Here is a 54,319-nt window from a genome sequence, read left to right on the forward strand (position 1 = left end):
CCCGCACAGCGGCATCGGCGGTATCGCGCCTATGTCCAGACTCAACTCGTCAAGAAACAACCTCTTGACGCTTCACAACTAGGCAAAAAGGCCCGTATCAGGCACCCGGGCGGCCGCGCTGGAGCATCGAGCGCATCTCGCGCAGCGACACCGCGCTTTCGGCCGACAGCGACACGCGCGGCACCGGCTTGAACGCGTGGCCGTAGATGACCTCGAAGGTCAGCGCGATGTGCCCGCCGCCCTCTTCGGCCGGGGCGAGTTCGGGCAACGCCTTCTTCAGCGACTGATGCCAGGCCTTGCCGCGCAGCGCCGGGAAGCGCGCCGGGTGCAGGTTGCGGCCCAGCGTGCGCAGCTCGGCCAGCGCCGCCTCGGGCGTGGCCCAGGTCAGCACGATGCGCTCCATGTCCATCACCGGTTCGGCGAACCCGGCGTGCACCAGCATGTCGCCCCAGTCATGCATATCGGTGAACTCGTGGCCCGCGGCCGGCCAGCCGAGCCGGGCATGCAGCGCGCGCAGCTCGCGCACGGTATCGGGCCCGAGGCAAGAGAACATCAGGAAGCCGTCGGTCGCCACCAGCTTGTGCCAGTGCGCAATCAGCGCCTCCGGGTCGGCCGCCATGTGCAGCGACATGTTGGCCCATAGCAGGTCGACGCCGTCTTCGGGCGGCGCGTCGAAGCGCGCCTTGCCGGCCTGCCAGCGGCGCGCGCTCCACCATGGGGCGGCCAGCGCCTGGCCGGTGGCGGCCGCGAGCGCGGGCTCCGGCTCGATCACGAAGGAAGCCGCGTCCTTGTAGCGGCGGGCGACGAGTTCATGCGCCTCGAGGCCGCTGCGCAACGGTGCCCAGTCGGCCCATGTGCGGGGTTGGGCCTTGATCCATTGCAGCCGGTCTTCCATCCGGCGGCCGATTTCCTCGTGCAGCCAGGGGGAGCCGTCGGCAGGCGCGAGTTGGCGCCAGCGGGCGGCCGCCGTGGCATCGATGGTCGGCGGTCGTCGTGAGGGGTCGGTGGCCATGGGGCCGTGAGTATATTGAGGCCATGTCCAGCCATCGGGCCTTGTGGCCTTTCATGCCTTTCACCTCGCTGCTCGCACGGCTGCCCAGCCAGTGCGCGGTCTGCCGCGCCTGGCCGTCTCGCCCGGTGTGCGATGCCTGCGTGGCCCGCTTCGCACCGCCGACGGCGCGCTGCTGCAGTTGCGCCCTGCCCGTGCCCGAGGGCGTGAGCCGCTGCGGCCACTGCGTGACGCACCCGCCGCCGCTGGACGCCTGCCTCGCGGCCTGCACCTACGCATGGCCGTGGCCGGACGCCATTACGGCATTCAAGTTCCGGGGCGAGGCCGGCTGGGCCGGCCCGTTCGCCACGCTGCTGCGCAGCACGCCCTGGGTGGAGCCGGCGCTGGAGGCTTGCGACAGCGTGCTGCCGATGCCGCTGGCGCCGGGCCGGTTGCGCGAACGCGGCTTCAATCAGGCGCACGAGTTGGCGCGGCGGCTGTCGCCTGCCAAGACCGACGCCACCCTGCTTCTGCGCACCCGCGAGACGCCCGCACAGAGCGGCCTTTCGCGCGCCGACCGGCTGCACAACCTGCGCGGCGCCTTCGCCGTGGAACCGCTGCGCGCCGAGAAGCTGCGCGGCCAGCGCCTCGTGCTGGTGGACGACGTGATGACCAGCGGCGCCTCGCTGTTCGCGGCCGCCGAAGTGCTGCGGCTGGCGGGCGCGGCCCATGTCACGGCCGTCGTGCTGGCCCGGACCGATCCGCCGCGCTGAACCTCCGAGGCGGCCCGCCGACAATCGGCGCATGTTCCATATCGTCCTGGTCCACCCCGAAATCCCGCCGAACACCGGCAACGTGATCCGGCTCGCCGCCAACACCGGCTGCACGCTGCACCTGGTCGAGCCGCTCGGCTTTTCGATGGACGACCGCCTGCTGCGCCGCGCAGGGCTCGACTACCACGAGTACGCCGAAGTGAAGCGCCACGCCGACTGGCAGGCGCTGCTCGCCACGGAGCAACCGGCCGCCGACCGCATGTTCGCCCTCACCACGCGCGGCACGCGGCCCGTGCACGACGTGCGCTTCCAGCCCGGGGACTGGCTGGTGTTCGGCTCGGAGACCAGCGGCCTGCCGCCCGTCGTGCGCGACGGCTTCGCCGAGCCGCAGCGCCTGCGGCTGCCGATGCGCGAGGGCCAGCGCAGCCTGAATCTCTCGAATGCAGTGGCGGTGACGGTGTTCGAGGCCTGGCGGCAGAACGGCTTCGGCTGAAACGAAAAAAGCCCGACGCCTCAGCGGTAGCGGCGCACCACCGACTCGGCCACGCACGCCGGCTTGGCGGCGCCTTCGAGCTCGATGGTGACTTCCCAGGTCATCTGGAAGCCGTCGTCGGCGATCGGCTCCGAACTCAGCAGCTTCATGCGGGCGCGCAGCCTCTTGCCCACCGGCACCGGCGACATGAAGCGAACCCGGTTCATGCCGTAGTTCACGCCCATGCGCGACTCGACCACGTCGATCGCCGTCTCGAAAAAGCGCGGCAGCAGCGACAGCGTGAGGAAACCATGGGCGATCGGTCCGCCGAAGGGGCCGGCCTTGGCCCGCTCGACATCGATATGGATCCACTGGTGGTCGCCCGTCGCCTCGGCGAACTGGTTGACCTGCTCCTGCGTGATGGTGATCCAGTCGCTCACGGCGACCTCCTGGCCAACGCAGGCGGCGAGATCCTGAAGGGTCTGGAATGTCTTTTTGGTCATGCGGGCATTCTGGCGTGCGGGGTGTACGCCCGGCTGTCGGGCTCGCGACAACCGGGCTCAGGGAAAACCGGGAGCCTGGACTAGGTGTCGAGCCATTCGCGGATCGGCTGCCACTGCTCCAGGTCGCGCTGCACGCGGCCGGGCGCGATGTCGAACAGCGTGAGTCCGCGCGCCGCGAGCTGCACGTAGTTCTGCGTGTCGCGCAGTTCGCCGATCACCGGCACGCCGAGCCCGGCGATGAACTCGTGGAGCCGGTCGGCCGCCAGCGTGCGGGCGTTCACGCGCATGCCGACGAGGCCGATCTTCGTCTTTTCGGCGCGGCGGTCTTCCAGCAGCCGGTCGAGGAAGTCGCGCGTCGCGTAGATGTCGAAGATGCTCGGCTGCAGCGGCACGATCACCCGGTCGGCCAGCGCCAGCACTTCCTTGAAGCGCCAGCCGTGCAGGCCGGCCGGCGTGTCGAGCACCGCGTGCGTGGTGCCGCGCGGCGGCCGCACCACCGTGCTGTCGCCGATGGCCTCCCAGGTGGCGATGGGCCGGGCCATCGGCGGACGCAAGTCCAGCCAGAGCCGCGAGGATTGCTGGCGATCCACGTCGCCCAGCATCACGGCATGGCCGTGGCTTGCGAAGTAGCCCGCGACGTTGGTCGCGATCGTCGACTTGCCTACGCCACCCTTGGGATTGGCGACCAGAACCACCGGCATAAAAGCTCTCCTCCGGAACAGGGACAGCGGGAATGGTAGTCGCCGGCGCCCTTTCGCCCGGCGAACCGGCCTTGACTGCGCTATGTTCGCGGGATGACGACAACAACATCCACGGGAAATTCCGGCGGCATCTACGTGCTCGCGGCCCACCCGCACTGGCGCGACTCGCGCGTCAACCGCCGCATGCTCGCCGCCGCGCGGGCCGTGCCGGGCATCGACGTCAACGACCTCTACGGCAGCTACCCCGACTTCGCCATCGACGTCGAAGCCGAGCAGGCCCGGCTCGCCAAGGCCGACCTGGTGGTGCTGGTGCACCCGATCCAGTGGTACTCGATGCCAGCGCTGCAAAAACTCTGGGTCGACGACGTGCTCGGCTACGGCTGGGCCTACGGCCCCGGCGGCACGGCGCTGCAGGGCAAGGACCTCTGGCTGGTCGCCACCACCGGCAGCCCCGAAGCCGCGTACCACCCCCAGAACTACCACCGCTATTTCTTCGACGCCTTCCTGCCGCCCTACGAGCAGACCGCCGCGCTGTGCGGCATGCGCTTCCTGCCGCCGCTGGTCTTCTACGGTGCGCGCAGCGCCAGCGAGGCGGACGTGGCGTCGCACGTCGCAACCTTTGCCCAGCGCCTCGGCAGCTACCCCGACTGGCCCGAGATCGAGGAGATCGACGCCTGCGTGGCCTGCCCCGTGCCCGAGAGCGACCGGCCAGCCGACACCAACGACATCGGCCAGGTGGTCTCCAGCGCCCTCCAGGCTGCCATGGCCCACGGCCTCGCGGCCACGGCCGCAGACAACGGCAAGGCGGCCTGAATGGAACACGCACCCGCCTGGCTGACCAACAGCCTGATCTACCTGGGCGCCGCCGTGCTGGTGGTGCCGCTGTCGAAGGCCCTGGGCCTCGGCTCGATCATCGGCTACCTCGTGGCCGGCATCGCCATCGGCCCCTGGGGACTGGGCCTCGTGTCCAGCGTCGAGGACGTGCTGCACTTCGCCGAGTTCGGCGTGGTGCTGATGCTGTTCCTCGTGGGCCTCGAACTCGAACCCAGGCGCCTGTGGAACCTGCGCCGCCCCATCTTCGGCTGGGGCGCCGCGCAGGTGCTGAGCTGCGCGACGGTGCTGTTCGCCGCGGGCTGGGCCGTGGGCGCCGAATGGCGCGTGGCGCTGGTGGCAGCGCTGGGCCTCGCCTTGTCGTCCACCGCCATTGCGCTGCAGGTGTTCGGCGAGCGCAACCTGCTGAAGACGCCCAGCGGCCAGGCCGGCTTCTCGATCCTGCTGTTCCAGGACGTGGCCGCGATTCCGATCCTCGCACTGCTGCCGCTGCTCGCGGGCGCCACCACGGCCGAGCAGTCCATCACCGGCCTCGAACGCGCGCTGGAAGCCGCGAAGATCATCGGCGTGATCGGCGGCATCATCCTCGGTGGCCGGCTGCTGCTGCGTCCCATCCTGCGCTGGATCGCGCGCAGCGACACGCCCGAGATCTTCACCGCCGCCGCGCTGCTGCTGGTGGTGGCCATCGCCGCGCTGATGCAGGCAGTCGGCCTGTCGATGGCGCTCGGCGCGTTCCTCGCCGGCGTGCTGCTGGCCGAGAGCGAATACCGGCGCGAGCTCGAGACCGACATCGAGCCCTTCAAGGGCCTGCTGCTGGGCCTGTTCTTCATCGCCGTGGGCATGTCGATCAACTTCGGCGTGCTGATCGCGAGCCCCTGGGTCATGGCGATGCTGGTGGTCGGTTTCATGGCCGTCAAGCTGGTGGTGATCTACGCGCTCGCCAAGGCCATGGGCATTGCCTACCAGGAGCGCCCGGTGTTCACGCTGCTGCTGGCGCAGGGCGGCGAGTTCGCGTTCGTGGTGTTCCAGGCCGCGGGGCCCGACGTGCTGCCGCCCGAGATCACCTCGCTGCTGATCGGCGCGGTCGCGCTGTCGATGCTGCTGTCGCCGCTGCTGCTGGTGCTGCTCGACAAGTTCGTGCTGCCGCGCTACAGCCGCAACGGCGGCACCCAGCTGGAAGAGATTTCGGAGCAGCAGGACGCCAAGGTGCTGATCTGCGGCTTCGGCCGATACGGCCAGATCGTCGGCCGCATGCTGATGTCGCAAGGCCTGCGCGTGACAGTGCTCGACCACGACGCCGACACCGTCGAAGGCTTGCGCCAGTTCGGCTTTCGCGTGTTCTACGGCAATGCCACGCGGCTCGACCTGCTGCGCACCGCAGGCGCCGGCTCGGCCAAGGCCATCGTGGTGGCGGTGGACGACATCGAGCAGTCGCTCGAAATCGTCGACCTGGTGAAGGAGAACTTCCCGCAGGCGCGCATCATCGCGCGGGCTCGCAACGTGACGCACCTGTTCCAGCTGCGCGACCGTGGCGTGATGGACGTGGAGCGCGAGGTGTTCGAGTCATCGCTGCGCAGCGCCCGCACCACGCTCGAAGCACTGGGCTGGCCGGCGCATGAAGCGCGCGAGTCGGCCATGCGCTTTCGCCGCCGGAATATCAAGCTCAGCGACGAGATCTATCCGCACTACAAGGACCGCGCCAAGCTGATCGCGGCCAACAAGGCGGGCCGCCAGCAGTTCGAGGAACAGATGGCGCGCGAGCGCGAGGAGCGACAGCGGCGCTCGGGGCGCGACTGGGATCGGATCGACGAAAACGAGGCAACGAAGGAAGAGGCGGACGCGTAGCGCCCCTCCGCTCGCGCCTTCAGGGGGCCCCGGCATCACGTCGGGCGTGGACCTGCCGCCCCAGCCAAGAAGAGCGGGACGCCATATCGATTTCCATCAGGGTTTCCCCTCAGCAAGCTCCAATCCATCATTCAGTACACTGATTGTCATATTCAGTGTGCTGAATGTCATGTCGCACTCAAAAAAACCTTCGTGCGACTGCGCTTGTATTTCCCTTCAGGAGACAACGATGAAACACGCCTTGCGCCGTGACCTGGACGAAGGTCCCATGAGCAGATTCCAATGGAGCGCGATCGCCATCTGCGTCACGCTCATCATGCTCGACGGCTTCGACGTGCTGGTGATGGCATTCACCGCCGCCAGCGTCTCGGCCGAATGGAAGCTCAGCGGCGCCCAGCTCGGCGTGTTGTTCAGTGCCGGTCTGTTTGGCATGGCCGCCGGTTCGCTGTTTCTCGCGCCCCTTGCCGACCGATTCGGGCGCCAGGCCATCATCCTCCTGTGCCTCGTCGTGATCGCGCTCGGCATGGGGCTTTCGGCGCTGGCGCAGAGCAGCACCCAACTGGCGGCCCTGCGCGCACTCACAGGGCTCGGCATCGGCGGAATGCTGGCCAGCGTCGGCGTCATCACTGCTGAATTCGCCTCGAACAAGTGGCGCAGCACGGCTGTCGCCTTGCAGGCGACGGGCTATCCCATCGGCGCGACGATCGGTGGCAGCATCGCCGCGGTGCTGCTCGAGGCCTACGGGTGGCGCTCGGTCTTCGTCTTCGGCGGCCTCGCCACGGTCGCCATGATTCCGCTGGTGCTCTGGCGGCTGCCGGAATCCGTCGACTTCCTCACTTCGAGGCGCCCGGCTGGCGCGCTGCAAAAGCTCAACGCCCTGCTGCGAAAAATGCAGCGCACCGAACTGGCCGAACTCCCGCCGCTCCCGGCCGTTGGCGAACGCCCTTCCAACACGATCCCGGGCCTGTTCAACGGCGGACTGGCCCGCTCGACGCTGCTGCTCTGGGCCGCATTCTTCCTGCTCATGTTCAGCTTCTACTTCGCGCTCAGCTGGACGCCGAAGCTGCTGGTTTCGGCGGGGCTCTCGGCCCGCCAGGGGATCACGGGCGGCGTGCTGCTGAACATCGGGGGCATCGTTGGCGGCAGCCTGTTCGGGCTGCTGGCCGCCCGGCTGGACCTCGGCCGGCTGACGGCTGCCAGCCTGACGATGACAGCCGTCGCCATGGCCGCCTTCGGCGCCTCGACTGGTCACCTCGGTGCGTCGTTCGCGATTGCCTTCCTGATCGGCGCATTCATCTTCGGCTCGATGGCCGGCCTCTATGCGTTCGCGCCGGTCATCTATCCGGCGGCAGTGCGCACGACCGGCATGGGCTGGGCCATCGGCATCGGCCGCATCGGTGCCATCCTCGCTCCGCTGATTGCCGGCATGCTGCTCGACGGCGGCTGGCAGGCACCGAAGCTGTACTACGCCTATGCGCTGCCGCTGATCGCGGCGATGGCGGCAGTGCTGGCGCTGCGCCAAAGCGCCGCGCGGCAATCCACAGGCGCCGTGATCAGTGCGCACTGAGCCGGTTTCTTTTTCTTTCCCGGAAATCTCAAGGAGACACACATGTTCCCGAAAAATGCCTGGTACGTGGCCTGCACCGCCAACGAAATCGACGACAAGCCGCTGGGCCGGATGATCTGCGGCGAGAAGCTCGTGCTGTACCGTGCGGCTGAGGGCAAGGCTGCGGCGCTGGAGGATTTCTGCCCGCATCGGGGTGCACCGCTCTCGCTCGGCTCGGTCGTCGAAGGCAAGCTCGTGTGCGGCTATCACGGCCTGGAGATGGGCTGCGACGGCAAGACGGTCGCCATGCCCGGCCAGCGCGTGCGTGGATTCCCCGCGATCCGGTCCTTCCCGGTGATCGAGCGCTATGGTTTTGTCTGGGTGTGGCCCGGCGACCCGGCCCTGGCCGACCCGGCCAAGCTGCATCACCTCGAGTGGGCCGAAAGCCCGGATTGGGCCTACGGCGGCGGCCTCTTCCATATCCAGTGCGACTACCGGCTCATGATCGACAACCTGATGGATCTGACGCACGAGACCTACGTGCACGCGACCAGCATCGGCCAGAAGGAAATCGACGAGACGCCGACCAAGACCGTCACCGAAGGCGACACCGTCACCACCGCCCGCCACATGGAAAACATCATGGCGCCCCCTTTCTGGCGCATGGCGCTGCGCGGCAACCACCTGGCCGACGACGTGCCGGTCGACCGCTGGCAAATCTGCCGTTTCACGCCGCCGAGCCACGTGCTGATCGAAGTCGGCGTCGCGCACGCCGGCAAGGGCGGCTATCACGCCGACCCGGCGCACAAGGTGTCGAGCATCGTGGTCGACTTCATCACCCCCGAAACGGAAACCTCGATCTGGTACTTCTGGGGCATGGCACGCAATTTTCAGCCGCACGACAAGGCGCTCACCGCATCGATCCGCGAGGGCCAGGGCAAGATCTTCAGCGAAGACCTCGAGATGCTCGAATCGCAGCAGCGCAACCTGCTCGCGCACCCGCAACGGCAGTTGCTCAAGCTCAACATCGATTCCGGCGGCGTGCAGTCGCGCCGTGTCATCGAACGCCTGATCGCACAGGAAGACGAAGCTTCCAGCAAGCAGGAGGTCGCAGAATGAACGCCTCCGAACTCAACGTGCGCGTTGCACGCAAGCACGTCGAAGCGCTGGACATCTGCACATTCGAACTGGTGCGGGAAGATGGAGGCGCCCTGCCGGCGTTCTCGGCCGGTTCGCACATCGACGTGCACATGCCGAACGGTGTCACGCGCCAGTACTCGCTGTGCAATGACCCGAGCGAGAGCCATCGTTATCTGATCGGCGTGCTGCGCGACCCGAACTCCCGCGGCGGATCGCAAACGATGCACGACCTCGTCAAGGAGGGCGACGCGCTTCGCATCAGCGCACCGAAGAACCACTTCCCGCTGGCGCACGGCGCCGCGCACAGCGTGCTGATTGCCGGCGGAATCGGTGTGACGCCCATTCTGTGCATGGCGGAGCGGCTGGCGGTCGCCAACGCGGCCTTTGAAATGCACTACTGCACGCGTTCGCAGGAACGCACCGCGTTTGTCGAGCGCATCGCGCGAGCGCCATTCGCTTCCCGGGTGCAATTTCACTTCGATGACGGGGATGAAACGCAGAAGTTGTCGCTTCCGGCCGTTGTCCAGGCTCCGAAGACGGGCGTTCATCTGTACGTGTGCGGGCCCAAGGGCTTCATGGACTGGGTGCTCGACGCTGCACGCGCCGCCGGCTGGCCGGTCGACCAGCTCCACTACGAATTCTTCTCGGCCGAGGTGGTCAAGTCGGACGCCGACGCAGCCTTCGAGGTCAAGCTCGCGAGCTCCGGCCGCATCGTTGCGGTGCCCAAGGACAAGACGGTGGTGCAGGCCCTTGCGGCGGCGGGTATCGAGGTCGCCACTTCGTGCGAGCAGGGCGTGTGCGGCACGTGCCTCACGCGCGTGCTCGAAGGCGAACCCGACCACAAGGACATGTATCTGACGCCCGAGGAACAGGCAGCCAACGATCAGTTCACGCCCTGCTGTTCGCGATCGCGTTCGCCGATCCTCGTGCTCGACCTGTAGGGCGCTTGGAGCGGGAGGGGCTCGGTAAGATCGCGGGCTTCTGCGCCGCCGAAGCCGATCTGTTTCTCCATCATGTCCCTCAGCAAGTCCAATACCGCCGCGATCGACATCAACGACCAGCCGGGTCACCTCATCCGGCGCGCCCATCAGATCGCAGTGTCGGTATTCCACGAGACGCTGGGGCGCGACGTCACGCCGGTGCAATATGCCGCGATGCGCGTCTTGCAGGACAAGCCGGGCATCGACCAGATCACCCTGGCCCAGCAGGTGGCCCTCGATACCTCCAGCGCTGCCGACATCGCCGCGCGCCTGGAAACGAAGGGATTGATCACCCGCAAGATGCTGGCGCGCGGACAGCGCGAGTTGCGCCTCACGACCGCCGGCGAGGATTTGCTTGCAGAGATGGTGCCCGCGATGGCACAGATGCAAGACACCCTCCTGGGCTCGCTGAGCGAGAAGGAGCGCGCAGATTTCATGGCGTTGCTCAGAAGGTTCGTCACCGTCAACAACGAGAAGAGCCGCGCGCCGATGCGCGCTTAATGCGGGCGGCGGGTCCCCTCTTCGGGATGGCGGGGTTGTCCACGAGCGCCGTGGTGGCTTCGCAAGCCGACTGTTGTAATCGGACATGGAACGCCGTGCGAACGCGTCGCCTCGGCACAATCACCCCATGCCCAGCGTCCAACCCATCAAGAAAAAGACAGCCCCTGCGGTCGCAGCCACCCCGGCGCCCATGACCGGGTCCGTGGACACCGCCTTCCTTCGCACGCTGGTGGGCTACAACGCGCGCCGCGCCTCGCTGGCCGTGATCGAGGTGTTCATGGAGCGCATGGCGGTGTACGGCCTGAAGGTGGTGGATTTCTCGGTGCTGTCGCTGATGGCGCACAACCCCGGCATCACCTCGCGCCAGCTGTGCGCCACGCTCGATGTGCTGCCGCCCAACCTGGTAGGACTGATCGCCGCGCTGGAGCGGCGCGGGTTGATCGAACGCCGCCCGCACCCGAGCGACGGCCGCGCCCTCGGCCTGCACCTCACGCCGGCAGGGATGGATCTGACCGCGCAGGCCGAGCAGACCGCCGCCGACCTGGAGGTGGACGCCACCGGGCGCCTGACGGCCGCCGAGCGCAAGACGCTGATCCGGCTGCTGCAGAAGGTGTACTCGCGGGGGGAATGAAGTTCCCTGTGGTTCTGCGTCCGCGCGCGGGGCCGAAGACGACGCGGGCGCTATCGGAGGTACTTCACTCGACGCGCGACCTTTCGGCCATGGCCTTGGCCAGGCCACCCCACTGGGCGCGGAACAGCCCTGGGTCCATGGTCTTCACGTCGCGCATCAGGGGCCTGAACCCCATGTGCGCCAGCACATCGCGCTCCAGGTCGATGCCCGGCGCGATCTCGATCAGTTCCAGCCCTTCGGTGGTCAGGTGGAACACCGCGCGTTCGGTGACGAACAGCACGTTCTGCTGGCGCCGCGCGGCATCCAGCCCATTGAAGGTGATCTGCTCCACCTTCTCGATGAACTTGCGGGACTTGCCTTCCTTGACGATGGTGAGCTGCCCGTCGGCCACCTTCACCTGCAGGCCCCCGGCGGTGAAGGTGCCGCAGAACACCAGATTCTTCGTGGAGCACGTGATGTTCACGAAGCCGCCGCAGCCCACGGGGCGGCCGTTGAATTTGCTCACGTTCACGTTGCCGTGGTTGTCCACCTGGGCCAGGCCCAGGAAGCTGGCGTCCAGGCCGCCGCCGTCGTAGAAGTCGAACTGCAGCGACTGCTCGATGATGGCGTCGGCGTTGTAGGCCACGCCGAAGTCGCCGCCCTGCGCGGGAATGCCGCCGGTGATGCCGCTCTCGACACTCAGGGTCAGCTGGTCGGCCACGCCCTCCTCCGCTGCCACCGAGGGCACGCCGGCCGGGATGCCGATGCCCAGGTTGGTGATCGCGCCGGGCGCAAGCTCCAGCGCCGAGCGGCGGGCAATCACCTTGCGCTCGTCCAGCGGCATGGGCTCCAGCGAGTTCACGGGCACGCGCACGTCGCCGCACAGCGCGGGGCTGAACTGCGTGGTGATGGTCTGCATGTGGTTCTCGGGCTGGCTGACCACCACGTAGTCCACCGACACGCCCGGCACCTTCACCGACTTGGGGTGCAGGCTGCCGGCCTGGACGATGCGCTCCACCTGCGCGATGACGATGCCGCCGCAGGCCTTGGCCGCATGGGCAATGTTGATCTGCTCCAGCAGCATGCCTTCCTTGTCCAGCGTGATGTTGCCGTTCTCGTCGGCCAGGGTGCCGCGGATGATGGCCACGTCGATCTTGGGCGAGGGGTAGAACAACCATTCCTCGCCGTTGAATTCGACCAGCCTGACCAGGTCTTCGGTGGACTTGCCGTTGAGCTTGCCGCCCTCGATGCGCGGATCGACGAACGTGCCCAGGCCCACCTTGGTCAGCAGGCCCGGGCTGCGGCTGGCGATGTGCCGTGTGAGGTGCGACAGGCTGCCCTGCGGGAAGTTGTAGGCCTCGACCTCGCCTTCGAACACCATCTTCATCATCTCGGCGCCGGTCTGGCCGAAGTGGCCGGCCACGGTGCGCTTGATCATGCCGGGGTGGGCGAAGTGCACCATGCCCGCGTCCTTGCTGTTGCCGATGGCGCCGCAGGCCCAAGTGGTCACGTTGCGCGGGTGGCCTGTGTCCAGAAAGGTTTGCTCCACGCCCTTGAGCACTTCCTCGGGCAGGCTGGTGACGGCCAGGCCGCCCAGGAAGATGGTGGCGTCGTCGGGGATGAGGGCCCCGGCTTGGGCGGCGGTGATGATTTTCATGGCGTGTGGTTTTGTTGTCGGGAACGGGTTCGGTCGTTCTGGCGTCTTGAGTCCGGCAGCTCTCAGGCTTCGGGGTTTTCGATAAGCAACGCCATGCCCTGCCCGCCGCCCACGCAGGCGCTGGAAATGCCGTAGCGCAGGCCGCGGCGGCGCAGTTCGCGCGCCAGCGTCACCGTGAGGCGCACGCCGGTGGCGGCAAGCGGGTGGCCCAGCGCGATGGCGCCGCCGTTCACGTTGAGCTTGTCGCGGTCGAGGCCCAGCTCGCGCTCCACCGCGATGGTCTGGGCGCCCTGGGCCTCGTTGATTTCGAACAGGCCGATGTCGTCCAGCGCGAGCCCGGTGCGCGCCAGCAGCGCGCGGATGGCGGGGGCCGGGCCGATGCCCATGTACTCGGGCGCCACGCCCACCGCCGCCGCACCGCGCAGACGCGCCAGGGGCTTGAGGCCGCGCTGCTGCACATACGCATCGCCGGCCACCACCGCGCCCACGGCGCCATCGACCAGGGCCGAGCTGTTGCCGGCCGTCTGCACGCCACCGGGATAGACGGTGCGCAAGCCCGCCAGGGCCTCGATGGGCGAGGGGCGCGGGTGGCTGTCGCGGTCGAGCTGCGCCACCTTGCGCGGCAGCGTGATGCCCCGCGTGGCATAGCCTTCGAGCGCGAATTTTTCGCTCGTCACCGGCACGATCTCGCCGGCCAGGAAGCCATCGGCCTGGGCCTTGAGCGCTCGCTCGAACGAGCGGGCGGCGTAGGCGTCCACGTCTTCGCGGGTGATGCCGTATTTCTTCGCCAGGTTCTCGGCGGTCTCGATCATCGTGACCGGGCCCGCGGTGTCGATCAGCGCTTCCATCAGGAAGTCCTTGAACTCCACCGGCGCGCCCAGCTTGAAGCCCGTGCGGTGCGTGTAGGCGGCAATCGGGTTGCGCGTCATGGACTCGGTGCCCACCACCAGCGCCACGTCGGCATAGCCCAGCGCGATCTGGTCGGCCGCCTGGCGGAGCAGCTCGAACCCCGTGCCGCAGATGCGCTGCACCAGGATGGCCGGCACGCTCTGCGGCACGCCCGCGTACAGGCCGATGTGGCGCGGCAGCACGAAGGCGTCGAAATCGGCCTGCGCCATCGATCCGGTGATGACCGAGTTCACGTCGGCGGCGGACACGCCGCTGCGCTCCAGCACCGCACGGGCGACCTTGATGCCCATGTCGGTGGGCGACACATGGCCCAGGGGACCGCAGTAGTCGACCATCGGCGTGCGCACGCCGTCGATCAGCCAGGCGTTCAGGGAGGCGGAAAAGGAATGTTCAGTGGTCATGGATCAAGCTTTCTGGGTTCTGCTGTCGGTCACGCGCAGCACGGTGGCATAGCCGCTGTCGCCTGCGGCGCAGCCGGTGAACAGGCCCACGCCGCCACCGCGCAGCACCAGCTCTTCGATGAGTTCGATGATGGCGCGCAGTCCCGTGGGCGCCTGCGGGTGGCCCCAGATGATGGAGCTGCCGTAGTTGTTCATGCGCTCCCACGCGAAGCCGGTGTCGCGCGCCAGGGCGATGTCGTTCACGGCGAACGGGTTGTGGGTCTTGACGGCGTCCACGTCCTTCATGGCGAGGCCCGCGTGCTTCAGCGCATTGAAGGCGGCGGGCACCGGCGCCATGGGCATGTAGCCCGCCTCCACGCGCGCCATGCCGAAGCCCAGGATCTCGATCTCGATGCCGGGATCGATGGACGCAGCGCGCGCCCGTTCGCGCGTGGTGACGATGGCGCCCGCGTTGCCGTCGGCCGGATGGGTCTGCCCGCCGAAGGTGACGGTGCCGCCCTCCTTCACGGGCTTGAGCCTGGCCAGGCCTTCGGCCGTGGTCGGGAAGATGCCTTCGTCGGTGCCGAGCGTGCCGGTCTGCTTGCGGAATTTCGAGTCGGAGAGCGGCACATCGGCCATGTAGCGCTTCTGGAACGCGCGGTCATCGGCCAGCGCCTGCTGGTACTGGGTGTAGCGGTGCAGCTTCAGCGCGTGCTGTTCCTCGGTGCTGATGCCATAGCGCGCGGCCACGTTCTCGCCGGTCTGCAGCATCGCGTTCTTGGCGTAGGGGTCGTGCGCCATGTTGTCGGGCACCCAGTGCTCGGTGATGCCGTAGCCGCCGGTGCCACTCGAATCCGGGTAGTACACGACCGGCCCGTTGGACTGACGGTCGGCCATCACCAGCAGCGCGCTACCGGCCGTGCCGCAGGCCACTTCCTGCGCGGCCATCTGCAGTGCGCGCACGCTGGTGGCGCAGGCCTGCTGCACGGTGGGGCCGGCCACGCGATCGATGCCCATGAGCCCCGTGACCCACGGCAGTCCGTAGAAGCTGCCCTTCTGCGGATTGGTGATGCCCAGGATGGCCAGGTCCACCGCCGCGAGGTCGTAGCCGCGCGCCGCCAGCGCCTGCCGGCCCACCTTGGCCGCCAGCGGCAGTGCATTGAGATTGGCCAGCGAGCCCTGCCACTTGGCAAAGGGAGACGACCAGTAGATACCGTAGGGGATGAAGGCGTTCATGGCGGGTTCCTTGTTCCTGAGGGCTGCATTTAGTTATTTATCATAACCATATGATCCACTGAAAAAGCTAGGGAAAGCACCTAGAAAAGAGCCCGGCTTCGACCTTGTTTTAGTTATCTTCAATAACCATAATTTCATCAACTCACAGACCTCACCATGACCCAGTCCACCGACATCTCCCTGGAAATTCGCGGCGAACGCGAGGAAATCGCGGTCATCCGCCTGACCCGCCCCGCCAAGCGCAACGCCTTGAACGATGGCCTGATCCTCGCGCTGCGCGATTTGATGGAAAGCCTGCCCGCCACTGTGGCCGCCGCGGTGATCGACGGCCAGGGCGAGCACTTCTGCTCGGGGCTGGACCTCAGCGAACTCAAGGAGCGCGATGCCGGCCAGGGCCTGCACCACTCGCGCATGTGGCATGCAGCGCTCGATCGCGTCCAGTTCGGCCCCGTGCCCGTGGTGGCCGCGCTGCACGGTGCCGTGGTGGGCGGCGGGCTGGAGCTGGCCAGCGCGTGCCACATCCGCGTGGCCGACGAATCGACCTTCTACGCGCTGCCCGAAGGCTCGCGCGGCATCTTCGTGGGCGGTGGCGGCGCGGTGCGCATCCCGCGCCTGATCGGCACGGCCCGCATGACCGACATGATGATGACCGGCCGCGTCTACAACGCCGTGGACGGCGAGAAGGTCGGCTTTGCGCAGTACCTCGTGCCCGCTGGCACCGCGTTCGACAAGGCCTTCGAGCTGGCCCAGCGCATCGCCCAGAACGCGCCGCTGACCAACTACGCGCTGATGCACGCGCTGCCCCGCATTGCCGAGCAGCCGTCCGACCAGGGCCTGATGACCGAAGCCATGATGGCCGCCATCGCACAGAGCGCACCCGAAGCCAAGGCCCGCGTGCGCGCCTTCCTCGACGGCAAGGCGGCCAAGGTCAAGAAGGACTGATGCACGTCGCGCGCACGGAAAGCCCCTGATGACTGCAACCCCCTCCACACCTCGCTACCGCCCCCTGCGTTTCGGTGTCACCGAAGTGCGCACCCGCGCAGCGGACAACGGCGTGGTCTATGTCGAAGCCGCGCAGGCCCTGCAGCCGCACCCCGTGCGCCTCACCGAGCGGCTGGCGCACTGGGCGCAGGTGGCGCCCGAGCGCACGTGGATGGCGCAACGCGTGAAGAACGCCGATGGCAGCCTGGGCGAATGGCGCCACATCAGCTACAGCCAGGCGTGGGCCGCGGCCCGCAGCATTGCGCAGGCGCTGCTGGGCATGAACCTGGGCACCGAGCGGCCCGTGGCCATCCTGAGCGAGAACGACCTGGACCACGCGCTGCTGTCGCTGGGCTGCCTGGTGGCCGGCGTGCCGCAGTGCACGGTGTCCACCGCGTATTCCACGATCAGCCAGGACTACGACAAGCTGCGCCACGTGCTGGACACGCTGACGCCGGGCCTGGTGTTCGCAAGCGACGCCAGGCGCTTTGCCCGCGCCATCGGCGCCACGGTGGCCTCCGATGTGCATGTGGTGCTGGGCAGTGGCAGCATCGAAGGGCGTCGCACCACGCCGTTCAGCGAGCTGCTGGCCACCCCCGCCACGCCCGCCGTGGATGCGGCGCACAGCGCGATCACCGCGGACAGCATCGCCAAGTTCATGTTCACCTCGGGCTCCACCAAGCTGCCCAAGGCCGTGATCGTCACGCATGGCATGTGGGCCGCCAACCTGCAGCAGATGAACCAGTCCATGCCCGTGCTGGCCGAAGAGCCGCTGGTGCTGGTGGACTGGCTGCCGTGGAACCACACGTTCGGCGGCAACCACAATTTCGGCATCGTCATCTACAACGGCGGCACGCTGTACCTGGACGAGGGCAAGCCCACGCCCACGGGCATGGCCGAGACCATCCGCAACCTGCGCGAGATCGCGCCCACGGTGTACTTCAACGTGCCCACGGGCTTCGAGGTGATCGCCCAGGCGATGAAGACCGATGACCAGCTGCGCAAGAACCTGCTCAGCCGCGTGAAGATGTTCTTCTTCGCCGCGGCCGCACTGTCGCAGCCCATCTGGGACGCGCTGTTTGAAAGCGCCGAGCGCGAGGTGGGCGAGCGCATCGTCATGAACACGGGCCTGGGCATGACCGAGGGCTGCCCCTTCTGCTTGGCCGTGAACAGCCCCGACGTGCAGGCCGGCGACATCGGCGTGCCCACGCCGGGGCTGCAGCTCAAGCTGGTGCCCGTGGACGGAAAAATCGAGGTGCGCTACCGCGGCCCCAACATCACGCCCGGCTATTGGCGCAACCCCGAGGCCACGCGCGAGGCTTTCGACGAAGAGGGCTTCTACTGCTCGGGCGACGCAGTGAAGTGGATCGACGAGAACGACCTCAACAAGGGCCTGAAGTTCGACGGCCGCATCGCCGAGGACTTCAAGCTCAGCACCGGCACCTTCGTGAGCGTGGGCCCCATGCGCGCCAAGATCATCGCGGCCTGCGCGCCCTACGTGCAGGACGCCGTGCTCACCGGCATCAACCTCAAGGAAGTCGGTGCGCTTCTGCTGCCCACGGCCGCCTGCCGCACCCTGAGCGGCCTGCCCGCCACCGCCAGCCTGCAGGAAGTGGTGCAGAGCGCGCCCATCCAGCAGCATTTCCAGAAGGTGCTGAACCAGCTTGCGGCGCAGGCCACCGGCAGCGCCACGCGCGTGGCACGGGCCCACCTGATGGCCGAGCCACCGTCGCTCGACAAGGGCGAGATCACCGACAAGGGCTCCATCAACCAGCGCGCCGTGCTTCAGCACCGTGCGCATCTGGTGAACGCGCTGCACGACGGCAGCCTGCCTTTCACCATCGTTCCCCAACACTGAATTTCACCGGAAGGAATCCACCATGCACATCCAAGGACAAGCCGCCATCGTGACCGGCGGCGCATCCGGCCTCGGCGAAGCCACCGCACGCGAACTGGCGCGCCTGGGCGCCAAGGTGGCCGTGCTCGACCGCAATGCCGAACAGGCCGAGAAGATCGCCGCCGAGATCGGCGGCGTGGCGTGCGCCTGCGACATCACCGACGCCGCCAGCGTGACCGCCGCGCTGGACAAGGCCGCCGCCGCCCATGGCCCCGCACGCATCCTCATGAACGTGGCCGGCATCGGCAGCGCCAAGCGCATCGTGCAGCGCGACGGCAGTGCCGCGCCGCTGGAAGACTTCACGCGCGTGGTCACCATCAACCTGATCGGCAGCTACAACGTGAGCCGCCTGTTCGCCGCCGCCTGCGCCAAGCTGCCCGCGCTGGACAACGGCGAACGCGGCGTGATGATGTTCACCGCCTCGGCCGCCGCGTTCGACGGCCAGGTGGGCCAGCAGGCCTACAGCGCCTCCAAGGGCGGGCTCGTGGGCATGACGCTGCCCATGGCGCGCGACCTGGCCCAGCACGGCATCCGCGTGTGCACCGTGGCGCCCGGCCTGTTCGCCACGCCGCTCATGAAGGAGCTGCCCGAAGCCGTGCAGCAGTCGCTGGCCGCGTCGATCCCGTTCCCGCCACGCCTTGGAAAGCCCTCGGAGTTCGCCGAGCTGGCCTGCCACATCGTCACCAACGGCCATCTCAACGGCGAAGTGATCCGCCTCGACGGTGCACTGCGCATGGCGCCGCGCTGACTCTTCAAACCCGCTTCCATCCCGCTTCCTTCAGGAGACATCGATGACATTCAAGAAAAAGACCACCCTCGCCGCCGTGCTGGCGCTCATGGCCGTGGGCATGGCCCATGCCGACATCACCATCGGCGTGGTGCAGCCCCTCACCGGCCCGGCCTCCGGCCTCGGCATTCCGGTGAAGAACGGCATCATGATCTGGCCCAAGACGATCGCGGGCGAGACGCTCAAGGTGGTGGTGCTCGACGACGCCACCGACCCGACCACCGGCGTGAAGGACACGCAGCGCCTGGTGACGGAAGACAAGGCCGACGTGATCATCGGCTCCAGCGCCACGCCGGTCGCCATTCCGATGGCCGACGTGACCGCCGAAGCCGGCACGCCGCAGATCGCGACCTCGCCCGCCAGCCTGCCGCCGGGCAAGGACAAGTGGTTCTTCCGCATGCCGCAGTCGAACGACGTGATGGCCTACGCAGTGGTCGCGCACATGAAGAAGCAGAACGTGAAGACGGTCGGCTTCCTCGGCTACACCGACGCGTACGGCGAGCTGTGGCTCAAGGCGCTGACCGCCGAGGCCGCCAAGAACGGCATCAAGATCGTCGCGACCGAGCGCTTCGCGCGCTCCGACACCAGCGTGACCGGCCAGGTGCTGAAACTCACGTCGGCCAACCCCGACGCGATCCTGATCGTGGCCTCGGGCAGCGGCGCAGGCATGCCGCAGAAGGCGGTGATGGAGCGCGGCTACAAGGGCAAGGTCTACCAGACGCACGCCGCCGCCACGCAGGACCTGATGCGCACCGCCGGCAAGGACGCCGAAGGCACCTTCGTGGTGTCCGGCCCCGCCACCGTGGCCGAGCAGTTGCCCGACAGCCATCCCTCGAAGGCCGCCGCGGTGGCCTTCGTGCAGGGCTACGAGAAGGTCTACGGCCCCGGCTCGCGCAACCAGTTCGCCGGCCACTCGGCCGACGCGCTCACGGTGCTCGAGAAGGCCGTGCCGGTTGCACTCAAGAAGGCCAAGCCCGGCACGCCGGAGTTCCGTGCCGCGCTGCGCGATGCGCTCGAAGGCATGGGCCGCACGGTGCTCGCGCACGGCGTGCTCAACTGGACGGCACAGGACCACTGGGGCTACACGACCGAGACCGGCGTGATGCTCAAGGTGGTGAACGGCGCGTTCAAGGTCGAGCAGTAACCTTCTTCAATCGCAGCCTCACGCCATGGACTTATCAATCGCCAGCATCCTGACGCTGGACGGCCTCACCAATGGCGCGATCTATGCCCTGCTGGGCATGGGCATCGTGCTCGTCTTCACGGTGACCCGCGTCATCTTCATCCCGCAGGGCGAATTCGTGGCGTACGGCGCGCTGACGCTGGCGATCTTCCAGACCGGCAAGACGCCGGGCACGGTGTGGCTGCTGCTCATACTGGCCGGTGTTGCCGCGCTGATGGATCTGGTCACGACCTGGCGCCACAGCGGCAGCGCGGCGGGCGGGCTGAAGGCGGCAGCGCGCACCTTCGTCCTGCCGGCCATCATCTGCGCGGTGTCGGCGTGGGCCGGCCCGCGCAACCTGCCGATCGGCGTGCAGGCTCTGCTCACGGTGTTCATCGTGACGGCCTTCGGGCCGCTGGTGTACCGCGTGGCGTACCAGTCGCTGGCCGGCGCGAGTTCGCTGGTGCTGCTGATCGTCTCGGTCGGCGTGCACTTCGCGATGACGGGACTGGGCCTGCTGTTCTTCGGCGCTGAAGGTTTTCGCAACCCGCCGTTCTGGGACGAGCGCATGGCGCTGGGCCCGCTGAACGTGAGCGGGCAGGCGCTGATCATCTTTGCCATGTCGGCCGCGCTGATCGTGCTGCTGTACCTGATGTTCGAGCGCAGCCTGTATGGCAAGGCGCTGCGGGCAACGGCCGTGAACCGGCTGGGTGCGCGGCTCATGGGCATTTCCACCCAGGCGGCGGGGCAGCTCACTTTCGCGATGACGGCACTCATCGGTGCGCTCTCGGGCCTGCTGATCGGGCCGACCACGACCGTGTTCTACGACTCGGGATTTCTCATCGGCCTGAAAGGCTTCGTAGCTGCCGTGGTTGGCGGGCTTGCAAGCTACCCGGGTGCACTGCTCGGTGCGCTGGCAGTGGGCGTGATCGAGTCCTTCGGTTCTTTCTGGGCGAGCTCGTTCAAGGAAGTGATCGTGTTCACCATCATCCTGCCGGTGCTGCTGTGGCGCTCGTTGCGCAGCGGGCATTCGGATGAGGAGCATTGATGAGCACACGTTCTTCTTGCCGCTCCAGGGGTCGTTCGGGGTGCGCTCACGCCGACGGGGTACCTTGCTCCGCGAATGTCCCCCGGCCTGCGGCCTCCTCCTTTATTTCGCTGCGCAAGGCACCCCATCGGCGTGAGCGTCCAGCAGAGCGGTTGAACTGCCTGCACAAGCAGAGCGCCCATCGTGCACAGGGCACCGGGTGCTCCCCGCAGCGAAATAAAGGAGGAGCCGAAGGCGGGGGACATTCGCGGAGGGGAGTACCCGGTGGCCTGTGCACGCGCCCCGAACAAGCGCACCTGAAACAAAACAAACAACCCGCGATGGATCACTGAGATGGAAGCGCTTCTGAATCCTTCTTCGACCCCTGCGCCGGACAAGAGCCTGCTGCGCACCTGGGGCCCGCTCGCACTGATCCTGGTGCTCGTCGCGCTGCCATTCCTGCCGCTGCCCGACTTCTGGATCATCCAGCTCAACTACATCGGCATCTACACCCTGCCCGTGCTCGGCCTCGTGCTGCTCACCGGCGTCGGTGGCCTCACCTCCTTCGGGCAAGCGGCCTTCGTGGGCATCGGCGCGTACACCACCGCCTACCTCACGGTGAACACCGGCCTGTCGCCGTGGGTCACGCTGTTCATCGGCCTGGCGCTCACCGGCCTCAGCGCCGCGTTCATCGGCGCGATCACGCTGCGCATGTCGGGCCACTACCTGCCGCTGGCGACCATCGCGTGGGCGCTGTCGCTCTACTACCTCATGGGCAACCTCGATGCGCTCGGCAAGTACGACGGCATCCTGGGCGTGAAGGGGCTGTCGCTGTTCGGTTTCGAGTTCGGCCAGCAGCGGCTGTTCTACGGCGTGGTCTGGGCTTTCGCGATCCTCGCTGCGTTCGCGGTGATCCGCCTGCTCGATTCGCGCAGCGGCCGCGCCATCCGTTCGCTGGCCGGCGGCTCGCAGATGGCCGAGGCCATGGGTGTGAACACGCTGCGCTTCAAGATCGGCATCTTCGTGCTGGCGGCCATGCTCGCATCGATCTCGGGCTGGCTGTTCGCGCACTTCCAGCGCACGGTGAACCCGTCGCCCTTCGGCCTGAAGATGGGCATCGAATACCTGTTCATGGCGGTGCTCGGCGGCGCGGCCCACGTGTGGGGTGCCATTGCCGGTGCCGGCGTGGTCAAGCTGCTCGAAGACCAATTGCAGGTGCTGCTGCCCAAGCTGATCGGCACGGCCGGCAGCTACGAGCTGATCGTGTTCGGCATCATGATCGTGCTGGTGCTCAAGTACCTGCCCAGCGGGCTGTGGGCCTTCGTCGACCGGCGCCTGCCGCGTCCGCGCCGCAGCGTCGACTGGCAGAACGCCAAGGACCTGCCCGCACGCGCCAAGCCGGCCGCCGGCGAGGTGGTGCTCGACGTGCAGGCCATCCGCAAGACCTTCGGCGGGCTGGTGGCGGTGAACGACATCAGCTTCCAGACACGCGCCGGCCAGATCGTCGGCCTCATCGGGCCGAACGGCGCGGGCAAGTCGACCACCTTCAATCTCGTGACCGGCGTGCTCGGGCTTTCGGGCGGCGCGGTGCGCTTCCGTGGCGAGGCCATCGGCGGGCTGGGCGCGCGGCAGATCGCGCAGCGCGGCGTGTCGCGCACCTTCCAGCACGTGAAGATGGTGGCCGACATGACGGTGCTCGAGAACGTGGCGCTGGGCGCCCATCTGCGCGGCCACAAGGGCGCCATCGCCGCCATGCTACGCATCGACCGCACGGAAGAGCGCGCACTGTTCCGCGAGGCCGAGCGCCAGCTGCAGCGCGTGGGCATGGGCGACTACCTGCACGAGATCGCGGGCAACCTCGCCATGGGCCAGCAGCGCCTGCTGGAGATTGCGCGCGCACTGTGCGCCGACCCGGCCCTGCTGCTGCTCGACGAGCCCGCGGCCGGCCTGCGCCACAAGGAAAAGGAAGCGCTGGGCAAGGTGCTGCGGCAGCTGCGCAGCGAAGGCATGAGCATCCTGCTGGTGGAGCACGACATGGGGCTGGTGATGGACATCTGCGACCACATCGTGGTGATGGAATTCGGCACGCACCTGATGGAGGGCACGCCTGCCGAGGTGCAGAACAGCGACAAGGTGCGCGCGGCCTACCTCGGAACGGAGCATTGAGATGACCACACCCCCCCTGCTCCACATCCGCGACCTGCACGCCGGCTACGGCCGTGCCGAAGTGCTGCACGGCATCGACCTGAAGGCCGGCCAGGGCAGCGTCGTCACCGTGATCGGCCCGAACGGAGCCGGCAAATCCACGCTGCTCAATGCGCTGATGGGCGTGCTGCCTTCGAAGGGCGTCATCGAGTTCAAGGGCCAGCCCATCTCCACGATGACGCTCGAAGAGCGCGTGATGCTCGGCATCGCGCTCGTGCCCGAGAAGCGCGAGCTGTTCGGCACCATGCCGGTGGAAGACAACCTCGTGCTCGGCGGTTTTCGCCAGGTGCGGCTGCGCAACAAGCAGTGGCGCGACCGCATCGACGAGGTCTACACGCTGTTCCCGCGCCTGAAGGAGCGCCGCACGCAACTGGCCGGCACGCTGTCGGGCGGCGAGCGGCAGATGCTGGCGGTGGGCCGCGCGCTGATGTCGCGCCCCACGCTGCTGATGCTCGACGAACCCAGCCTGGGCCTTGCGCCGCTGGTGGTGCAGGAAATCTTCCGCACGGTCGATGCGCTGCGCGCCACGGGCGTCACCATCCTGCTGGTCGAGCAGAACGCACGCGCCGCGCTCGAAGTGGCCGACCACGGCTATGTGCTCGAGATGGGCAGCGTGAGTCTCGAAGGCGAAGCGAAGAAGCTGGCAGTCGATTCGCGCGTGATCGACACCTACCTGGGCGCGGCAAGAAAAGCCGCCTGAAGAAAGTGCCGCGGCCTGCGCGGCAAGGAGACAACATGAACCGACAGCAGCGCCCCCTTTCCCTCGGCCTGTGCGCGACCGCGATCGGCGTTGCCGCCTTGCTTGTGGCCTGTGCGGGGCGTCCACCCGCAGCGCACGCACCGCTGGCCGCCGCGCGTCCCGGCACGCTGCAGGCCTGCACCGACCTCGCCGCGCGTGCCGCGCTGCCGGGCACGGCCTACACCTCGGCCACCGAGGTGCCTGCGGGCGCCGTCACGGTCGGCGGCGTCGCGATGAGCGCTCCCGCGCACTGCCTCGTGCAGGGCCGCATGAACGAACGCACGAGCCCGGTCGACAACCAGCGCTACGCCGTCGGCTTCGAGATGCGGCTGCCCGTGGCATGGAACGGCCGCTTCTTCTACCAGGCCAATGGCGGGCTCGACGGCGTGGTGGTGCCCGCGATCGGCGGCATCGGTGGTGGCGGCCCGCGCAGCAGCGCGCTGCAGATGGGCTTTGCCGTCATCAGTTCCGACGCCGGCCACGCGGGATCGATGGGGCCGCGCTTCGGGCTCGACCCGCAGGCACGGCTCGACTACGGCTACAACGCCGTCGCGCAGCTCACGCCGATGGCGAAGAACCTGATCGCCAAGGCCTACGGGCGCGGACCCGACCGCTCGTACTTCGGCGGCTGCTCCAACGGCGGCCGGCATGCGATGGTGGCCGCGGTGCGTTCGGCGCAGCAGTACGACGGCATCCTCGCGGGCGACCCCGGCTTCAACCTGCCGAAGGCGGCGGTGGCACAGCTCTACGGCGCGCAGCAATACGCGGCCGTGGCCAGCGCGAAGACGCCGGCCGGCCAGCCCGATCTGCAGAGCGCCTTCACCCCGGCCGAGATGAAGCTCGTGGCCGACAAGGTGCTGCAGCGCTGCGATGCACTCGATGGATTGGCCGACGGCATCGTGTCGAACGTGCAGGCCTGCCAGGCACGCTTCGACATCCAGGCGGACGTGCCCACCTGCGCCGCCGGCACGCGCGATGGCATGTGCCTGAGCGCGCCGCAGAAGAACGCACTCGCCAACGTGTTCGTCAAGGGTGCGCGCAACAGCGCAGGCCAGCCGCTCTACAGCAGCTTCCCGTTCGACGCGGGCGTGAGCGGCAGCAACTGGCGCGAGTGGAAGTTCGCAAGTCCGCCGACGCGCGACGCGGGTGCCGTGGGCTTCATCTTCACCACGCCACCGCTGGCCGAGCGGCCGCAGGGCCTGCCCTTCGCGCTGGGCTTCGACATGGACCGCGACGCACCGCGCATCGCGGCCACCGACGGTGTGTTCCACGAGTCGGCGCTATCGTTCATGACGCCGCCGGACGCGGCCAACCTGGGCGCGCTGCGCGACAGGGGCGGCCGCATGATCGTCTACCACGGCACCAGCGACCCGGTGTTCTCGTCCGACGATACCGCCGCCTGGTACGAGCGTGTGCAGGCCGCGAACGGCGGCGATGCCTCTTCGTTCGCGCGCTACTTCCCGGTGCCCGGCATGAACCACTGCGCAGGCGGCCCGGCCACCGACCAGTTCGACATGCTGAGCGCGCTGGTCGACTGGGTCGAGCAGGGCAAGGCGCCCGCATCGGTCACGGCCGCCGCGCGCGGTGTGGGCACGCCGGTGCCCAACGCCGAAGTGCCCGCCAACTGGTCGGCGCAGCGCACGCGGCCGCTGTGCCCCTACCCACAGGTCGCCACCTACACCGGCGGCGACACGGAGCGCGCGAGCAGCTTCGCCTGCAAGCCCCCTGCCCCTTAGATTTCCGCTCCCCGATGGACTATCAACCCCGCCCCGAAGACGTTCGTTTTCTGCTCAATGCCGTGCTCGATGTGCCCGCGCGCCTGGCCGCGCTCGCGCCCTTTGCAGAAGTCGACGAGGCGCTGCAGTCGCAGGTGCTCGAAGAAGCGGGCCGCTTCGTCGGCGAAGTGGTGGCGCCCATCAACCGTGGCGGCGACGAAATCGGATGCCGCTTCGCCGACGGCGAGGTCGTTTCGCCTCCAGGCTTTCGCGAGGCGTACCAGGCCTTCGTCGATGGCGGCTGGCCTGCGTTGTCGGCCGCGCCAGAAGACGGCGGCCAGGGCCTGCCCGCGGTGCTCGAAGCCGTGCTCTACGAATGGCTGGCCGCCGCCAACCACGGCCTGACGATGGCGCCCGGCCTGTTGCACGGCGCGTATGCCTGCCTCAAGCACCATGGCAGCGACGAACTGAAGCAACGCTACCTGCCGAAGATCGCCACCGGCGAATGGCTCGCCACGATGTGCCTCACCGAGGCGCATGCGGGCAGCGACCTGGGCCAGGTGCGCACGCGCGCCGTGCCGCAGGCCGATGGCAGCCTGCGGGTGAACGGCGGCAAGATCTTCATTTCCGGCGGCGAACACGACCTGACGCCGAACATCGTGCACCTCGTGCTGTGCCGCTTGCCCGATGCGCCTGCCGGCCCCAAGGGACTGTCGCTGGTGCTCGTGCCCAAGCTGCTGCCAGACGGCTCCCGCAATGCGGTGCTCTGCGAGCGCATCGAGGAAAAGATGGGCCTGCACGGCAGCCCCACCTGCACGATGCGCTTCGACGATGCCGTCGGCTGGCTGGTCGGCGAGCCCGGCCGCGGTTTGGCCGCGATGTTCGTGATGATGAATTCCGCGCGCCTGCACGTGGCGCTGCAGGGCATCGGCCTGCTCGACGCCGCATGGCAGAAGGCCGACACCTACGCCGCCGAACGCCGCCAGATGCGCGCGCCCGGCCCCGTGCCTGCCAGCCGCGGCGGCGAGCCCGCCGACCTGATCGCCGAGCACCCCGCGGTGCGCCGCATCCTCGACACGCAGCGCGCCTGGATCGACGGCGCGCGCACCCTCGCCTACCGCAGCGCGCTGATGCTCGACGTGGCCACGCACGACGCCGATCCCAAGGCCCGCGAACAAGCGCAGCGCTGGTGCGCGTTCGTCACGCCGGTGCTCAAGGCCGCATGCACCCAGCAAGCCTTCCACGGCGCGAGCGAATGCCTGCAGGTGTTCGGCGGCCACGGCTACGTTCGCGAATGGGGCATCGAGCAGATCGTGCGCGATGCGCGCGTGACCATGATCTACGAGGGCACCAACGAGATCCAGGCCATCGATCTGTTGGTGCGCAAGGTGCTGCCCGACGGCGGCGCCGCCATGTCGGCCGTGCTGCTCGAGCTGCGCGACATGCTCGATGCCTCGCGTGAAGCCGATGCCGACGCGCAGCGCCGGCTGGCGCAGCTGCGCTACCTGGGCACCACGGTGGCGATTGCGGCGCAAGCCGACACCGTGCTGCCGTACGAAATAGCCGACGACTACTTGCGCGTGACGATGCTCGCGATGATGGCGTGGGCCTGGGCCCGCATCGAGGCCGCCGCCCCGCAAGACGCCGCACGGGCGCGCACGGCCGGCGCCTTCCGCCGCTGGGTGCTGCCCGAGTTCGAGATGCGGCTGGGCATCGTCAAGCGGGCCTGCGAGGCCGCGGCGCACACCCAAGCGGCGTAAACGCAAGGTGTCGCACGGTAGGCACCCCGTACGCACGCAGACGGTTACGCTCTAGTCCCATGGCTTCCTCCTCGAAATCCGTCTCCGCGAAAGGCGAGCAGGCCGCGGCGCCGCAGGGCAGGCCTGAGCGGCTCGATGCCCGCATGCTCGAAACGCTGGTCGGCTACAACGCCCGCCGGGCATGGCTGATCGTCAGCGCCTTCTTCGCGGAGCGCATGGCGCCCTACGGCCTCAAGCAGATCGATTTCTCGGTGCTCTCGCTGCTGGCGCACAACCCGGGCGCCACGTCGCGGCAGCTGTGCAACACGCTGGACATCCTGCCGCCGAACCTCGTGAGCCTGGTGGCCACGCTGGACAGCCGGGGCCTCATCGAACGCCGTCCCCACCCGCACGACGGCCGCGCCGTCGGCCTGCACCTCACGGCCGCCGGCGAAACGCTGATCCGCGAGGCCGAACAGACCGTGGTGCAACTGGAAGCCGACGCCAGCGCCAGGCTCACCTCCCGCGAGCGCGAGACGCTGATCAGGCTGCTGCAGAAGATCTATCTCTAGGCTTCCAAGGCCTCCGAGGCTTCAGAGACCTCGCCCGACCATATCGATCACTTGCTGTCCGAGCGCATGGGCCGCCTCGGCATCCATGCCGCGCAGCGGCCCGTCGATGATGAGCAGCGCCAGCCCATGCACCGCGCTCCATGCGAGGTATTCGGCATTCGGGCGCCGCGCCGGGTCGAGCACGCCCGCGTCCGCCAGCCGGTCGATGGCCTTGCCCAGCAGCTGGAACGGGTCCAGCCCGCTCGCGCCGGCTTTCCCGGCGCCGAGTTCACCGCTGCCTTCATCGGAAAACACGAATGCCGTGCGGAACAAACCGGGCTCGGCCTGCGCGAAGCGCAGATAGGCCGTGCCGATGGCGCGCAGCTGTGCGCGCGCGAAATCGGCCGGAGGCTGATCGCAAGGCAGCACTGCCAGTTCTTTCTCCATCGCGATCGCAGCCGCGGCCAGCGCGGCCGCGCGCACCGCCAGCAAAAGCTCCTGCCGGCTGCCGAAGTGCCGGTACGCCGCGTTCGGCACGACCCCCGCACGCCGCGTGGCTTCGCGCAGCACCACCGCACCCGGGCCGCCGTCGCGCGCCAGTTCGATGCCTGCGTCGAGCAGCGCCCGCCGCAGGTCGCCGTGCCGGTAGGTGCTGCGGGCGGGAGGCAGGCTCTCGGGGACGTTGTTGAGCTTCATTTCATTTCCATGTGGACACTGTCCATTATCCCTGCTATTCTTTGTGGACGGTGTACACAAGGTAATCCGATTGTTTGCGGCCCATGACACCGGGGGCTTCCCGAATCACCTCTCCAATTCAAAGGAACCGCCATGAAAGTCCAGTCTTACCTCTCGTTCGAAGGCCGATGCGACGAAGCGCTCGGCTTCTACAAGAAGGCGCTCGGCGCCGAGGTCGTACAGCTCATGCGCTACAGCGAAGCGCCTGCCGGAGCCCCTTCGGGCAACGCGGACGCCAGTTGCGGCGGCGCGATGCCCGACGCCAGCAAGGTGATGCACGCGGTGTTCCGCATCGGCGACACCGAGCTGATGGCCTCGGACGGCCGCTGCTCCGGCCAGGCGAAGTTCGAGGGCATCATGCTCGCGCTCACCGCCAAGACCGACACCGAAGTCGTCAAGTGGTTCAACGCGCTGTCCGAGGGCGGGCAGGTCACGCAGCCGCTGATCCCGACCTTCTTCACCTCGAACTTCGGCATGCTGACCGACCGCTTCGGCGTGGGCTGGCTGCTGGTGGTCGCGCACGCGGGCTGATCGCACTCGCTCGCACAGCCGATCTCCCGAAAGCCCCGCCATGCTCAAGAAAATCGCCCTCGTCGTCGTGCTCGCGATCGCCGCGCTGCTGATCTTCGCGGCCACCCGGCCCGACACCTTCCGCGTCGAGCGCACCGCGCGCATCGAGGCACCGGCCGAGAAGATCTTTCCGCTGATCGACGACTTCCACCGCTGGAACGCATGGTCGCCCTACGAGAAGCTCGACCCCGCCATGAAGCGCAGCTTCGGCGGCAGTGCGAACGGCAAGGGCGCGACCTATGCCTGGGAGGGCAACGACAAGGCCGGCGCGGGCCGCATGGAGATCGTGGGGTCGGCGCCTTCGTCGAAGGTCGCGATCAAGCTCGACTTCATCAAGCCCTTCGAGGGCCACAACACCGCTGAATTCACGCTGCAGCCCCAGGGCAATGCAACGCAGGTCACCTGGGCCATGTACGGCCCGAGCCCCTATGTCGCCAAGCTCATGGGCATCTTCTTCAACATGGACCAGATGATCGGCAAGGACTTCGAGACGGGCCTCGCCAACCTGAAGACCGCCACCGAAAAGTAATTCCCGAAAGGAAAAATCATGCCCCACATCCACGCCTACCTCACCTTCGACGGCAACGCAGCCGAGGCCATGCGCTTCTACGAGAAGACGCTGGGCGGCACCATGCAGATGATGATGACCGTCGGCGAAGCGCCCGACACGGAGCAGTTCCCGCCCGAGGCGAAGAAGCGCATCATGCATGCCTCGCTCGCCTACGGCCAGGGCATCCTCATGGCCTCCGACTCCATGCCCGGCCAGCCGTACGAAGGCATGAAGGGCTTCGGCGTCGCGCTGACCATCGAGACCGTGGCCGAGGCCCGCCGCGTGTTCGACGCCTTCGCCGAAGGCGGCCACGTCGGAATGCCCTTCGAGAAGACCTTCTGGGTCGAAGGCTTCGGCATGGTGACCGACCGCTTCGGCACTCCGTGGCTCATCAACGGCGGCAAGCCGCTGGTCTGAGCCGTCCCCTTCCTACTTCAAGAAACCCGCTTCCCATGACCAACCAACTCGACAGCCGCAAGCGCTGGCTCGCATTGATGGTGCTGTGCCTCGGCGTCCTGATGATCGTGCTCGACACCACCATCGTGAACGTGGCACTGCCCTCGATCCGCACCGACCTCGGCTTCACCGAGACCTCGCTGGTCTGGGTGGTGAATGCCTACATGCTGACCTTCGGCGGCTTCCTGCTGCTGGGCGGCCGGCTCGGCGACCTGTACGGCCACCGCCGCGTGTTCCTCGCGGGCCTGGTGCTGTTCACGCTGGCATCGCTGGCCTGCGGGGTCTCGACCTCGCAGGGCCTGCTGGTGGCGTCGCGCGCGGTGCAGGGCCTGGGCGGCGCGGTGGTCTCGGCGGTGTCGCTCTCGCTGATCATGAATCTCTTCACCGAGCCGGCCGACCGCGCCAAGGCAATGGGCGTGTACGGCTTCGTCTGCGCGGGCGGCGGCAGCATCGGCGTGCTGCTGGGCGGGCTGCTCACAAGCACGCTGAGCTGGCACTGGATCTTCTTGGTCAACCTGCCGATCGGCGTGGCCGTGTACGCGCTGTGCGTGGCGCTGCTGCCCAGCGCGCGCGGCCATGCGCACGGCGAGAAGCTCGACGTGGCCGGCGCCGTCACCGTCACGCTGTCGCTGATGCTCGCCGTGTACGGCGTGGTCAACGGCAACGAGGCGGGCTGGGGTTCCACGCAGACGCTCGGCCTGCTCGGCGCGGCCGTGGTGCTGCTCGCGATCTTCATCGCCATCGAGTCGCGCGTGCAGCATCCGCTGATGCCGCTGGGCCTGTTCAAGCTGCGCAGCGTGTCGGTGGCCAACGTGGTCGGCGTGCTGTGGGCCGCGGCCATGTTCGCGTGGTTCTTCATCTCGGCGCTCTACATGCAGCTGGTGCTGAACTACACGCCGATGCAGATCGGGCTGGCCTTCCTGCCGGCCAACGTGATCATGGCGGTGTTCTCGCTCGGCCTCTCCGCGAAGATCGTGATGCGCTTCGGCATCCGCAAACCGCTGGCGGCCGGGCTCTGGCTCGCGGCCGTCGGGCTGGCGCTGTTCGCGCGCGCGCCGGTCAACGGCAGCTTCGTGGTCGACGTGCTGCCCGGCATGATGCTGCTGGGCCTCGGCGCGGGCATGGCCTTCAACCCGGTGCTGCTGGCGGCCATGAGCGAGGTGAGCCCGGCCGATTCGGGCCTGGCCTCGGGCGTGGTCAACACCTCGTTCATGATGGGCGGCGCGCTGGGCCTGGCCGTGCTGGCCAGCGCCGCGGCCGCGCGCTCCGCATCGATGGAAGCCGCCGGTGCGCAGATGCCGCTGGCACTCACCGGGGGCTACAACCTTGCGTTTCTCGTCGGTGCCGTGTTCGCGGCGGCGGCGGGTTTGATCGGGGCCCTGCTGCTTCGCACCGCCATGCCGGGGCAGGCGCAGAACAACGAAGAAGCAGCACCCCGTGGCACCGCGGGCGGCACGGCGTCGTGAACATCCGCATGCCATGCCGCAACCGCCGGTTTTCTTTCTCCAACGCTTCCACTCTTTGTTCAGGAGAACACTCATGGCTCGTTATGTAGACGGCTTCATCGTCGCCGTTCCCACCGCGAACGTAGAGGCCTACCGCAAGCTCGCGCGCAAGGCCGGCAAGGTCTGGATGGAATACGGCGCGCTCGAATACGTGGAATGCATCGCCGACGACGTGAAGCCCGGCAAGCTGACCTCGTTTCCGCAGAGCGTGAAACAGAAGCCCGATGAGACGGTGGCCTTCTCGTGGATCACCTACAAATCGCGCAAGCACCGCGACACGGTGAACGCGAAGGTGATGACCGACCCGCGCATCACGGCGATGGACCCGAAGACGATGCCCTTCGACGCGAAGCGGATGATCTTCGGCGGCTTCAAGTCCATAGTCGAGTTTTGACCCCTTTCGGGAACACCGCGGAACCGGCTTTGCCGGGCCGCAGGTGTTGCCCCCTGCAAGGGGGTGGCGCAGCGACACGAAGTGCGCGAAGCCTGGGGGTTAGCCAATGAACCCGTCATAGACGAGCTTCAGGCCCGTCAGCAGCATCCCCAGGTACACGAAGCGATAGAACCACGTCGCATCGATGCGCCGCGCAATGCGGATGCCGACCCACACGCCCAAGGGAGCGATCGGCATCAGCACCAGCGACGTGGCCAGCGTGCGGAAGTCGAGCAGGCCGAGCCACGCATAGGGAATCCACTTGCTGAGATTCACCACGAAGAAGAAATAGGCCATGGTGGCCGTGAAGATCACCGGAGAGAGCCGCAGCGGGATGACGTAAGCGTTGATAGGCGGCCCGCCCGCATGCGCGATGAAGCTGGTGAAGCCCGACACCGTGGTCAGCACCGCACCCACGCCGCGCGAAGGCAGCGGGTCGTCGGGCTTCGGCGGAAACAGCAGCCGCTGCGCCAGGAACAGCAGCGTGAACACGCCCACGATGCCCGCCACCGTGTGCGCCGGCAGCGCGCGAAACAACAGCGTGCCGATCACCGTGCCCAGCAGCCCGAACGGAATCAGGAACTTGAGCAGCGAGCGGTCGAAGTCGCGCCTGAATGCGGCAATGCCCAGCACGTCCATCAGCAGCAACAGCGGCATCAGGATGGCCGCCGCCTGCGGCACCGTGACGGCCAGCGCCATCATCGGCACCGCGAGCGAGCCGAAGCCCGCGCCGAAGCCGCTCTTGCTGATGCCGAGCAGCAGCACGGCGGGAATGGCGACCGCGTAGAAATACGGGTCGGTGATCAGGGGAAAGGCCATGGGAAGGGAAAGCGCAGAAAAAAGCCTGCCGGGTGGCAGGCTTCGCGAGCGTAGCAGGACGGGGCGCAGCCTGGTCAGGCGGGCTGCTTCAGCGGGTTGAGAACGAAATCGAAATCGAGCCGCCAGCGGCCGTTGGCCTGCTTCGTCCATGGCGCCACCAGCGACTGGCGCACCGCGAACACCGCGTCGGAGTCGAGCCACTCGTCGCCGTCGCGGAACACATGGGTGATGAGCCGCTCGTAGCCCGGCGCCTCGATCTTGAAATGCAGGTGCGCGGGCCGCCACGGGTGGCGCCTGGTGGCACGCAGCAGGTCGCCCACGGGGCCGTCGACCGGGATCGGATACGCCACCGCCACCACGCTGCGGAAATGCAGCGAGCCATCGGGCCCGGTGCGCAGCGTGCCGCGGTTCTCGGCGTGGTCGAGTCCGGGGTGCTGCACGTCGTAGTGGCCGCCCGCGTCGGCCTGCCACACGTCGACCACGGCGTTGGGCACCGGCTCGCCATCGAGGCCGCGCACCGTGGCGAACACATCGCAGGGTTCGCCCTCGGCGCCGTTGGCCACGTCGTCGCCGTGCTCGTACTCTGGCGCGCCGTCGAAGTAGAAGGGGCCGAACACGGTGGCCTCGGTGCAGCCCGCCGGCTTGTCGTTGTTCATCGCGATGGTGAGCATCGACAGGCCCAGCACATCCGACAGCAGGATGAACTCCTGCCGCTTGTCGTCGCACTTCTGGCCGGTGGCGGTCAGGTACTGGATGCCCTGGAACCATTCTTCCTCGGTGAGCTTCACCTCGCGCGCGAAGGCGTGCAGGTGCTGCACAAGGCTGGTCATGATCTCGTGCAGGCGCGGGTCGGGCGTGTCGGCGAAGCGCGCGAGCACGGCCTGGGTGATGTTGTCCTGGTCGAGGTTGCGCATCGTGGTTGTCTCCATGGGGTCTGGTCGTCGGATACGACGCACTGTAGGCCGCGCACCGCTGCGCTGAAAGCACCTGGGCGCAAATGATTTTTCCGGCCAGCGGAACGGTCGCGCCCGCCCTGCGCCAAAATCGCCCGGCCCGACCAAAGACAAGCCCCGGAAACAACGCCCATGGACCGCTGGACCGAAATCGCCCTGCTCGTGCAGATCGCCGATGCCGGCAGCCTGAGCCGCGCGGCCGAGACGCTGGGCCTGTCGAACGCCGCCGCGAGCCGCCACCTGGGCGCCCTCGAAGCCCGGCTCGGCGCGCGGCTGGTCGAGCGCAATACCCGCCGCCTGTACCTGACCGACACCGGCCGCGAGTTCTGCGCCCGCGCCCGCACCATCCTGGCCGACCTGTCGGATGCCGAATCGACGGTGAACGCCACCGCGCTCAACCCGACGGGCACGCTGCGCGTCACGGCCTCGCTCTCGTTCTCGGTCCACCACATCGCGCCGCTGCTGCGCGAGTACACCCAGCGCTACCCCGGCGTGAGGGTGCACGTGGAAGCCGCCAACCGCTACTTCGACCTGATCGACAACAACATCGACGTGGCGATCCGCACGCGCGAGTACGAACCCGACTCCAACGTGACGATTCGCCGGCTCGGCGAGACGCGGCGCATCCTCGCGGCCTCGCCGCGCTACTTCGCGCAGCATGGCTTTCCGAAGACGCTGGACGAGCTGAAGCAGCACAAGCTGCTGATCTACACCCATGCCAACAACCCGAACGAGCTGCGCTTCAGCCGGGACGGGGAAACGCACACGGTGCCGGTCACGGGGCTGCTCGAATCGAACGACGGCCAGGTGCTGCGCGCCGCTGCGCTCGACGGCATGGGCATCCTCGTGCAGCCGACCTACATCGTGTACGAAGACATCGTGGCCGGCCGGCTGGTACCTACGCTGGAAGACTGGGACCTGCCGCACCTGACGATCAACCTCGCGTATCCCAGCCGCAAGCACCTGTCGGCGAAGGTGCGCAGCTTCATCGACTTCATGGCCGCGCACTTCGCAAAGATGGAGTACGAGCGGAAATGGACCGGGCACTTCGGCATGCGCTGACGGGCCTTTCCGCCAAAACATGTGCGTAAACGCACATCCGGGTTTTCGGCAGCTCCGCACACTGGAACCGCAACCGTCGCATTCCGCGGCGGTCCTCCATTTCCAAGGACCAGCCATGAACACCCAGGCCGCCAACACAGCGCATGCGCCGATCGCATCGCCGCTGTCTGCTCTCTCTCCCTCCACGCTGGACGATTCCGGCAAGCTGCTGATCCGCGTGACGGTCGGCTTCCTGGTGCTGCTGCACGGCATCTTCAAGCTGTCGGCCGGCGTGGGTTTCATCGGCGGCATGCTGGCCAAGGCCGGCCTGCCGGGCGGGCTGGCCTACCTCGTGTACGTGGGCGAGATCGCCGCGCCGCTGCTGATGATTGCCGGCGTCTTCACTCGCGCTGCGGCCGCCGTGGTGGTCATCAACATGCTGGTGGCCTTCGGCCTCGTGCACATGGCCGACCTGTTCGCAATGACCAAGCAGGGCGGCTGGGCACTGGAACTGCAAGGCCTGTACCTGTTCGGCGCGCTGACGGTGGTGCTGCTGGGCGCCGGCAGCTTCTCCGTCGGCGGACGCAACGGCCGCTGGAACTGAGCAAACCCGCGAATCATTCGTGGAATACCGCGGAACCGGCTTTGCCGGGCCGCCGGTATTGCCCCCGGAAGGGGGTTGGCGCTGCGGCACAAAGTGCGCGAAGCCCTGGGGGAGAGCACTAATCGCCCCTGACCTGCGAGACCATGGCTTCGAGGCGGGCCACGTCGGCCACCACCAGCAGCGCCTTGTCGTCCTTGCGCAGCACGCCGCTGCGCACCAGCACGTTGAGCTCGCGCGTCACCTGCTCGCGGTTGGTACTGATCTGGCTCGCCAGCGCCGCGTGCCTGGGCGCCGGGTCGAGCCGAGCCTGGTTGTCCTCGACACCGGCTGCGCGGGCCAGGCGCAGCAGTTCGGCATGCAGCCGGTTCTGCACGCCGAGGGTGCTCAGGTCGATGACGCGCTCCGACAGCTGGCGCACCAATGACGCCAGCCTCAGCATCACCCGCTCGGCCACCAGCGGTTCATCGCGCAGCAGGGCCATGAAGGCGGCGCGGTCGAGGCTGGCGACCACGCTGGGCTCCAGCGTGACCACGTCGGCGGAGCGCGGGCCGCCGTCGATGGCGGCGATATCGCCGAAGTGCTCGCCGGCTTCGGAATCGCGGAAGGTGACCTGCCGGCCGTTGGCCGAATAGGTCGTCACCCGCACCCGGCCCGACACCAGCAGGAACACCTCGCCCTGCTGCTCGGCGCGCAGCAGCAAGGGCTTGCCGGCCTCCACGCTGTGCCACAGGCATTGCTGGGCCAGCAGGTCCAGGCGCCGATCGGAAAGGCCTCCGAGCAGTGCGATCTGGCGCAGTGCAAGGCTGGAGCGGGGAGAGGAAGGTTCAGGTTTGGCCATGCCGGGGGTCGGTGGGGGCGCGCGCATTATGCTCGGGTGCCGCTTCGAACCCGTTCATGGACAGACGTTCCCTCCGCACCCCTTCGGGCCCCATTTTTCCGCTGAGACCGCCGACACGGCGCAATCTCCGCTGGGCGAGCGGGCTGGTGCTGATGGCCTACGTCACGGCGCACCTGCTGAACCATTCGCTGGGCATCTATTCCTTTGCCGCGGCCGAGACCGTGCTGCGTGGCGTGCAGAAGTTCTGGCACAGCCTGCCGGGCACGGTACTGCTGTATGGCGCGGCCGCCGTGCACCTGGCGCTGGCCGTGGTCGCCCTGTGGGAGCGCCGCACGCTGCGCATGCCGCCGCTCGAAGGCCTGCGCGTGCTGCTCGGCTTCGCGCTGCCGCTGCTGCTGGCCACGCACCTCACGGCCATGCGCGGCGCCTACCTGGCCTATGGCATCGAAGGCTCGTACGTGCGTGTGGTCTGGGGGTTGTGGGACTGGCAAGGCGCGGCCGCACAGCTCGTGATGATGCTCGCGGCCTGGGTCCACGGCTGCCTGGGCCTGCACTTCGCGCTGCGGGTGAAACCGGCCTGGCGGCGCTTCTCCCATCTGCTGCTGGCCGTTGCGGTGGCGCTGCCGCTGACGGCGGCGATGGGCTTCGTGTCGATGGGGCGCGAGTTCCAGTGGACCGGCGTGCCGCCGGTCACGCTGCCGACGCCCGCGCAGGGCAGGGCGCTCAATGCGGCCGAAGGCGGCATCAAGTGGTTCTACGGCCTGGCGTTGGTCGCGCTGCTCGCGGCGCGCTGGGGACGCAACGGCTTGGCACGCTGGTCGCGGCAGCCGTCCGTGGCGCTGCGCTATCCCGGTCGCACGGTGCAGGTGCCGCGCGGCTGGAGCGTGCTGGAGGCAAGCCGCTCACACGGCATCGCACACGTCTCGATCTGCGGCGGACGTGCGCGCTGCTCGACCTGCCGCGTGCGCGTGGCCGGCCAGGCCGAGCACATCGGCGAGCCCGGCCGCGACGAGCAGCGCACGCTCGAACGCGTGCGCGCACCGGCCGACGTGCGCCTGGCCTGCCAGCTGCGCCCACGCGGCGACATCGAGGTCACGCCGCTGTTCGCGCCGCTGCCCAACGAAGGCCGGCCCGCGCCGGTCGGCAGCTTCGGGCGCGAGCGCGACGTGGCGATCCTGTTCGTCGACCTGCGGCGCTGGTCGGGCCTGTCGGAGCGGCAGTGGCCCTTCGACCTGGCCTACGTGCTCGACCGCTACTTCGCCACCGTGGGTGCAGCCGTGCGCGAGAGCGGCGGCGTGCCCAACCAGTTCATCGGCGACAGCGTGATGGCGATCTTCGGGCTCGAGTGCGACCTTCCCACCGCCTGCAGGCAGGCGCTGCGCGCCACCGAACTGATCGGCCAGCGCATGGACGCATGGAGCGAAGGCTTCGAGGCGCAATTCGGCCAACGTCTGGAGTTCGGCATGGGGCTGCATGCAGGCCGGGCCGCGGTGGGTGAAGTGGGCTACCTGGAGACCACGACCTTCACCGCCATCGGCGAAGTGGTCAACACCGCGAGCCGGCTGCAGGACCACTCGAAGACCGCGGCATCGCGCCTCGTCGTGTCGCTGTTCGCGGCCGAGCAAGCCGGCGCAGCGGATGCGATGGGCGCAGTCGAAACGCTCACCGTGCGCGGCCGCTCCGAACCGCTCGAAGTGCTCCGCGCACCTGCTTGATCGCCGAAAGCGGTGCGCAAACGCACAGCGCGAACCACGATGCGGTTTCACACTGCATCTCGTGGCAACGACGAATGTCCGCCGCCCACACAGACATCCAAAGGGACTCTCATGAACACCAGGCAATTCATCGCCGCTTCCGCCGCCGCTCTCGCCCTGCTGGGCGCTGCCGGCGCACATGCCGAAAGCTACGAAGGCGTGCAGGCCATCATCCCGTTCGCCAGCCGTGCCGACGTGAAGGCCGAAGCCATTGCCGCCGCGCACGAGGGCAACCGCTACTCGGACAGCGCCGCCGAAGGCACCGTGGCCGTCAACTCCACGCTCGACCGCAGCGCCGTGCGCGACCAGGCCGTGGCCGCCGCGCACAACCCGCTGCAAAGCCTCGATCGCCGCGCCTTCTACCGCGACGAAGTGCCCTCGGCCTACAAGAAGCCGACGGTTTCGTTCACGCGCCAGGCCGGCCTGTAAACAGCAGCGCGGCCCTGCTCCGCCGGCTCAGGGCCGCGCACCTTCCCAGGCGTCCTGCAGCAAGGAGCGGATCGCAGCGCGCTCCAGCGGGCGCGGATTGGGATACTGGTTCTTGAGCGCGTGCTCGCAGGCCAGGTCGAGGTCCGATTCCTTCATGCCGATGTCGCGCAGCGCGACCGGCGCGCCGTTGTCGCGCGCGAGGTCGTACACGGCCTGCGCGGCGCTGCTCCCCCCCAGTGCCTTCGCGATGCGCGCCATGGCCTGCGGCGCCGCCTCGGCGTTGTAGGCAAGTGCGTGCGGCAGCACGATGGTGTGGGTCTCGGCGTGCGGCAGGTTGAAGCTGCCCCCCAGCGTGTGGCACAGCTTGTGGTGCAGCGCCATGCCGACGTTGCCGAGCACCGTGCCGCAGAGCCATGCGCCGTAAAGCGCATCGCTGCGGGCGCCCGGATCGTGTGGCGTGGCGCGGATGGCGGGCAACGCGCGGCCCAGTGCGGCAATGCCTTCCTGCGCCATCAGGTGCATGATCGGATTCGAATCGACCGCGTAGAGCCCTTCTGCCGCATGCGCGATGGCGTTGATGCCGCTGGTCACGCTGATGCCCACGGGCAGGCTCGAAGACAGCTCGGGATCGTAGATCACCGTGCGCGGCAGCACCCTGAAGTCCTTGCCCGTCTTCTTCATGCCGGCTTCCGTGATGCCGTAGATCGGCGTCATCTCGGAGCCCGCGTAGGTGGTTGGGATGGCGAGGATCGGCAGGCCCGAATCGAGCGCAATGGCCTTGCCCAGCCCGGTGGTCGAACCACCGCCGATGGCCACGGCGCAATCCGCGCCCAGCCGGGCCGCCACCTCGCGCGCCTCGCGCGCGGTCTCGATGGGCACGTGCATCACGGCGCGATCGAACACACCGGCCGCATGGCTGCCGAGCATATCGGCCACGCGCTCGGCCTGCGGGCGCTGCTCGGGCGTGGACAGCACGAGCGCCCGGCGCGCACCGAGCGCATCGATCTCGCGCGCCAGGTGCTGCAGCGAACCGGCGCCGAACACCACGCGCTGCGGGACGCTGTTGTAGACGAACGAGGGGATGGTCATGGCTTTGCTGTCTCTCGAATGTTCATGAGGCAACCGGTGCCGGCTGCCCATCGCGCGAGTATCCCGCCGGGCCGCTCCCCATTCAACAACAGGAGTGGAAAGGACTTTTCCGCTTACCCGATCGAGAAGCTCCTCCTCAGGCCGGCGAGACCCGCACCGTGCAGATCTGGCGGCTTTCGTCGATCGCGAAGCGCACCGGCAGGAAGCGCTCGATCACCGCGCAGTTGGTGCGCGTGTGCTCCGTCACCTCGCTGCAGGTGAAGGCGCAGGCCTTCTTGCCCTGCCAAGCGGCGAGCGCCAGCAGCAGCGCCAGCTGATCCGCGAGATGCGGGCCGACCGCGGCCTCGCTCTTCTGGAATTCGCGCAGCTCCTTCACCAAGCCATGCGCCACCTGCTCGGCGCTCAGCGACTTCTCCCCGAAGGCCGTGAACACCTCGGTGACGTGCTCGTACGCCAGCGTCGCCAGCAACGCGTTGCCGGGGCCTTCGTTCTGGCGCGCAGTGCCGAAACGCAGCTGTTCGCCGGACCAGCCCATCGCGCCGCCCAGCGTGTCGAGCTCGCGCGTCGGCACATGGCGCGGCAGCCCGGGCGCCAGGCATTCGGCATGGCTCGACCGATGTTCGCCGCGCGCCATCAGGTCGAAGGGCTGCAGCGCGCCGGCCGCAGGAACGATCGTCGCCTCTGCCTCGCCACCACCGGCCGGATAGAAGCCGCAGCGGCGCAGCGTCAGCTGCAGGTCGGCGCCCAGCCGGCGCACCAATGGCGCGAAGGCGCGCTCCAGGAAATGGAACGGCGGTGCCATCGGGTTGTGCGTGCCACCGCTCAGGTGCACGCGGCTGGCCGCACCGGCGAGCAGCAGCGGCGGCAGCACGGTCTGCAGCACCAGCATGCAGCTGCCCGCGCTGGCGATCGAAAAGCGGTACTCGCCCGCGCGCACCGGGCCGGGCGCGAAGCGCAGCGACTGCGAGCCGAGCTGCGCGCCCTCCACCTTCGCGCCGCTGATTTCAGCGGCCGCGTTCACGCACGCGAGGTGCTGGCGCATCAGGCCCGGCTTGGCGCGGCCGGCACGGATCTTCTCGATGGACAGCGGCTGGCCCGTGGCCGCCGACAGCGCGAGGCTGGTGCGCAGGATCTGGCCGCCGCCCTCGCCCAGCGAGCCGTCGAGGTCAACCATGCGCAGCCCCCTGTTCTTGTTTGTCGAAGCGCAGCACCGTCTCGTGCAGGAACGCGTCGAGGCCGGCCTCTTCGGCCTGCGGCAGCGGCGTGACCGGCTCGGCCGCGTTGGCCGCCAGCTCCGACTCGATGAACGCATGGATGCCGGGCCAGCGCGGGCTGGTCGCGGCCTCTGCGGCGCGCATCTTCACCTCGAGCAGCGCGTTGATCTCGTCGATCAGCGTGGCGTCGCGTGCCGCATCGAGCGTGCGCTGCGCCAGGTCGGCGAAGCGCATCGGCGGCACGCCGGGCTGCGAGCGGATCCAGCGCGCGGCCAGCAGCGGGCGCAGCACGTAGAGATACTTCTTGTAGCGCACCTCGCCGGCCTGCAGATGCTCGCGGAAATTCTTCTTCGCCATAGAGCTGTAGTGGTGCCAGCCGCGCGCGTTGGAGAACACCGCCTCCGACAGCGCGCGGAAACGCGGCATCGCCACCATGTCGTCGCGGTACACGATGGGCGAGCGCAGCCACTCGAGCAGCGTCGGGTTCGACTCGCGCATGAGGCCCAGCGCCTTGCGCAGATCCCAGCCATTGATGTCGAGGTCGCCGCTGATCGGCACCTCGATCACGTCGCGGCGCGGCTGCACCGTGAGGTACCACGGCAGCCGGTTGACGTAGATGAAGCGCACGTCGTAGTCGCTGTCGGGTGAAGCAAAGCCCCAGCCGCGGCTGCCGGATTCGCAGGCGAACAGCACGCTCACGTCGTTCTTCGCTTCGATGTCGCGCAGGGCGTCCATGATCTGCGCGCGCATGGCGGGCTCGATGGGGTGGGCGGAGCGCAGGAATTCCTTTTCAGTGTTCATGACTTTCTTCTTTTCTTCTTCTCTCATCAGGCTCGGGTGACGGCCACGTTGCCGGCACTGTCGAGTTCGTAAACGTCCAGGTCGTTGGCCAGGAACGCATGCCCGCGGTAGTGCGCCTGCGCCTCCGTCATCAATGCGGCCATGCCCTCTTCGTTCTGGTGGCGTGCGCTGAAATGCGTGAGGACCAGGTTCGGCACCTCCACGGCTTGCGCGAACTCGGCCAGCATGCGCGCGGAACTGTGCATCGGCCCGGGGCCGACCTTGTCGAGCGCATCCTGCGTGAAGGTGGCCTCGTGCACCAGCAGCTGCGCACCCTGACAGGCGTCGCGCAGCAGCGCGGGCTCTGCGTTGTCGCCGCCCAGCACGGCGACGGCCGTGTCGACCTGCGTTTCCGTGTAGTCGGCACTGCGCAGCACATCGCCGTTGAAGGGCACGTCCTCGCCGGTCTGCAGCGCGCGCCATGCGGGGCCGGGCGGAAGGCCGGCGGCCCGCAGCGCATCGGCCTTCAGCCGCACGCGCCGCGTCTCGACCTGCACGCGATAGGCGTGGCTCGGTACGCGATGCCGCAGCAGGTGGCGCTCGATGCGCACGCCAGGCGCTTCGTACACCAGCGCCTGGTTCTCCAGGTCGACGTGCTCCACCTCGTAGGGCAGGTGCAGGTCGGTCAGTTGGCGCGTGGCTTCGAACCACTCCCACACCGGCAGCGGCGCGATCAGCTTCAGCGGCTTCGTGCGCTTGTTCATGCCCGCGCTCGCGAGCAACCCCGGCAGGCCATAGCAGTGGTCGCCGTGCACATGCGTGATGCAGACGGCGGCCAGGTCGTTCAGCGACAGCGGCGTTTGCAGCACGCGATGCTGCGTGCCTTCGCCGCAGTCGACCAGGAACCAGTCGGCGCCGAGCACCGTCTGCACCGCGAGGCCCGAGACGTTGCGGTGGCGCGTGGGGGTGCCGGAGGAGGTTCCCAGGAAAGTCAGCTTCATCATCATCTCAATCACTCCCTGCGCATCAATGCGCTCTTCGCGGCGTCCGCGGCGACCCGTGCCCAACTGAAGTACCGGCGCCCGCCTTCCGGACGGGCCGCCATGAATGCGTTGAGCCTTTCGAGATTCTCCGCGCCTCCCCAGCGGCCCATCGTCTGGATCGCCACGACGCGCAGGCTCCACCATTTGCTTTCAAGCGCGGCATCGACTTCGGCCACGGCTCGCGCATTCGGTTTCACCGCGCCCAACGCGCGAAGACGATGCGTCTGCTCGCGCAGGAGGTTTGCACCCGGTGCCGCATTCAACAGGCGCTCGCGTCGCGCGCGGCGGCATGCCAGGCATCGCACGGCGCGGCTGTCGATATGTCCGTGCACCACTTCGTACCACCACTTCTGCTGCTTCGCCGTCCACAGTTCTTCGGCCCCGCAATCGCGGCAGGTGAAGGGACGCGCAACATAGAAGTCCGGCAGCAATCCGTAGGTGTTGTTGTACTTCCGCAGGACGAGCCGATCCACCGGCTCGCAGCCGATCGCAAATGCGAAGGCCGGCCGCGGCAGGCGGACATCCGGCAAGCGCAGACGTGCAGCCGACGCAGCCGCGCGTTCGAAGCGACGCGCCTTGATTTCGGCGCGGCGTTGCTTGTTGCTTTTCTTCATCTTTCAAACCTTCGCAATACGTACGGTGTTGCGAAAGCGGGCCCAGACCCTTCCTCCTACAACACCGCCCCCACGAGGCCGCCGATCGGCCTCGTTCTCACCCCTTCACGCATACGACCTGCTTGAGCGTGTAGACCACCTCCACCAGGTCCTTCTGCGCCTCCATCACCGCGTCGATGTCCTTGTAGGCCATCGGGATCTCGTCGATCACGTCGGCGTCCTTTCGGCATTCCACGCCTTCGGTCGCGGCGATCTGGTCGGCGATGGTGAAGAGCTTCTTCGCTTTGGTACGGCTCATCTTCCGACCGGCGCCGTGGCTGCAGCTCATGAAGCTCTCGGGGTTGCCCTTTCCGCGCACGATGAAGCTCTTCGCGCCCATGCTGCCGGGGATGATCCCCAGCTCGCCGGCTTTCGCGCTCACCGCGCCCTTGCGGGTCACGAGCACGTCTTCGCCGAAGTGCGTCTCGCGGCTCACGTAGTTGTGGTGGCAGTTCACCGCTTCCACGTGTGCCTCGAAGGGCTTGGTGATGACCCTGCGCACGGCCGCGACCACGCGCTGCATCATCACTTCGCGGTTCGCTCGCGCGAACTTCTGGGCCCAGCCCACCGCACGCACGTAGTCGCCGAAGTACCTGGCGCCTTCCTCGAAGTACGCCAGATCCTGGTCGGGCAGGTTGCGCTGGTGCAGCTCGGCATCCTTCTTCGCGAGTTCGATGAAGTGCGTGCCGATGGCATTGCCCACGCCGCGCGAACCCGAGTGCAGCATGAACCACACGGACCCAGCCTCGTCCAGGCATACCTCGATGAAGTGGTTGCCCGTACCCAGCGTTCCCAGGTGCTTGTGGTTGTTGGTGTTCTTCAGGCGCGGGTAGTCCTCGCAGATCGCGTCGAACTCGTCCACCAGCCCGGCCCAGGCCGCGTCGGTTTCGTTGGGAGGCGTCTCCCACGAGCCCTTGTCGCGGCCCATGCGCTTGGGGTTCGAGCCGTGCGGCACGGCCTTCTCGATCGCCGAACGCAGCGGGCCCAGGTTATCGGGCAGGTCGTTGGCGTGCAGCGTGGTCTTGCACGCCATCATTCCGCAGCCGATGTCCACGCCCACCGCGGCCGGGATGATGGCCTTGAAGGTCGGGATCACCGAGCCCACGGTCGCGCCGATGCCGTAGTGCACGTCGGGCATGGCCGCGATGTGCTTGAACACGATGGGCAGGCGGGCCGCGTTCTCGAGCTGCTTGCGCGCCTCGTCTTCCACGGGCACGCCGCGGGTCCACATCTTCACGGGCACGCCATTCTCGACTTCGTGCAGGTTGTAGTTCTTTTCCATTTCCAACTCTCTTTCTCTCTCTGTACTTTCTCACCAATGGTGGACACGGCGGGATTCGAACCCGCATCAATACGGCGACCGTGGTGTTTGAATCCAGCGGCCCAGTCGACGATTGGAAACGCGCGCCAGTGACAGACCCGTCATCGGAGCCAGCACCTGCATCCTCAACCTTGCTCGTCGACCGACTTTCCCGCCGCATCCGGTGCTACCCGGACTGCCGGCAATATCAACATTTTTGGCAGTGGCGCTCCCTTCTGTGCCTGCGTGCCCATATCTCCTTCTTTCTCCCGGCGCTATAGCTCAGGAACCGTTCGGCCGAAGCGTCACCAGTCCATTGAGCACCTGGTCCAGACCGCCGACCACCGAGATCTTGTCGATCCGCTCGGCCACGCGTTCCAGCGTTTCGAGTTCCTTCATCCGCAAGGCGACGGGGTTGCCCTCCATCACCTTGGCGGTGTTCAACAGCGAGCGCGTGGCCGCGGTTTCCTCGCGGCGGCGGATCACGTTGGCCTGGGCCGATTTCTCGGCTTCCACCACCTGGGCGAGGATGGTCTTCATCTCGCCCGGCAGGATGATGTCCTTCACACCCACGCTCTCCAGCGCAATGCCCGAACCCTCCAGCCGCTCGCGCACCTGCGCCAGCACCGTCTGGTCGATGGCTGCCTTGTTCTCCAGCAGCGCGTCGAGCGTTTGCTCGCCGACCGCGGCGCGCAGGCCGAACTGCAGCTCGCGGTACACGTGCTCGGCCGGCTTCGGCATCTGCGCCATGGCTCGCCGCACATCGGTGAAGCGCCACACCGCCGACAGGTTCAGCCGCAGCCCCACCTTGTCGCGGGTCAGGATTTCCTGGCCGCTCACTTCGGCGATCTGCGAACGCAGGTCCACGCAGGTCACCGACACCTGGCGGTTGAAGCGCCAGAAGCCGTGGTTCCCCGGCGGCAGCAGCGCCTGCATCTGCCCTTCGAGCATCAGCACGCCGGCATGGAACTCGGGCACCTGCACCAGCAGCACGCCGTCAAGCCCCTGCACCGCACGCGGACGCAGGGCCACGCTCTGCAGCTTCGCCAGCAGGTCGGCCGGCAGGCGCGCATCGGCGGACACATCGATCACGTCGATGCGCTGCTCACGCAGCCCGCGCCAGTACAGCTTGCGGGTCGAAGGCGGCAGGATCTGCACCAGCACCCCGTCTTCATGACGCAGGCCGACCTGGGTTTCAGCCAGCGACACCTGCACGAACTCGCGTTCGACCAACTCAGGCTCGCGTGCCAGGAAGTAGTCGGCCAGCTCGTGCTCGAACACCGGCTCGGCGAGCGAGAAGCGTTGCAGCTGGATGGTGTCGAAGCCCGCGAACACGCGGTGCTTTCCCGGGCCGAGCAGTTGCTCGAAATCGCCGTTGCGCAGCAGCAGCGCGCGTTCGTTCTTCTTGATGGTGTATTGGTTGAAGCCCAGCATTCTTTTTCTCCTTGTCGTCCGGTTCGGCTATTCGTTTCGTTCGTTCAGACGGTCATTCGATCCAGGCCCTCGAAAGGGCAGGCGGCGGACACTGCGGCGGCCAAGGCCTGTCGTGCAGCGGTCGCGCGGTCCGGCGGGTGCCTCCCTCGTTGCACTTGCAACGCCCTCACCTTTCCGGCCGTCGATGGCTGCACGCAATTCCTTGCCACGCACGCGGTGCGCAAGCCGCCTGCGCTTGGCACTGTGTCGCGCGCCGCAAGGTTTCAGGGCCTTGCGCCATCGCTCCGGTGTGCCGGGGCGGGGGGCTTTCGCCCCATCAGATGGCGATGCAAGCACCGCCAGGGTTTTTCGCGGGAATCGAACCCACAACGCCGTGTGGTCAGCACGGTGCTCAACCATGAGCAGAACTGAAACAAGTTCAGTTGCCAGCCAGTTCAACAGCGGCATACCGCGAGCCCAAGACAGGATCTGGCCTGCGGCACCGGACCGCATTCACGCGGCACCTGCGAGCGGATGAACTGCATCCGACGGGTTGTCTATTGCAGGCGGTGTGCCAGGCCGCGCAAGACGAAGAAGAAACACGCGGTGGTAGCTCGCAAGCTGTTGATATAACTAGCGAAATTCTTTTTTCGACCTGCAGGTGCATGCCGTGCTCGACCTGCTAGCATTCATCTTCTTTTATAAATTTAGCTAGCCTTTTATCCATGAAGCCAATAGTTGTCATCGGCTTCCTAGGCACCCAGCTCGACGCCGGCCAGGGCGCGGGCCGCTGGAACAAGTGGCGCCCTACGGTCTCGCTCGCGCAGCACGAGGACATGGTCGTCTCGCGCCTGGAGTTGCTCTACACGCTGCGGCACAAGGCGCTGGCCGAGGTGGTGAAGGCCGACATCGCCGCGGTGTCGCCCGAGACCACCGTCAACCTCGTGCCAATCGATCTCGCGGACCCGTGGGATTTCGGCGAGGTCTACACGCGCCTGTACGACTGGGCGCGCGGCTATCCCTTCGATACCGAGCGCGAGCAGTACTGGACGCACATCACCACCGGCACGCACGTGGCGCAGATCTGCATGTTCCTGCTGTCCGAATCGCGCGTGGTGCCCGGCGTGCTGGCGCAGACCTCGCCGCCCAAAAAGCAGCGCGAAGGCGAGGCCGGCAAGTGCACGCTGATCGACCTCGACCTGTCGCGCTACGACGTGATCGCGCGGCGCTTCGATGCGGAGCAGCGCGATGCGGTTGCGTTCCTGAAGAGCGGGATCGCCACGCGCAATGCGCGCTTCAATGCGCTGATCGACGAGATCGAGCGCGTGGCCGTGCGCTCGCGCGCGCCGATCCTGCTGGTGGGGCCCACCGGTGCGGGCAAGTCGTTCCTGGCGCGGCGCATGTTCGAACTGAAGCAGGCGCGGCACCAGATGACGGGGCCGTTCGTGGAGGTGAACTGCGCGACGCTGCGCGGCGACGGTGCGGCCTCGACACTGTTCGGCCACAGGAAGGGCTCATTCACCGGCGCCGCGGCCGACCGCGCGGGCCTGCTGCGCACTGCGCACCAGGGCGCCCTCTTCCTCGACGAGATCGGCGAGCTCGGGCCTGATGAGCAGGCAATGCTGCTGAAGGCGATCGAGGAGAAGCGCTTCTTCCCCGTGGGGGCCGACAAGGAGGTGGAAAGCGACTTCCAGCTGATCGCCGGCACCAACCGCGACCTGCGCAGCGACGTGGCCGAGGGGCGCTTCCGCGAAGACCTGTTCGCGCGCATCAACCTCTGGACCTATGACCTGCCGGGCCTCGCGCAGCGGCCCGAGGACATCGAGCCCAACGTCGACCACCTGCTGGCGATTCACGCGGCGGAGAACCATCGCGTGGTGCGCTTCAACGCCGAGGCGCGCGCGGTCTACCTGCGCTTTGCGCAGAGCGGCGAGGCGATCTGGAGCGGCAATTTCCGCGATCTCTCCGCGAGCGTGACGCGGCTGGCGACGCTGGCCGATGGCGGACGCATTCCGGTGGCGCTGGTCGAGGCGGAGATTGCTCGGCTGCGGTGGCTGTGGAAGCATGCCGGTGCCGCTGCACCGGTCGAGGGCAACGACGTCGACCTGGATGTGCTGCTCGGCGAGGAACGCGCGGGGGCGCTCGACCTGTTCGATCGGTTGCAGCTCGAAGCGGTGGTGCGCGTGTGCCGACAGTCGCGCAGCCTGTCGGATGCGGGCCGCCAGCTGTTCCAGGCCTCACGCGCGCAGCGCAGCGTGGTGAACGACGCAGACAGGCTGCGCAAGTACCTCGCCAAGCATGGGCTCGAGTGGGGCCGGATCGCCGACGCCTGAGCTATCCTCCGCCGCGATGGCCATCTCTGCATTCGCCGTGAAAGTCCCCGCCGCCGAGCCTCTCGTCGGGGACCTGCGCCGCCGCTACGACGCGACCGTCGCATTGGGCGTACCGGCGCACGTCACGGTGCTCGTTCCTTTCATGGACCCTGCGCTGATCACACCCGAAGTGCTGGAGCACGCGCGGCAGGCTCTGAATCGGACGCCTTCGTTTGACTTCTCCCTGGGCAAGGTCGGGCGCTTTCCCGAAACCGCGTACCTCGCACCGGAACCGGCTGCGCCCTTCATCGAAATGACACTGGCGCTCGCGGATGCATTTCCCGATTTCCCGCCGTATGGCGGCGAGCACGAAGGTGTCATTCCGCATCTGTCGGTGGCGCACGGCAACGCGCTCGATGCGGACGCGGCGGCTGCCGAATTGGAGGCACGCCTTTTCGCATCGGGCGCCGTGCATGCGAATTGCACCGAAGTCACGCTGATCGAAAACTCGTCGGGACGCTGGCAGGACATGCACGTCTTTCGACTGCCAAAAGAACCGGCACCCATGCGCAACGTCCTCTTCATCTGCAGCCGCAACCAGTGGCGCAGCCCGACCGCAGAACGCATCTGGCGCAAGCACCCGCTGATCTCCACGCGCTCCGCCGGCACCAGTCCGAATGCGCGGCATGCAGTTTCCGTCGACGACATCGAATGGGCCGACGTCATCCTTGTGATGGAAGAAAAACACAAGTCGCGGCTGGTGGCCGAGTTCACGCGGATGCTCGAAGGCAAGCCGATCCACGTGCTCGACATTCCCGACGACTACAAGTACATGGACCCGGAGCTGGTCGAGGAGCTCGAACGCTCGGTAGGGTCCATCCTTGAAATCGACTAGCGCCCCATGTCGGAAATCTACATAAGCACGGACGTCGAATCCGACGGCCCCATTCCCGGGCCGAACTCGATGCTCAGCTTCGGCTCGGCCGCCTACACGGCCGGCAAGCAGCTCATTTCCACCTTCAGCGCCAACTTGCACACCCTGCCGGGCGCCGAGGCCGATCCGAAGACTGCCGCATGGTGGAAGACCCAGCCCGAGGCCTGGGCTGCCTGCCGCGCCGACCTGCAGGACCCGGCCCACGCCATGAAGAACTACGTGAGCTGGCTCAAGGGCCTGCCGGCGCGGCCGGTGTTCGTCGCCTACCCGGCAGGCTTCGACTTCCTGTTCATCTACTGGTACCTGATGCGCTTCGCCGGCGAGAGCCCGTTCAGCCACTCGGCGCTCGACGTCAAGTCGTTCGCGATGGCGATGCTCGGGCTCGACTACCGCGAAAGCACCAAGCGCGCGATGCCACGCCGCTGGTTCGACAAGCTGCCGCACACACACGTCGCGCTCGACGACGCCATCGAGCAGGGCGCCCTCTTCTGCAACATGCTCGCGGAAAATCGCGCGGCCGCCTCGGGCAAACAGCCATGACGAACCACTCAGTCCGCCGATGGTGCAAAAGGCTGGCGCTGTGTGCGCTGCCGCTCATGCTGGCGGGCTGCGTCCAGTCGCTGTTCTATTACCCCGACAGCGTGCGCTACGAAACACCCGACGCGCTGGGCCTGCGCTACGAGAGCGTGCAGTTCGCCAGTGCCGACGGCACGCGCCTGAGCGGCTGGTTCCTGCCCGCGGAGAACCGCCAGAACCCGAAGGAAGCCAAGGGTACGGTGGTGCACTTCCATGGCAACGCGCAGAACATGAGCACGCACTGGCGCTTCGTGGCCTGGCTGCCGAAGCAGGACTACAACGTGTTCGTGTTCGACTACCGCGGCTACGGCCAGTCCGAAGGCAAGCCGGAGCCCAGGGGTGTGTTCGAGGACTCCCATGCCGCGCTGAACTATGTGCGCTCACGCGGCGACATCGACCCCGGGCGGCTGTTTCTCTTCGGGCAGAGCCTGGGCGGCACCAACGCGATCGCGGTGATGGGCTCGGGCAACAGGGCGGGCGTGAAAGCGGTGGCCGTCGAGTCGACCTTCTATTCCTATTCGTCGATTGCCAACGAAAAGCTGTGGGGCGCGGGCATGCTGGTGAGCGACGATTACGCGGCGTCGAAGTACGTGGCGGCCATTTCGCCCGTTCCGCTGTTGCTGATCCATGGCACGGCCGACCAGGTGATTCCGCTCGCGCATTCGAGGCGCCTGCTGGCCGATGCGCGCGAGCCCCGCCGGCTGATCGAAGTACCGGGCGCGGGCCACCTCGAACCGATGACAGCCCTGCGCTACGGCGGCGCCTACCGGAAGGCGCTGACCGCATTCTTCGAGGCCGCACAACATCCGCTGCAGCAATGACAACCGCCATGAAACACTTCGACGAAGCCGCCACCCGCGCTCCCCTGAGCTTCGAGCGGCTGGTGCCCGCACTGCACGCGGCCTTCGTTGCCGGAGCGCAGGTGCCGCCGCGCCATGTGCATGGCATCGAGACCGCCTCGGGCGGCGGGAACAGGGGCACGGTGCTCATCATGCCGGCATGGAGCGATGCGGGCTTCCTGGGCATCAAGACCATCAACATCTTTCCGGGCAACAGCGCGCGCGGCCTGCCCGGGCTGCATGCGACCTATGTGCTGTACGACGCGCACACCGGCGTGCCGCTGGCGATGATGGACGGCAACGAGATCACTGCGCGCCGCACTGCGGCGGCCTCGGCGCTGGGCGCGTCGTTCCTGGCGCGCGAGGACGCACGCCGGTTGCTGGTGCTGGGCACCGGCCGCATCGCGCGCATGCTTCCCGCCGCGCATGCGAGCGTGCGGCCCATCGACGAATTGTGGGTGTGGAACCACCGGGCCGAAGGCGCCGAGACGCTGGCCGCACAGTGGCGCGCCGAGGGCCGGAACGCGCGAGCCGTCACCGACCTGGAAGCGGCCGTGCGCCAAGCCGACATTGTGAGTTGCGCCACGCTGGCCACCTCGCCATTGGTGCGCGGCGAATGGCTGGCACCGGGCTCGCACCTGGACTTGATCGGCAGTTTCACTCCGGCCATGCGCGAGGCCGATGCGCAGTGCTTTGCGGGTGCCCGCACCTTCGTCGACACCGACGAGGCGCTGCAGAAATCCGGCGACCTGCTCGATGCGATCGCCGCCGGCACGCTGCGGGCGGAAGACGTCGGCGGCACCCTCGCCGCCCTTTGCCGCGCAGAGCGCCCGGGCCGCTCCGGCGCCGAGGAGCGCACCGTGTTCAAGGCCGTCGGAAGCGCGCTCGAAGACCTGGCCGCCGCCACCCTGGTGTGGCAATCGAGAGACACGGCCTAATCCTTATGGCTTAGTCTTTGGCGAAAAACCCCTGTCAGGACGGATTTTTCCAACATCCGGATACGACTTGTAGCCAATAGTAAATATTGTGCATCGCGGCTATCGTGCTCCTGAACTACCGACGGGGGCCACATGCTCAGCACCCAACACAAAGCCAACATCCTCCGCAAGGCCGGATACACCGTGCCGGCCGAACCGGGGAGTGCCGACTGCATCCACCAGACGGCCCAATGCTGGGAGAAGGCGATCGACACGCTCTACGTGTCGTACTCTGCCAGGCGCGCCGCCAAGAGCCTGCGGGACGCGGAGGAGGCGCGGATGCTGGCCTTGCTGCAGTTGCGCTCGGCCAAGGCCTGCGCCTGACGGCCCGGCCAGGCACCCGCTCAGCTTCAGGGCTTTTTCTGCTTTTCCGGCGCGTCGTTGCTGCCGCCGCGCGAGAGCTGACCCGCCTTCATCGCTTCGCGGTTCGCCGCGCGACGCTTGGCCGCCGCGGCCCGGCGCTCTTCCCTCGACATCTTCGGCGCGGTCGTCGGGCGGACCTCGCCTTCCTGCATCTGCGGTCCGCGTGCGGCAGCGGCGCCGTCCGCGCGGCGTTCCTTGCGGGCCTCGGCGCGTTCCGCCTTGGTGGTGGGCGCAGTGGGCCGCGCCTTGCCCTGCGCCGGGTCGACTTCGCCGGAAGACTGGGCGGACGCCACCTGCACGACCATCATCTGAGCCAGGGCCAAGCAAACCGGCACGAGCATATTTTTCATTGCGATGACCTTTCAGCACCCGCGAAGGCGCGGGGTCGGGGCATTGTGGTCAGGGTCCGAGGCTGTGTCCACACCGGCAACCCGCATGCCGATGGAGCCTCGGCCCGCACGCTGGCGGTCGCTCAGGTAGGCGAGAACCAGCCTGACGAGCTCGGTCTTCATCACGGGGGTCTCCAGGTCACCACGCTGTGCTGCCGCATGAACCGCGCCTTCGACCGCGGACGAGAGCATGCGGGCCGCGACCTCGGTATCGGCGCTTTCTCCCGGTCCCCGGCTTTCGGCGACAAGGGCCCGGTAGCGCCGCTGGTATTGCGCCTCGAACTCGGGGTAGCTCGAACGCGCGGCGAGCGGCACCTCGCCCATCAGCACGCGGTGCAGCGCCTGATCGACCGAGTGGGCGGCGATGACGCCGTCGACGAAGCGCTCCACCCGACGCGGCAGCATGGCCACTGCATCGCCCTCTTGCTCGACTTCATCGTCGGTGCCGGACAGCGCCACGAGCACTTCGTCGAGGTGGCGCTGCCGGATCGCCTCGGCGATGGCCAGCTTGTCCGGGAAGTACTGATAGAGCGAGCCGACGCTGACACCGGCCACCGCCGCGATCTCGTTGGTGGTGAACCGCGCCCATCCGCGGTGCGCCAGAACGCGAGTTGCGGCCTCGACGATCGCGTCCACCGTGACGCGCGAACGCTGCTGCCGGGGCGCTTTGCGCATGGTCCTGCGCTGTGGGGGAATGCGAGTACCCAAGTTCGAGGCTCCACTCAAGAATAGGACCGCACGCAACGCGTGCATTCAACCGTTCAAGGGGAGATTGTGATGAGTACGCAGACGCTTCTGGCTTCGCTGTTCCGGTACAAGGCCTGGGCCGACGAAGGGCTCCTGGCAGGTCTCGCAGGCCTGGCCGCGAAGGGCCCGGCCGACGAGTACCGCTGCGCAATGCGCGTGTTCAACCACGCCTGCATCGTCGACCGCATCTTCGTTGCGAATCTCCAGCGCAAGGCGCACGCATACACGGCGACGGGCTCGCGCGAGCCGCCAGGCCTGGAAGCGCTGGCCGAATCGGTCAGGGAAACGGACCGCTGGTACGTCGACTACGTCGCGCGCCTGAGTCCGGAGGAGCTTGCGGAAAGCATCGAGTTCACGTTCACCGACGGCAGCCCGGGCCGCATGTCACGCGAGGAGATGCTGGGCCACGTGGTGGCCCATGGCGGCTATCACCGGGGCGAGGCCGGCCAGATCATGACCCGGCTCACGGGGTCGTCGCCACCCGACACATTCACCGGCTATCTGCACCAGGCCGAGCCCGCGCGCCGCGAGCGGAATGCGTAGCGGCGCGGGATCGGGGCATCGCGTCCGCGGTGGGGTTGCCGGTCAGACGCGTTCGAGAATCACCGCAATGCCCTGCCCCACGCCGATGCACATCGTGCACAGCGCATAGCGGCCACCGCCCTTGTGCAACTGGTTGACTGCGGTGGTGGCCAGGCGCGCACCGCTGGCACCCAGCGGATGGCCCAGCGCGATGGCGCCACCGTTGATGTTGACGCGCGCGTCGTCGTCCTTCAGGCCCAGCAGGCGCAGCACGGCAAGGCCTTGTGCGGCGAAGGCTTCGTTGAGTTCGATGACGTCGATCTGGTCGATGGTGAGGCCGGTCAGCGCCAGCACCTTCTGCGTGGCGGGCGCGGGGCCGATGCCCATCACGCGCGGCGCAACGCCGGCGGTGGCCATGCCGACCACGCGGGCGCGCGGCGTCAGGCCGTGCTTGGCGGCACTGGCTTCGTCGGCCAGCAGCAGCGCGCAGGCGCCGTCGTTCACGCCGCTGGCGTTGCCGGCGGTGACGGTGCCGTCGGGGCGCACCACGCCCTTGAGCTTGGCGAGCGATTCGAGGCTGGTCTCGCGCGGATGCTCGTCCTTGTT

Annotated in this window: 55 protein-coding genes and 1 pseudogene (1 of these 56 cut by a window edge); 36 read left to right on the top strand and 20 right to left on the bottom strand. The window is 67.8% G+C overall.

Annotated elements, in window-relative coordinates; genetic code table 11:
* Positions 1-97: 97 nt before the first annotated feature.
* On the bottom strand, positions 98-1,012 hold the full coding sequence (locus ACCC97_RS15145) for a biotin synthase (protein ID WP_413333596.1): 915 nt from the start codon (positions 1,010-1,012) through the stop codon (positions 98-100).
* Positions 1,013-1,065: 53 nt separating this feature from the next.
* On the opposite strand from ACCC97_RS15145, the gene ACCC97_RS15150 reads away from it, so the two are divergent.
* Together ACCC97_RS15150 and trmL are read left to right on the top strand one after the other, a co-directional pair.
* Entirely contained in the window at positions 1,066-1,761 is a 696-nt protein-coding gene (locus tag ACCC97_RS15150) for a phosphoribosyltransferase family protein (protein ID WP_413333597.1), read from the top strand.
* Between the two features lie 31 nt (positions 1,762-1,792).
* The gene (gene trmL / locus ACCC97_RS15155) at positions 1,793-2,254 is read left to right on the top strand and encodes a tRNA (uridine(34)/cytosine(34)/5-carboxymethylaminomethyluridine(34)-2'-O)-methyltransferase TrmL (RefSeq protein ID WP_007836375.1); all 462 of its coding nucleotides are present in this window, start codon (positions 1,793-1,795) and stop codon (positions 2,252-2,254) included.
* A gap of 20 nt (positions 2,255-2,274) precedes the next feature.
* Here the strand turns inward: trmL and ACCC97_RS15160 are convergent, their stop codons facing one another.
* Both ACCC97_RS15160 and ACCC97_RS15165 read right to left on the bottom strand, forming a co-directional pair.
* Positions 2,275-2,736, bottom strand: coding sequence for a MaoC family dehydratase (locus ACCC97_RS15160; protein WP_007836376.1), 462 nt, complete (start codon positions 2,734-2,736; stop codon positions 2,275-2,277).
* Positions 2,737-2,816: 80 nt separating this feature from the next.
* On the bottom strand, positions 2,817-3,437 hold the full coding sequence (locus tag ACCC97_RS15165; protein ID WP_413333599.1) for a ParA family protein: 621 nt from the start codon (positions 3,435-3,437) through the stop codon (positions 2,817-2,819).
* A gap of 93 nt (positions 3,438-3,530) precedes the next feature.
* Here ACCC97_RS15165 and ACCC97_RS15170 point away from each other — a divergent pair, with 93 nt between their 5' ends.
* The 7 genes from ACCC97_RS15170 to ACCC97_RS15200 all read left to right on the top strand — a co-directional run bounded on the left by ACCC97_RS15170 (position 3,531) and on the right by ACCC97_RS15200 (position 10,911).
* Entirely contained in the window at positions 3,531-4,250 is a 720-nt protein-coding gene (locus tag ACCC97_RS15170; RefSeq protein ID WP_413333601.1) for an NAD(P)H-dependent oxidoreductase, read from the top strand.
* Entirely contained in the window at positions 4,251-6,113 is a 1,863-nt protein-coding gene (gene kefC, locus ACCC97_RS15175) for a glutathione-regulated potassium-efflux system protein KefC (RefSeq protein WP_413333602.1), read from the top strand. It abuts the gene before it with no gap.
* Between the two features lie 229 nt (positions 6,114-6,342).
* Positions 6,343-7,680: an MFS transporter gene (locus tag ACCC97_RS15180; protein ID WP_413333604.1), complete on the top strand. Its 1,338-nt coding sequence runs from the start codon at positions 6,343-6,345 to the stop codon at positions 7,678-7,680.
* Positions 7,681-7,722: 42 nt separating this feature from the next.
* The gene (locus ACCC97_RS15185) at positions 7,723-8,778 is read left to right on the top strand and encodes a Rieske 2Fe-2S domain-containing protein (protein WP_413314378.1); all 1,056 of its coding nucleotides are present in this window, start codon (positions 7,723-7,725) and stop codon (positions 8,776-8,778) included.
* Positions 8,775-9,740 carry a PDR/VanB family oxidoreductase gene (locus tag ACCC97_RS15190; RefSeq protein WP_007836382.1) on the top strand — a complete coding sequence of 322 codons (966 nt, stop codon included), beginning with the start codon at positions 8,775-8,777 and terminating at the stop codon, positions 9,738-9,740. The genes ACCC97_RS15185 and ACCC97_RS15190 overlap by 4 nt, the downstream gene beginning before the upstream one ends.
* Positions 9,741-9,812: 72 nt before the next feature.
* Positions 9,813-10,280 carry a MarR family winged helix-turn-helix transcriptional regulator gene (locus tag ACCC97_RS15195; protein WP_413333606.1) on the top strand — a complete coding sequence of 156 codons (468 nt, stop codon included), beginning with the start codon at positions 9,813-9,815 and terminating at the stop codon, positions 10,278-10,280.
* Between the two features lie 127 nt (positions 10,281-10,407).
* Positions 10,408-10,911 carry a MarR family winged helix-turn-helix transcriptional regulator gene (locus ACCC97_RS15200; RefSeq protein WP_007836387.1) on the top strand — a complete coding sequence of 168 codons (504 nt, stop codon included), beginning with the start codon at positions 10,408-10,410 and terminating at the stop codon, positions 10,909-10,911.
* Positions 10,912-10,975: 64 nt separating this feature from the next.
* Here ACCC97_RS15200 and ACCC97_RS15205 read toward each other — a convergent pair whose 3' ends face one another.
* From ACCC97_RS15205 to ACCC97_RS15215, 3 genes are all read right to left on the bottom strand, one after another.
* Positions 10,976-12,547 carry an acyl CoA:acetate/3-ketoacid CoA transferase gene (locus ACCC97_RS15205; RefSeq protein WP_007836391.1) on the bottom strand — a complete coding sequence of 524 codons (1,572 nt, stop codon included), beginning with the start codon at positions 12,545-12,547 and terminating at the stop codon, positions 10,976-10,978.
* Positions 12,548-12,609: 62 nt separating this feature from the next.
* On the bottom strand, positions 12,610-13,857 hold the full coding sequence (locus ACCC97_RS15210) for a thiolase family protein (RefSeq protein ID WP_413333608.1): 1,248 nt from the start codon (positions 13,855-13,857) through the stop codon (positions 12,610-12,612).
* 3 nt (positions 13,858-13,860) lie between these two features.
* Complete coding sequence (locus tag ACCC97_RS15215) at positions 13,861-15,072, bottom strand: thiolase family protein (RefSeq protein ID WP_413333610.1); 1,212 nt, start codon at positions 15,070-15,072, stop codon at positions 13,861-13,863.
* 156 nt (positions 15,073-15,228) lie between these two features.
* On the opposite strand from ACCC97_RS15215, the gene ACCC97_RS15220 reads away from it, so the two are divergent.
* The 10 genes from ACCC97_RS15220 (at position 15,229) to ACCC97_RS15265 (ending at position 27,896) form a co-directional block, all read left to right on the top strand.
* On the top strand, positions 15,229-16,014 hold the full coding sequence (locus ACCC97_RS15220; protein ID WP_007836394.1) for a crotonase/enoyl-CoA hydratase family protein: 786 nt from the start codon (positions 15,229-15,231) through the stop codon (positions 16,012-16,014).
* 28 nt (positions 16,015-16,042) lie between these two features.
* Positions 16,043-17,911 (top strand): feruloyl-CoA synthase, encoded by a 1,869-nt coding sequence (locus tag ACCC97_RS15225; protein WP_413333612.1) that lies wholly within the window; start codon positions 16,043-16,045, stop codon positions 17,909-17,911.
* Between the two features lie 22 nt (positions 17,912-17,933).
* On the top strand, positions 17,934-18,698 hold the full coding sequence (locus ACCC97_RS15230; protein WP_007836396.1) for an SDR family NAD(P)-dependent oxidoreductase: 765 nt from the start codon (positions 17,934-17,936) through the stop codon (positions 18,696-18,698).
* 43 nt (positions 18,699-18,741) lie between these two features.
* Positions 18,742-19,881 carry an ABC transporter substrate-binding protein gene (locus ACCC97_RS15235; RefSeq protein WP_413333614.1) on the top strand — a complete coding sequence of 380 codons (1,140 nt, stop codon included), beginning with the start codon at positions 18,742-18,744 and terminating at the stop codon, positions 19,879-19,881.
* Between the two features lie 25 nt (positions 19,882-19,906).
* Positions 19,907-20,947 carry a branched-chain amino acid ABC transporter permease gene (locus ACCC97_RS15240; protein WP_413315739.1) on the top strand — a complete coding sequence of 347 codons (1,041 nt, stop codon included), beginning with the start codon at positions 19,907-19,909 and terminating at the stop codon, positions 20,945-20,947.
* A gap of 333 nt (positions 20,948-21,280) precedes the next feature.
* Positions 21,281-23,092: an ABC transporter permease subunit gene (locus tag ACCC97_RS15245; RefSeq protein ID WP_007833164.1), complete on the top strand. Its 1,812-nt coding sequence runs from the start codon at positions 21,281-21,283 to the stop codon at positions 23,090-23,092.
* A gap of 1 nt (position 23,093) precedes the next feature.
* Positions 23,094-23,831: an ABC transporter ATP-binding protein gene (locus ACCC97_RS15250; RefSeq protein ID WP_007833162.1), complete on the top strand. Its 738-nt coding sequence runs from the start codon at positions 23,094-23,096 to the stop codon at positions 23,829-23,831.
* A 35-nt stretch (positions 23,832-23,866) separates the two neighbouring features.
* Entirely contained in the window at positions 23,867-25,606 is a 1,740-nt protein-coding gene (locus tag ACCC97_RS15255; protein WP_413333617.1) for a tannase/feruloyl esterase family alpha/beta hydrolase, read from the top strand.
* A gap of 14 nt (positions 25,607-25,620) precedes the next feature.
* The gene (locus ACCC97_RS15260; RefSeq protein WP_413333619.1) at positions 25,621-27,345 is read left to right on the top strand and encodes an acyl-CoA dehydrogenase family protein; all 1,725 of its coding nucleotides are present in this window, start codon (positions 25,621-25,623) and stop codon (positions 27,343-27,345) included.
* A gap of 59 nt (positions 27,346-27,404) precedes the next feature.
* Positions 27,405-27,896: a MarR family winged helix-turn-helix transcriptional regulator gene (locus tag ACCC97_RS15265; RefSeq protein WP_007833157.1), complete on the top strand. Its 492-nt coding sequence runs from the start codon at positions 27,405-27,407 to the stop codon at positions 27,894-27,896.
* Positions 27,897-27,917: 21 nt separating this feature from the next.
* Here ACCC97_RS15265 and ACCC97_RS15270 read toward each other — a convergent pair whose 3' ends face one another.
* Positions 27,918-28,571 carry a TetR/AcrR family transcriptional regulator gene (locus ACCC97_RS15270; RefSeq protein ID WP_007833156.1) on the bottom strand — a complete coding sequence of 218 codons (654 nt, stop codon included), beginning with the start codon at positions 28,569-28,571 and terminating at the stop codon, positions 27,918-27,920.
* 132 nt (positions 28,572-28,703) lie between these two features.
* Here ACCC97_RS15270 and ACCC97_RS15275 point away from each other — a divergent pair, with 132 nt between their 5' ends.
* The 5 genes from ACCC97_RS15275 (at position 28,704) to ACCC97_RS15295 (ending at position 32,085) form a co-directional block, all read left to right on the top strand.
* Positions 28,704-29,141 (top strand): VOC family protein, encoded by a 438-nt coding sequence (locus ACCC97_RS15275; RefSeq protein ID WP_413333621.1) that lies wholly within the window; start codon positions 28,704-28,706, stop codon positions 29,139-29,141.
* 40 nt (positions 29,142-29,181) lie between these two features.
* On the top strand, positions 29,182-29,709 hold the full coding sequence (locus ACCC97_RS15280) for an SRPBCC family protein (RefSeq protein WP_413333623.1): 528 nt from the start codon (positions 29,182-29,184) through the stop codon (positions 29,707-29,709).
* A gap of 18 nt (positions 29,710-29,727) precedes the next feature.
* Positions 29,728-30,147 carry a VOC family protein gene (locus ACCC97_RS15285; protein ID WP_007833153.1) on the top strand — a complete coding sequence of 140 codons (420 nt, stop codon included), beginning with the start codon at positions 29,728-29,730 and terminating at the stop codon, positions 30,145-30,147.
* Between the two features lie 35 nt (positions 30,148-30,182).
* Positions 30,183-31,652, top strand: a complete 1,470-nt coding sequence (locus ACCC97_RS15290) for a DHA2 family efflux MFS transporter permease subunit (protein ID WP_413333625.1) — start codon at positions 30,183-30,185, stop codon at positions 31,650-31,652.
* Positions 31,653-31,725: 73 nt separating this feature from the next.
* The gene (locus ACCC97_RS15295) at positions 31,726-32,085 is read left to right on the top strand and encodes a DUF1428 domain-containing protein (protein WP_413333627.1); all 360 of its coding nucleotides are present in this window, start codon (positions 31,726-31,728) and stop codon (positions 32,083-32,085) included.
* A gap of 99 nt (positions 32,086-32,184) precedes the next feature.
* On the opposite strand, the gene ACCC97_RS15300 is transcribed toward ACCC97_RS15295, so the two are convergent.
* A complete protein-coding gene (locus ACCC97_RS15300) occupies positions 32,185-32,943 on the bottom strand; it encodes a sulfite exporter TauE/SafE family protein (protein ID WP_413333629.1) in 759 nt (252 codons plus the stop codon).
* Positions 32,944-33,017: 74 nt separating this feature from the next.
* A complete protein-coding gene (locus ACCC97_RS15305; RefSeq protein ID WP_007833148.1) occupies positions 33,018-33,857 on the bottom strand; it encodes an intradiol ring-cleavage dioxygenase in 840 nt (279 codons plus the stop codon).
* Positions 33,858-34,028: 171 nt separating this feature from the next.
* Between ACCC97_RS15305 and ACCC97_RS15310 the strand changes: the two genes are divergently transcribed.
* Together ACCC97_RS15310 and ACCC97_RS15315 are read left to right on the top strand one after the other, a co-directional pair.
* A complete protein-coding gene (locus ACCC97_RS15310; RefSeq protein ID WP_007833147.1) occupies positions 34,029-34,958 on the top strand; it encodes a LysR family transcriptional regulator in 930 nt (309 codons plus the stop codon).
* A gap of 115 nt (positions 34,959-35,073) precedes the next feature.
* Complete coding sequence (locus ACCC97_RS15315; RefSeq protein WP_413333631.1) at positions 35,074-35,541, top strand: DoxX family protein; 468 nt, start codon at positions 35,074-35,076, stop codon at positions 35,539-35,541.
* Between the two features lie 118 nt (positions 35,542-35,659).
* Here ACCC97_RS15315 and ACCC97_RS15320 read toward each other — a convergent pair whose 3' ends face one another.
* The gene (locus tag ACCC97_RS15320; RefSeq protein WP_413333633.1) at positions 35,660-36,406 is read right to left on the bottom strand and encodes a Crp/Fnr family transcriptional regulator; all 747 of its coding nucleotides are present in this window, start codon (positions 36,404-36,406) and stop codon (positions 35,660-35,662) included.
* A gap of 29 nt (positions 36,407-36,435) precedes the next feature.
* Between ACCC97_RS15320 and ACCC97_RS15325 the strand changes: the two genes are divergently transcribed.
* Both ACCC97_RS15325 and ACCC97_RS15330 read left to right on the top strand, forming a co-directional pair.
* On the top strand, positions 36,436-38,094 hold the full coding sequence (locus ACCC97_RS15325) for an adenylate/guanylate cyclase domain-containing protein (protein ID WP_413333635.1): 1,659 nt from the start codon (positions 36,436-36,438) through the stop codon (positions 38,092-38,094).
* 111 nt (positions 38,095-38,205) lie between these two features.
* On the top strand, positions 38,206-38,562 hold the full coding sequence (locus tag ACCC97_RS15330) for an alpha/beta hydrolase (protein WP_413333637.1): 357 nt from the start codon (positions 38,206-38,208) through the stop codon (positions 38,560-38,562).
* 27 nt (positions 38,563-38,589) lie between these two features.
* Here ACCC97_RS15330 and ACCC97_RS15335 read toward each other — a convergent pair whose 3' ends face one another.
* From ACCC97_RS15335 to ACCC97_RS15365, 7 genes are all read right to left on the bottom strand, one after another.
* Positions 38,590-39,651 carry a maleylacetate reductase gene (locus ACCC97_RS15335; protein ID WP_413333638.1) on the bottom strand — a complete coding sequence of 354 codons (1,062 nt, stop codon included), beginning with the start codon at positions 39,649-39,651 and terminating at the stop codon, positions 38,590-38,592.
* Between the two features lie 136 nt (positions 39,652-39,787).
* Positions 39,788-40,825 carry an RNA 3'-terminal phosphate cyclase gene (gene rtcA, locus ACCC97_RS15340; protein WP_413333640.1) on the bottom strand — a complete coding sequence of 346 codons (1,038 nt, stop codon included), beginning with the start codon at positions 40,823-40,825 and terminating at the stop codon, positions 39,788-39,790.
* Positions 40,818-41,666, bottom strand: a complete 849-nt coding sequence (locus ACCC97_RS15345; protein WP_413333642.1) for a nucleotidyltransferase domain-containing protein — start codon at positions 41,664-41,666, stop codon at positions 40,818-40,820. The genes rtcA and ACCC97_RS15345 overlap by 8 nt, the downstream gene beginning before the upstream one ends.
* Before the next feature lie 26 nt (positions 41,667-41,692).
* Positions 41,693-42,652 (bottom strand): ribonuclease Z, encoded by a 960-nt coding sequence (locus ACCC97_RS15350; RefSeq protein WP_413333643.1) that lies wholly within the window; start codon positions 42,650-42,652, stop codon positions 41,693-41,695.
* A gap of 5 nt (positions 42,653-42,657) precedes the next feature.
* Entirely contained in the window at positions 42,658-43,302 is a 645-nt protein-coding gene (locus tag ACCC97_RS15355; protein ID WP_413333645.1) for a zinc-ribbon domain containing protein, read from the bottom strand.
* Between the two features lie 97 nt (positions 43,303-43,399).
* On the bottom strand, positions 43,400-44,623 hold the full coding sequence (locus tag ACCC97_RS15360; RefSeq protein WP_007836187.1) for an RtcB family protein: 1,224 nt from the start codon (positions 44,621-44,623) through the stop codon (positions 43,400-43,402).
* 300 nt (positions 44,624-44,923) lie between these two features.
* Positions 44,924-46,075 carry a slipin family protein gene (locus tag ACCC97_RS15365; protein ID WP_413333647.1) on the bottom strand — a complete coding sequence of 384 codons (1,152 nt, stop codon included), beginning with the start codon at positions 46,073-46,075 and terminating at the stop codon, positions 44,924-44,926.
* A gap of 704 nt (positions 46,076-46,779) precedes the next feature.
* Between ACCC97_RS15365 and rtcR the strand changes: the two genes are divergently transcribed.
* From rtcR to ACCC97_RS15400, 7 genes and pseudogenes are all read left to right on the top strand, one after another.
* Complete coding sequence (gene rtcR / locus ACCC97_RS15370; RefSeq protein WP_413333648.1) at positions 46,780-48,387, top strand: RNA repair transcriptional activator RtcR; 1,608 nt, start codon at positions 46,780-46,782, stop codon at positions 48,385-48,387.
* Between the two features lie 16 nt (positions 48,388-48,403).
* Positions 48,404-48,868, top strand: a pseudogene (locus ACCC97_RS15375) (2'-5' RNA ligase family protein); the annotation flags it as partial.
* A 63-nt stretch (positions 48,869-48,931) separates the two neighbouring features.
* Complete coding sequence (locus tag ACCC97_RS15380; protein WP_042673875.1) at positions 48,932-49,261, top strand: low molecular weight protein tyrosine phosphatase family protein; 330 nt, start codon at positions 48,932-48,934, stop codon at positions 49,259-49,261.
* Between the two features lie 6 nt (positions 49,262-49,267).
* On the top strand, positions 49,268-49,840 hold the full coding sequence (locus tag ACCC97_RS15385) for an exonuclease (RefSeq protein WP_413333650.1): 573 nt from the start codon (positions 49,268-49,270) through the stop codon (positions 49,838-49,840).
* Entirely contained in the window at positions 49,837-50,697 is an 861-nt protein-coding gene (locus tag ACCC97_RS15390; protein WP_413333651.1) for an alpha/beta hydrolase, read from the top strand. Before ACCC97_RS15385 ends, ACCC97_RS15390 begins: the two co-directional genes overlap by 4 nt.
* A gap of 8 nt (positions 50,698-50,705) precedes the next feature.
* A complete protein-coding gene (locus ACCC97_RS15395) occupies positions 50,706-51,653 on the top strand; it encodes an ornithine cyclodeaminase family protein (RefSeq protein WP_413333652.1) in 948 nt (315 codons plus the stop codon).
* Between the two features lie 132 nt (positions 51,654-51,785).
* A complete protein-coding gene (locus tag ACCC97_RS15400) occupies positions 51,786-52,016 on the top strand; it encodes a hypothetical protein (RefSeq protein WP_413315762.1) in 231 nt (76 codons plus the stop codon).
* Positions 52,017-52,042: 26 nt separating this feature from the next.
* On the opposite strand, the gene ACCC97_RS15405 is transcribed toward ACCC97_RS15400, so the two are convergent.
* Together ACCC97_RS15405 and ACCC97_RS15410 are read right to left on the bottom strand one after the other, a co-directional pair.
* Positions 52,043-52,405, bottom strand: coding sequence for a hypothetical protein (locus tag ACCC97_RS15405; RefSeq protein WP_056595274.1), 363 nt, complete (start codon positions 52,403-52,405; stop codon positions 52,043-52,045).
* Positions 52,406-52,417: 12 nt separating this feature from the next.
* Positions 52,418-53,119 (bottom strand): TetR/AcrR family transcriptional regulator, encoded by a 702-nt coding sequence (locus ACCC97_RS15410; RefSeq protein ID WP_413333654.1) that lies wholly within the window; start codon positions 53,117-53,119, stop codon positions 52,418-52,420.
* Between the two features lie 102 nt (positions 53,120-53,221).
* Between ACCC97_RS15410 and ACCC97_RS15415 the strand changes: the two genes are divergently transcribed.
* A complete protein-coding gene (locus ACCC97_RS15415) occupies positions 53,222-53,734 on the top strand; it encodes a DinB family protein (RefSeq protein ID WP_413315765.1) in 513 nt (170 codons plus the stop codon).
* 42 nt (positions 53,735-53,776) lie between these two features.
* Here ACCC97_RS15415 and pcaF read toward each other — a convergent pair whose 3' ends face one another.
* On the bottom strand, positions 53,777-54,319 hold the final stretch of the coding sequence (gene pcaF, locus ACCC97_RS15420) for a 3-oxoadipyl-CoA thiolase (RefSeq protein WP_007836207.1). 663 nt of this gene lie beyond the right edge of the window; the window shows 543 of its 1,206 coding nt (coding positions 664-1,206); the start codon falls outside the window, past its right edge — the gene reads right to left on this strand; it ends in the stop codon at positions 53,777-53,779.

The organism is Variovorax sp. Varisp85 (genome assembly GCF_047304045.1).
GTDB lineage: Bacteria > Pseudomonadota > Gammaproteobacteria > Burkholderiales > Burkholderiaceae_C > Variovorax.

Excerpts from the sequence above, each read along its gene's own strand:
- ACCC97_RS15145 (WP_413333596.1), bottom strand. The coding sequence starts at position 1,012 with ATGGCCACCGACCCCTCACGACGACCGCCGACCATCGATGCCACGGCG.
- ACCC97_RS15150 (WP_413333597.1), top strand. The coding sequence starts at position 1,066 with ATGCCTTTCACCTCGCTGCTCGCACGGCTGCCCAGCCAGTGCGCGGTC.
- trmL (WP_007836375.1), top strand. The coding sequence starts at position 1,793 with ATGTTCCATATCGTCCTGGTCCACCCCGAAATCCCGCCGAACACCGGC.
- ACCC97_RS15160 (WP_007836376.1), bottom strand. The coding sequence starts at position 2,736 with ATGACCAAAAAGACATTCCAGACCCTTCAGGATCTCGCCGCCTGCGTT.
- ACCC97_RS15165 (WP_413333599.1), bottom strand. The coding sequence starts at position 3,437 with ATGCCGGTGGTTCTGGTCGCCAATCCCAAGGGTGGCGTAGGCAAGTCG.
- ACCC97_RS15170 (WP_413333601.1), top strand. The coding sequence starts at position 3,531 with ATGACGACAACAACATCCACGGGAAATTCCGGCGGCATCTACGTGCTC.
- kefC (WP_413333602.1), top strand. The coding sequence starts at position 4,251 with ATGGAACACGCACCCGCCTGGCTGACCAACAGCCTGATCTACCTGGGC.
- ACCC97_RS15180 (WP_413333604.1), top strand. The coding sequence starts at position 6,343 with ATGAAACACGCCTTGCGCCGTGACCTGGACGAAGGTCCCATGAGCAGA.
- ACCC97_RS15185 (WP_413314378.1), top strand. The coding sequence starts at position 7,723 with ATGTTCCCGAAAAATGCCTGGTACGTGGCCTGCACCGCCAACGAAATC.
- ACCC97_RS15190 (WP_007836382.1), top strand. The coding sequence starts at position 8,775 with ATGAACGCCTCCGAACTCAACGTGCGCGTTGCACGCAAGCACGTCGAA.
- ACCC97_RS15195 (WP_413333606.1), top strand. The coding sequence starts at position 9,813 with ATGTCCCTCAGCAAGTCCAATACCGCCGCGATCGACATCAACGACCAG.
- ACCC97_RS15200 (WP_007836387.1), top strand. The coding sequence starts at position 10,408 with ATGCCCAGCGTCCAACCCATCAAGAAAAAGACAGCCCCTGCGGTCGCA.
- ACCC97_RS15205 (WP_007836391.1), bottom strand. The coding sequence starts at position 12,547 with ATGAAAATCATCACCGCCGCCCAAGCCGGGGCCCTCATCCCCGACGAC.
- ACCC97_RS15210 (WP_413333608.1), bottom strand. The coding sequence starts at position 13,857 with ATGACCACTGAACATTCCTTTTCCGCCTCCCTGAACGCCTGGCTGATC.
- ACCC97_RS15215 (WP_413333610.1), bottom strand. The coding sequence starts at position 15,072 with ATGAACGCCTTCATCCCCTACGGTATCTACTGGTCGTCTCCCTTTGCC.
- ACCC97_RS15220 (WP_007836394.1), top strand. The coding sequence starts at position 15,229 with ATGACCCAGTCCACCGACATCTCCCTGGAAATTCGCGGCGAACGCGAG.
- ACCC97_RS15225 (WP_413333612.1), top strand. The coding sequence starts at position 16,043 with ATGACTGCAACCCCCTCCACACCTCGCTACCGCCCCCTGCGTTTCGGT.
- ACCC97_RS15230 (WP_007836396.1), top strand. The coding sequence starts at position 17,934 with ATGCACATCCAAGGACAAGCCGCCATCGTGACCGGCGGCGCATCCGGC.
- ACCC97_RS15235 (WP_413333614.1), top strand. The coding sequence starts at position 18,742 with ATGACATTCAAGAAAAAGACCACCCTCGCCGCCGTGCTGGCGCTCATG.
- ACCC97_RS15240 (WP_413315739.1), top strand. The coding sequence starts at position 19,907 with ATGGACTTATCAATCGCCAGCATCCTGACGCTGGACGGCCTCACCAAT.
- ACCC97_RS15245 (WP_007833164.1), top strand. The coding sequence starts at position 21,281 with ATGGAAGCGCTTCTGAATCCTTCTTCGACCCCTGCGCCGGACAAGAGC.
- ACCC97_RS15250 (WP_007833162.1), top strand. The coding sequence starts at position 23,094 with ATGACCACACCCCCCCTGCTCCACATCCGCGACCTGCACGCCGGCTAC.
- ACCC97_RS15255 (WP_413333617.1), top strand. The coding sequence starts at position 23,867 with ATGAACCGACAGCAGCGCCCCCTTTCCCTCGGCCTGTGCGCGACCGCG.
- ACCC97_RS15260 (WP_413333619.1), top strand. The coding sequence starts at position 25,621 with ATGGACTATCAACCCCGCCCCGAAGACGTTCGTTTTCTGCTCAATGCC.
- ACCC97_RS15265 (WP_007833157.1), top strand. The coding sequence starts at position 27,405 with ATGGCTTCCTCCTCGAAATCCGTCTCCGCGAAAGGCGAGCAGGCCGCG.
- ACCC97_RS15270 (WP_007833156.1), bottom strand. The coding sequence starts at position 28,571 with ATGAAGCTCAACAACGTCCCCGAGAGCCTGCCTCCCGCCCGCAGCACC.
- ACCC97_RS15275 (WP_413333621.1), top strand. The coding sequence starts at position 28,704 with ATGAAAGTCCAGTCTTACCTCTCGTTCGAAGGCCGATGCGACGAAGCG.
- ACCC97_RS15280 (WP_413333623.1), top strand. The coding sequence starts at position 29,182 with ATGCTCAAGAAAATCGCCCTCGTCGTCGTGCTCGCGATCGCCGCGCTG.
- ACCC97_RS15285 (WP_007833153.1), top strand. The coding sequence starts at position 29,728 with ATGCCCCACATCCACGCCTACCTCACCTTCGACGGCAACGCAGCCGAG.
- ACCC97_RS15290 (WP_413333625.1), top strand. The coding sequence starts at position 30,183 with ATGACCAACCAACTCGACAGCCGCAAGCGCTGGCTCGCATTGATGGTG.
- ACCC97_RS15295 (WP_413333627.1), top strand. The coding sequence starts at position 31,726 with ATGGCTCGTTATGTAGACGGCTTCATCGTCGCCGTTCCCACCGCGAAC.
- ACCC97_RS15300 (WP_413333629.1), bottom strand. The coding sequence starts at position 32,943 with ATGGCCTTTCCCCTGATCACCGACCCGTATTTCTACGCGGTCGCCATT.
- ACCC97_RS15305 (WP_007833148.1), bottom strand. The coding sequence starts at position 33,857 with ATGCGCAACCTCGACCAGGACAACATCACCCAGGCCGTGCTCGCGCGC.
- ACCC97_RS15310 (WP_007833147.1), top strand. The coding sequence starts at position 34,029 with ATGGACCGCTGGACCGAAATCGCCCTGCTCGTGCAGATCGCCGATGCC.
- ACCC97_RS15315 (WP_413333631.1), top strand. The coding sequence starts at position 35,074 with ATGAACACCCAGGCCGCCAACACAGCGCATGCGCCGATCGCATCGCCG.
- ACCC97_RS15320 (WP_413333633.1), bottom strand. The coding sequence starts at position 36,406 with ATGCGCGCGCCCCCACCGACCCCCGGCATGGCCAAACCTGAACCTTCC.
- ACCC97_RS15325 (WP_413333635.1), top strand. The coding sequence starts at position 36,436 with ATGGACAGACGTTCCCTCCGCACCCCTTCGGGCCCCATTTTTCCGCTG.
- ACCC97_RS15330 (WP_413333637.1), top strand. The coding sequence starts at position 38,206 with ATGAACACCAGGCAATTCATCGCCGCTTCCGCCGCCGCTCTCGCCCTG.
- ACCC97_RS15335 (WP_413333638.1), bottom strand. The coding sequence starts at position 39,651 with ATGACCATCCCCTCGTTCGTCTACAACAGCGTCCCGCAGCGCGTGGTG.
- rtcA (WP_413333640.1), bottom strand. The coding sequence starts at position 40,825 with ATGGTTGACCTCGACGGCTCGCTGGGCGAGGGCGGCGGCCAGATCCTG.
- ACCC97_RS15345 (WP_413333642.1), bottom strand. The coding sequence starts at position 41,666 with ATGAACACTGAAAAGGAATTCCTGCGCTCCGCCCACCCCATCGAGCCC.
- ACCC97_RS15350 (WP_413333643.1), bottom strand. The coding sequence starts at position 42,652 with ATGATGATGAAGCTGACTTTCCTGGGAACCTCCTCCGGCACCCCCACG.
- ACCC97_RS15355 (WP_413333645.1), bottom strand. The coding sequence starts at position 43,302 with ATGAAGAAAAGCAACAAGCAACGCCGCGCCGAAATCAAGGCGCGTCGC.
- ACCC97_RS15360 (WP_007836187.1), bottom strand. The coding sequence starts at position 44,623 with ATGGAAAAGAACTACAACCTGCACGAAGTCGAGAATGGCGTGCCCGTG.
- ACCC97_RS15365 (WP_413333647.1), bottom strand. The coding sequence starts at position 46,075 with ATGCTGGGCTTCAACCAATACACCATCAAGAAGAACGAACGCGCGCTG.
- rtcR (WP_413333648.1), top strand. The coding sequence starts at position 46,780 with ATGAAGCCAATAGTTGTCATCGGCTTCCTAGGCACCCAGCTCGACGCC.
- ACCC97_RS15380 (WP_042673875.1), top strand. The coding sequence starts at position 48,932 with ATGCGCAACGTCCTCTTCATCTGCAGCCGCAACCAGTGGCGCAGCCCG.
- ACCC97_RS15385 (WP_413333650.1), top strand. The coding sequence starts at position 49,268 with ATGTCGGAAATCTACATAAGCACGGACGTCGAATCCGACGGCCCCATT.
- ACCC97_RS15390 (WP_413333651.1), top strand. The coding sequence starts at position 49,837 with ATGACGAACCACTCAGTCCGCCGATGGTGCAAAAGGCTGGCGCTGTGT.
- ACCC97_RS15395 (WP_413333652.1), top strand. The coding sequence starts at position 50,706 with ATGAAACACTTCGACGAAGCCGCCACCCGCGCTCCCCTGAGCTTCGAG.
- ACCC97_RS15400 (WP_413315762.1), top strand. The coding sequence starts at position 51,786 with ATGCTCAGCACCCAACACAAAGCCAACATCCTCCGCAAGGCCGGATAC.
- ACCC97_RS15405 (WP_056595274.1), bottom strand. The coding sequence starts at position 52,405 with ATGAAAAATATGCTCGTGCCGGTTTGCTTGGCCCTGGCTCAGATGATG.
- ACCC97_RS15410 (WP_413333654.1), bottom strand. The coding sequence starts at position 53,119 with ATGCGCAAAGCGCCCCGGCAGCAGCGTTCGCGCGTCACGGTGGACGCG.
- ACCC97_RS15415 (WP_413315765.1), top strand. The coding sequence starts at position 53,222 with ATGAGTACGCAGACGCTTCTGGCTTCGCTGTTCCGGTACAAGGCCTGG.